Below are 55,929 nucleotides of genomic sequence, written 5' to 3'. Positions count from 1 at the left end.
CTGTCGTGTATGCGATCTGCAAAACCATGGGAGGTGCGGTTGTGTACGTTCCTCGCGGTGATCCCCTGCGTCGGGCGCTGCGCGATGCGGAAATTTTTCGAGAGTGGCGTGAGCAGAATCGACGTCCAGACGAGTTGGCCCGCAAGTTCAACCTTTCAAGCCAGGCGGTCTATGACATCATTGCGCGACAGCGCGAGCTACACCGTAAGTCAGAACCAGACCTGTTCGGGTTCGCCGACATCCCGCCCAGGCTGCACTAGCCGAACCCTTCCCAGACCCCGCCCCGAGCGGGGTTTTTCTTGCGCGCGCAAGAAATACAGCCCCTCCCAGTAGCGCGCGAATCTAGCCAGGTCCAACCCTCCTGGCAGATTCGACCATGTTTGAGCACGAGCCTAAATCAGCGGAGTACGCACAGCGCGTCATCGACGAGCGCTGTGCCGTGGCGCGTAAACAACTGATCGACGATTGCCCGAAGGAATGGCGCACATACGTCATCTCGCGGTTCGCCGCATACCAGCGTCAAGCCGCTCGCGATTACTCCACCAGACCCAGCCATCCCAGGCAAGAGCAACGCGCCCCGGTACATGTTCGGGGTAATCCCGTCGTTGCCGCCCGCTCTCTTGCCGACATTCGCTCAACCCTGAACCCCACCAAGGAAGTTCATCAATGAACAACTTTCGCACTCGTCTGCGCAATCACCGGCCAAAGGCGCCGCGCCTGACCTTCTGGGCGTTGATCACTGTTCTCCTGTTGATCGCGCTCTATCTGATCGCCCCAACCAAGATTGCAGTTGTGCTGTACAAGGCCGCGCTGGTTACCGGCGGCGCCGTGCTCGGCTACTGGATCGACCGCGCCCTGTTCCCATATGCACGACCAGATCAGACCCGCGCTGCCCATCAGCCCTGGGCTGGGCTGCGTCGAGCAATCATCGTGCTGGCCTGCGTGCTCGGCCTGACACTGGGGCTTTGACCATGCGCAATTCATTAACCCCTCTGGTGTTGCTGTTTGCCATCCCTATGGTGTTGATTCTCTCCTGCCCGAAGGCCGTACAGGCGGCTGTTCCTGCTGACGCAGAGCAATACCGCCGCGAGCTGACGCGCATCGCCCATGCGGAGTGGGGTCTGGATGCGCCGGTGGCGACCTTCGCTGCACAGGTCCACCAGGAATCCCGCTGGAAGTTCAACGCGAAATCCCCGGTCGGGGCGCAAGGCTTGGGCCAGGTGATGCCATCTACCGCCACCTGGCTCGCTCAGTTGTTCCCGAAAACACTGGGCAAGGTCGAGCCCTACAACCCTTCCTGGTCCTTGATGGCCTTGGTCAGTTACGACCGCTGGCTGGCTGACCGAATCAAGGCGCGCAACCTCTGCGAGCAAACCGCAATGGTCCTGTCCTCCTACAACGGCGGCCTGGGCTGGCTGATCCGCGACCGCAAGTTGGCGTCGGCAAAGGGCGCCGATCCGCTGGCCTGGTTCGGATCTATCGAGCGGTTCAACGCGGGCCGCTCGGCTGCTGCATTCACAGAGAACCGGGGCTATCCCCGGTTGATCCTCAAGCGCTTTGAGTCTGAGTACATCGCGGCTGGCTGGGGTTCGGGGGTGTGCTCATGAGCGCTCTGAAACCCGTGCTTGGCTGGCTGCTCGCTCTTGGCCTGGCAGTCGCCGGACTGGTCATCAATCACAGCGCTGGTTACGACGCCGGTTTCGCCGCCGCGAAAGCTGGCGGCGATAAGGCGTTGGCTCAACTGTCCTTGGCCCACGAAGTTGAAAAGCGCCAGGCCGCAGAGCGGGTAGCCACAGCGCTCCAGGTCGAGGCAGACAAGCTGGTCGCCGAGCAGGCGCGTGGCATCCAGTTGGCAGCGGAACTCGCTGCCAAAAAAGACGAGCTGCGCGCCGTCACCGACAAACTCACCGGAGATGTTCAACGTGTCACAAGCCTCTATCGCCGCGCCTTGGATGCGCAACTTGAGCCGCTGCCTCCCGCTGCTTTCACTGCTGGCTTTGTCCGCGTGTGGAACAGCGCCCTCTTTGGCACAACCTCAGCAGTCGCAGTGCCTTCCGCCCGCACTGCCTCCGGCGGAGCTGATGCGGCCAGCGCCGGAGCCGGAAGCTCTGACGATCTGATTGCCGGTATCACCCGCGCTGATCTGCTCACCAACCACGTTCGCAACAGCGAGCGCTACTCGACTTGCCGTGCGCAGCTCAACGACCTGATCAAATGGAATTCGAACAATGGACATAACTGACATGGCCTCCGAGGTGGAGGAAATGTTTCTTGAGCAGGCGATTGCTACGCAACTGGCAGCGCAAGCCTGCGGCTCTGGTGTGTCGGCAACTCATTGCGAGTATTGCGGCGAAGCGATCCCTGAAGCGCGCCGGGTGGCCGTGCCTGGGGTGGTGCTCTGCGTGCCCTGCAAGCAGCACGTCGAGCGGATGGGTGGCCGATGACCACTATCGAAGTGCCGCTTTGGCAACTGGTTAGTACCGGCATCGCACTGCTAGGCGCGTTCTTTGGCCTGCTCAAACTGGTAGTTGCCGCTATCGAGCGCCGCCTCGATCAACGCTTTGAGTCGATGGATAGCCGCTTCGAAGAACTCGCCAAAGATTCAGACCGGCTTCGTCAGGTAGAGATCGGCCTGGAGCGCCTGCGCGGTGAGATGCCGCTTCATTACGTGCGCCGAGAGGACTTCGTGCGCAACCAGACAGTGATTGAAGCCAAGCTCGATGCGCTGGCTCTCAAGCTTGAAAACGTACAGCTCAAAGGAGCACGTCAATGATTGACCCAGCGAAAGCCCGGCGCGAATCCCTGCGCTGGTACATCCTCCTGACTCTCAATACCAGCCGTCCCGTGGACCCGCATGAAGCCGTCGTGCTGTCCACTATTCAGGGCATTTACCCGGATGCGACCGCGATGGAACTGCGCCGCGAACTGGACTACCTCTCCGACCGTTCCCTGGTGACGCTCGTCAAGCAACCCAATGGCGTTTGGATCTGCGGCCTGACGCACTACGGCGTAGACATTGCGGAGTACACCATTCCGTGTAACCCCGGCATTGCACGCCCTGAAAAGTATTGGTCCTGACCCATGCCCCCACGTAGCAAAGTCGCGGCGCTGCCGTCCGAGGTGAAAGCCTGGTTGGACCAGTACCTGGTCGAATCCAACTTTAGCGGTTATGAGGTGCTTGCCGCCGAGCTGGCGGAGCGCGGGTATTCAATCGGCAAGAGCGCATTGCACCGCTACGGCAGCGAGTTCGAAGACAAGCTGGCTGCGCTGAGGATGTCCAGCGAGCAGGCCAAGGCTGTCGTCCAGGCCGCGCCCGACGACGAAGGCGCCGTCAACGAAGCGCTGATGCGACTTGTCCAGGAGCATTTGTTCAAGCTGCTGATGGCGGCTGACGGGAAGATGGACCTGCCGAAGGTGGCTAAGGCCGTTGCCGAACTGGGCCGGGCTTCTGTCGTCCAGGCGAAATGGAAGACCGAAGTCCGGGCCAAGGCAGAAGCCGCGGCGAATCAGATCGAGAAGATCGCCAAGAAAGGTGGGCTCAACGCTGCGACCGTTGCGGAGATCCGGCGCGAGATTCTTGGTGTCGCCTCATGACAGCACTATCGCGCAACGCCGCACCACACCCGCGCTCACCGCTCGCTGATATCGTCAGCGTGGGCGAGGTCGTCGACGTACCATCCGTTTTGCTCGGCTACCAGAAGGATTGGATCGGTATCCGCGCCCCGCTGAAAGTCGCGGAAAAGTCGCGCCGGATTGGACTGACGTGGGCGGAGGCAGCCGACAACGTGCTGGTCGCGGCGTCGGAGAAAAAGGCCGGTGGGCAGACGGTGTACTACCTGGGCTACAACCAGGACATGACGGTTGAGTACATCCAGGCATGTGCGATGTGGGCTCGTGCGTTCAACTACGCGGCTGGCGAGATCGAGGAAGGCATCTGGCCGGACGAAGATCCTGACAAGCACATCAAGACCTACACCATCGTGTTCCCCAGTGGGCACCGGATCGTTGCGCTGACTAGCCGACCTAGCAACCTTCGCGGTCGTCAGGGTGTGGTGGTCATCGACGAGGCGGCATTCCACCAGGATCTTGCTGAGTTGCTGAAGGCCGCTCTTGCGCTGCTGATCTGGGGCGGTGAAGTGCACGTCATCAGCACGCACGACGGTACGGAGAACGCCTTCAATGAACTGATTGAAGAAATCCGTTCAGGTAAGCGCAAGGGGGAGCTATTCCGCTGCACATTCCGCGAGGCCGTGGAAGACGGGCTCTATGACCGCGTGTGCATGCGCAAAGGGATTCCCTTCATAGAGGCCGAGCGTGATGCATGGGTTCAGGATGTCTACGACTTCTATGGTGATGCGGCGAATGAAGAACTGGACTGCATCCCAAGCCAGGGCGGCGGTGCCTATTTCTCACTTGCCCTGATCGAAAGCCGCACCAGTCGAGACGTGCCGGTCGTTCGACTCAAGTGCCCCCAAGGGTACGAAACGACGGCAGAGCACCTGCGCTTGGCCGAGACGCTGGAGTGGTGCGAGCGGGAGTTGCTGCCGTTGCTTGCGGCTATCCCGGTGGGAGTTCAATCCTTTTACGGGCTGGACTTTGGCCGCTCTGGCGACCTTTCGGTTCTCTGGCCCCTGCTCAAGGAGCAGAATCTACGCAAGCGGGCTCCCTTCGTGGTCGAGCTGCGCAACGTGCCGTTCGCACAGCAGGAGCAGATCCTTTTTTTTGTGGTCGACCGTCTGCCCAACTTCCTTAAAGGCGCACATGACGCTCGGGGTAACGGCTCCCAGATAGCCGAGGCTGCCGCCGTGAAGTATGGGTTCAACCGCATTGAGCGGGTCATGTTCACCGAGGGTTGGTATCGGGACAACATGCCGCCCCTCAAGGCCGCGCTGGAAGATGACACCCTCAGCGGTATCCCTGCGGACAAGGACGTGACGGGGGATGTCCGCGCTTTCCGGGTCGTGAAAGGCGTGGCGCGCATTCCCGAGAAGCGTACCTCAGAGAAAGGCGGCGACAAGCGCCACGGTGACGCCGGCGTCGCACTGGTTCTAGCCGACTTCGCCAGTCGCCAAGACGTTGAAATTTTCGAATACCACCGCGTCCAGCCCTCGGCCCAGCATGATCGTCAGGTCAAGCTCGGCGCCGGCTGGCGATCTGGAAAAGGCATCTGGTAATGGCTCGTTCACCTATCGTCGATAAGTACGGTCGCCCCATTGAATACGATCAGCTCACTGAGGATGTCGCTGCACCGCGTGTTACGGGTGTGCGGCAGGTTTGGCACCCTTCGGTGGCTGGTGGGCTGACACCTGGCCGGCTTGCGGTCTTGCTCCAAGCAGCCGCAGAAGGTGATGCCCGCGACTACCTGACACTCGCTGAAGAAATGGAAGAGCGTGACCTGCATTACGCCTCTGTTCTGGGTACGCGCAAGCTCGCCTTGGCCGGGCTGAACATCCGCATAGAAGCCGCGACCGACGAAGTCGAAGACGTTCGCCGGGCCGACGCTTTGCGTGAGGCCGTCGGGTCGCCGGAGTTTGGCGAGTTGCAAACGGACCTGACCGACGCCCTGGGCAAAGGCTACTCGGTGGCAGAGATCATCTGGGACCGAAGCGGCAAGACGTGGATACCCGAACGCTTTGAATGGCGTGACCCACGCTTCTTTATGTACGACCGGGAAACCGGGCAGGAACTGCGCCTGCTCGACGAATCGGACGTGGTCAATGGTCTGCCTTTGGCTCCGTACAAGTTCATCGTGCATCGCCCCCGCCTGCGCACTGGCTTGCCGATCCGGGGTGGCCTGGCCCGACTCGCGGCGGTTGGCTACATGTGCAAGGCGTGGACCTGGAAAGATTGGATGGGGTTTGCCGACATCTACGGCATCCCGATGCGGGTGGGTCGCTATGGGCCGAATGCGAGCAAGGAAGACATCGGCATCCTGATGTCGGCAGTGGCGAACCTGGGCAGTGATGCTGCTGCCGTTATCCCGGACTCGATGCGGATCGACTTCACTCAGGCCGCAAACGTGGCCGGCGCTGGCGAGTTCTTCAAAGGGCTGGCCGAGTGGTGGGATAAGCAGATGTCCAAGGCCATTGTTGGGCAGACAATGAGCGCCGACGATGGGTCATCCATGGCTCAAGCCAAGGTTCACAACGAAGTGCGCCTGGATCTGCTTGAAGCCGATGCCAAGGCAGAGTCGAACACGCTCAATCGCATGTTCGTCCGGCCTTTCTGTGACTTGAACTTTGCACCAGGGCGACCCTATCCGCGCCTGATCATCGACGTTCCGCAGCCGGAAAACCTTGAGCTATTGATCAGCGCACTGTCGGCGTTCGTGCCGCTAGGACTGCGGGTCGAGCAATCGGTAGTCCGGGACAAGTTCGGTCTCCCTGAGCCGGCAGAGGGCGCCGAAATTCTTGGCAAGCCCGACACCCCTGCTGCTCCGGGAGTGACGACCGCGACCAACCGCGAACAGCAACGCTCGCCTGCAGGGGCGGTTCCCGACATCGTGGATAACCAGGTCAAGACATTGGCGAGCGCGAGCGCAGCAGCCATGGACGACATGGTTGGTGCGATTCGTGAATTGCTGGATTCGGTGGCGAGCCTGGATGAATTTCGTGACCGGCTTATTGAAGCGTATCCAGAGATGAGCGCTGATCAGTTCGCTTTGGCAATGGCCGAGGGAATGACCTCGGCCAGCCTGGCGGGACGCTTCGATGTGCTCAGAGGGCTTTAGATCAGCGGGTCGCGCCAGTCAGACGGCGGTGGGGTTGGAGGTGGGGGCGCAGGTGGAAGAGGTGCCTGGACATTGAGCTTGCCTTGAGCTTGCTTCTCGGCCAGCGGCTGAACTCTTCGGTAAACGGACATCAGCAGCTTTAGCTTCATCAGCCTATTTCCTTTGGACCTTTGGTCCAAAATAGCAGCCTCTTCAGGGGACAGGCCCATGATGCGCATCATGTCATTAGATGACTTTTCACAGAACTCAAACGTGCGTACTTGTAGTTCTGCCTCCTCTAGGTCTGCGCGGATTTGACTTAGCTTGCGTTCCTGCATGCTCTTGCGAATGTAGGTGTATGTGTCATTTGCGGTTTTGATTGAGTTGGCAACCGTCGTCACTATTTTGGAGACCGTAACGCACACAGCAAGTATAGCTGCCAGCTCGATAAAGCCGGGCGAAGCGTAGGTGATTCGGGTGACCTGGGGTTGGTGATCAAATGGAATGTGGCGGAAGACGTGATGGAAAAAGTTAACCGTGCTGTACCCGCCTCGCCATGGCAGATTTGCATAGGCCGTCATTACCTGTTGCTGGCGATAGGCTGATAGGTGCGGCAACAGTGAATATGCGAACGCATAAAGCTGGTTGTAGTTTTTGCTGACGACCGCCAAGTCCTCTAGCGTCCATTCCTTATCCAGTAACAACTTAACTCTGTCAGGTTCCATACCCAGCTCCATGTGGTCAGTAACGAGATATTGCCCGGTTCAATTAACCCTTTCAATTAGAGGAACTCTATGAGTGCAGCGCATGGTTCTCTGTCGTTTCAAGAGCAGATTGACTATTTCAAGGGCAAGACCAACCTGCCGACCCGTGCCTGGACTGACATCTATGCGGCAGAACATGACTGGGCGTTCGTCGTCGCCGGCACGACCAGGCGCGACCTATTGGCCGACATGCGCGGCGCCGTAGAGAAAGCCATCACCAATGGCCGCACCCTGGAGCAGTTCCGTACCGACTTCGACAAGATCGTCAGCCAGCACGGCTGGGAGTACAACGGCGGTCGCGGATGGCGGACCCGGACGATCTTTGAAACGAACCTGCGGCAGTCCTACAACGCTGGCCGCGAAGCTCAGATGGCCGATCCTGAACTACGTAAGGCGCGTCCATATGGCCTGTATCGCCACGGTGACAGTGCTAACCCGCGTCCAAAGCACCTGGCGTGGGATGGAACGGTGCTTCCTCTCGACGATGCCTGGTGGTCGACGCACACCCCGCAGAACGGCTGGGGCTGCAAGTGCAAGAAGTTCATGCTCAGCGAGCGGGACGTTGAGCGGCAGGGGCTGAAGGTTGGCCCAGCGCCGGCAGTCGAGTACGAAGACCGGACCATCGGCGTGAACAGCCCCAATGGGCCGCGCACCGTGCGCGTGCCGGTGGGCATTGATCCGGGCTTTGAGTACGCGCCTGGTCAATCCCGGCTCACATCGGCGGTGCCGCCTCTCCGTGCTTACGACCCATTGCCGGAGCCCGGCGGCCGTACCAGCTCGGTGCAAGGCGCGGGGCTGCCGAACCGTCAGCCGGCTGGCCCGCTGCCTGCGCCTCGCCAAGCGAGCGCCGACAGACTGTTGCCAACTGGGCTGACAGATCAGGAGTACGTGGGCCGCTTCCTGGGCGAATTCGGGGCCACCGAGGCGAAGCCTGTCGTCTTCCGCGACAAGGTGGGGGATGGCGTGGTGGTCGGTCGCGACCTGTTCACCAATGCCAAAACCGGCGCTCTGAAGGTCAGTAAGCGCGGTCACGCGCGCGAGCTGCTGTTGCTCGCTGATGCGCTCATTGACCCGGACGAAGTGTGGGTGAGGCTGGAATGGCAGTACGCGCAGAACAAGGCCGTGGTGCGTCGTCGCTACATCAGCCGCTTCCAGGTGGACGGTGAGGCCGTGCCAGCGTTGGCAGTGTTTGAGGTGGGCTCTGATGGCTGGGACGGCATCACCACATTCGCCCCGGACGCGGACAATCCAGAGTACCTGGAGCAACTACGGCTTGGCGTACGTCTGTACCGCCGCCCGGAAAGCGGGCAATAAAAAACCCGCGCCGCCGCACGGGTTCACATCCTGGCTGTAGGCTTGGAGGCCCCGGCGGGGGCTGCTCAGCCAATGAACGTATATAGATAGTAGGAGGCATCAGTGGCCGGAGCAATGCTTGATGTAACCGTCGACGTGTCAACGGTCGGCAAGGCGCTGGAGGAATTGGCCGAGCGCCTGGGCTCAATGCGTGTTCCCCTCAACGACATTGCCGAGTACCTGCACCAGTCCACCGATAGCCGCGCTCGTCGCCAGGTGGGGCCAGATGGTTCGCCTTGGGCACCGCTGTCACCGCGCACCCTGGCGCGGAAGAAAGGCAACAAGACCTTGCGTGAGTCTGGTGCGCTGCTCGACACGCTTCGCCATCAGGTTGCCGGTGACGAACTCCAGTTCGGTACTGACCGACCTTACGGTGCCATCCACCAGTTCGGCGGCAAGATCGAGCACGCAGCTCGTTCACAGCAGGTCTACTTCAAAGAGAAAGGCGGCGTGGTGGGCAACCGCTTCGTTAAAAAGAGGCAGTCGAACTTCTCTCAGTGGGTCACGCACGGAGCCAGGTCAACCCAGATGAAGGCACGCCCATACCTCGGATTGTCCGCTGAGGACGAAACTGAGGTGCTGGAGATCGTCGGGAACTACCTGAAGGGGTAAAAAACGAGCGTTAGCAGAGAGCCGTTTTAAGCGCGTCGTCGGGGCTGGGAGGTACATCCGGCTCAAAGTCGGCCCGGAATAGCGTTAGACCTGCGTTAGATTTTGTTCCTGACCCCTAAGCGTCTCCCGGCTGCGGGTCAAATTCTAAGAAAGTCGGGAAAGCTGAGTAATCTGCCCAGATCGGCTCTTGATTCCGGGTAGCATTCCCAGTCCTCAATTAGTCCCTCCCTCAATCGACCACTTCTTGCGTCGAGCTTAAAAACACTCCCCTCAACGTGCCGCCCAAGATGGCGGCATGAAAACACTTCTCGCACTGAACACCGACCTCTCTGCGCTGCCATCGACCGACGGCCAGGCGCCCGAATGGATCGAACTGATTCCCGCCGGACCGGCTGTCACTGGTCGGGATGGACGCACCTGGCTGTTTGACGAACTGGCTCAACAATTGGTCCTGGCCGCGTTCACGGCCCGCGCCATTGACATGGTCATCGACTGGGAACACGCCACCGAGGTTGTTGCCCCTCAAGGCATGCCGGCTCCGGCTGCTGCCTGGATCGACAAGCTGGAGATCCGCGCCGACGCGCTGTGGGGCCATGTGTCCTGGACGCCTCGCGCTGGTGAGCAGGTTGCCGCCCGCGAGTATCGCTTTGTCTCTCCCGTATTCGACTACGACGACGAATACCGCCGGATCCTTCGCATGGTCAGCGCTGGCCTGACCAACAAGCCGAACCTCGTTCTAACCGCCCTCAATCACGAAAACCCGGAGACTCAAAAAGTGGCTATCCCACTCGCACTCGCGGCGCTGCTCGGTCTTGACGCAGCCGCCACCGATGACCAGGCCGTCGCCGCCGTCACTCAACTGAAGGCCACCGCCACGGCTCGCAACAACGAACAGCCCAGCCTGGACAAGTTCGTGCCACGCGGTGACTACGACCAGGCTGTTTCGCGTGCCACCAACGCCGAACAGGCACTGGCTACCCGCAAGGCCGATGAGCACAAGTCAGTCGTGGACACCGAAATCGACGCGGCCTTGAAGGCCGGCAAGATCACCCCGGCAACCGCCGACTACCACCGCGCTGCCTGTTCTGAGCAATCCGGCCTTGACCGCTTTCGCGAGTTCGTGAAGGCCGCGCCGACCGTTGCTGACCCTTCCAATCTCAGTGAGCGCAAACCTGACGGCACATCCACTGCATTGAACGCCGAGCAACAAGCTGTGTGCGCTCAGTTCGGCATCGACCCGGCGGAATTCGCCAAAACCCTGAAAAGCGAGGGCTGATCGTGGCCTTGATCTCTGATCGCAATACCCCGAAGCGGGATGCGAAAACTCTGGTTATCCGCGTGGGGGCTGGTGTTCACATCCATGCCGGCTCCCAAGTGGTTCTTTCGGCAGCCGCGTTGGCAATCCCCGGCAAGACCGCCACGGGTCTCACCTACGTAGGTCGTGCCGAAGAGTCGGTGGACAACACCGCTGGCAGCGATGGGGCCGCAACCGTCGAGATCAGTCGGGGCGCCGCGTTCAAGTGGGACAACGACGGGAGCATCAGCCAAGCGCACTTGCTCAAGCGCGCCTACGTCGTCGACGACGCCACTGTCAGCGCGACCGACGGCGGCGGCACTCGCTCTGCGTCCGGGCTGGTGGTCGCCATCGACTCCGACGGTGTCTGGGTCGAGTAACTTCTCTACAAAGGAGCGCACTGCGCATGTTGGTCAATAAGAGTTCCATCCAAGCGGCTTTCGTCGCCATGAAAACCCTGTTCAACAACGCCTTTGCATCGGCGCCGAGCAGTTGGCAAAAAGTCGCCATGAAGGTGCCATCGAGCACCGGCAGTAACCTGTATGCCTGGTTGTCGGCGTTCCCCCGGATGCGTCGTTGGATTGGTGACAAGCACGTCAAGAATCTCCAAGCCTACACCTATACCGTGGTGAACGAAGACTTCGAAGCTACCGTCGAGGTGGACCGCAACCACATTGAAGACGATCAGTTGGGCATCTACGAGCCCCAAGCCAAGATGGCAGGTCACTCCGCGAAGCAACTGCCCGACGAGATCGTTTACGAACTGGTGAATGGCGCCTTTGCCAGTCGCTGCTACGACGGTCAGTATTTCTTCGATACCGACCACCCGGTTGCCGGTCGAAGTGTCAGCAACATGGGCACTAAGCCTTTGTCGGTGGCGACTCTGGCCCATGCTGAGGAAAGCTTCGGTGCTGCCTGCACCATCATGCAGGAGTTCAAAGACGAGGATGGCCGGCCCATCAGCGTCATGCCCAACGTGCTCCTGGTGCCGCCTGCGTTGCGAGACACGGCCCGCCGAATGATGAACTCGGAGAAGCTGGAGGACGGTCAGGCGAACCCCTACAAGGGTGCCGCAGAGGTGGTGGTCGAGCCTCGTCTCACTTCCCGAACTGCCTGGTTCCTTCTGGACACCACCAAACCTGTACTTCCGTTCATCTACCAGGAACGCAAGGCGCCTGTGTTCGTGCAGCAGACCGATCCCGAGGCCGACGACGTCTTCAACCGCAAGAAGTACAAGTTCGGCGCCGAGGCGCGTGCGGCTGGCGGTTATGGGTTCTGGCAATTGGCCTACGGCTCGACCGGCACGGGGGCCTAAAGCATGGGCGTCCATATTAAAGCGGTGGTGGATGGCTTCCGTCGTGGAGGCATCGCGCACCGAGCCAAAGGCACCTACTACCCGACGGGCTATTTCACTGAGGACCAGTTGGAACAGTTCCGCCAGGAGCCGAACCTGCTCGTTACCGACGTCGTTGGGAATGACCTGTCTTCTGGTCAGGACGACCAGTTGATCCAGGAGTTGGGCGACACCATCGCTCAACTGGAGCATGACCTGGGGAGCGAGCGCGCAGGCTTGAATAGCGCCATGTCGACACTGACCGCCATCCTGGAACATCAGGCGAAAGTGCCAACCTTGGTGCTCGATGCCGCTGGATTACTGGAACCTGCCGCGCCGGGCGAAGGCGTCATCAGTATCAAGGAAGAAGTGCTGGCAGAGATCATCGGTCAATGCCTGAAGGAGACCCGTAGCGATGCAAGCCAATCGACGCTCGACAATCCCGGCGGTCCTGAAGCGCCGTCGCCTTCGCCGTCGGTATCGCCAGTACCTCCGGCAACTGGTCCTGACGCAGGGTCTGTGAAACGAGGCGGCAGGCGCGACGCTGAGAAGAAAGGGGCCAGTGAATGAACCTCTCGTTGCCGAGCGCGATTGCGCTGATCACCCGCTTCGGTGCCAAGGAGATGGCGGACCTCGCGGTCCCTGAGATCAACCGGACGATTGAAGGCGAGCTGCTGGAAGCTGCCGCCAAGGGTGATCCGCTGGACAGTTGGGACGCCGAGGATGTGGCGTCTGCTGTTGCTGCCCTGGCTCGCATCGCTGATGCGGCCACCCGCGCTCGCAGCGAGATTCAGTTCTACCTTCGCTACCGCCAGCCGGGGCAGGACGCCCCGGACTGGGTGGCTGACGACCTGCCGGAGCTGACCCGCTTTCACCTGTACGGCGAGAAGGCCAACGCTGAGTCCGCCGTGCGCCTGCGCTACCGCGACATCATCAAGCGGCTGGAGAACCTGGCCGCCGAAGACGAGCGACGTGGTGCGGCGGAGTCGGGCCAGTCCGGTTTGCAGATCAGCCACAACCCGCGCCTGTTCAGCCGCACCACAATGCGGGGGCTCTGATGCTCGGCGAACTTGAGGATGCCATTCAAGCCCGCCTCGGCGAGCTGAAGAGCCAGCTACGCCGGCTGCACATCGACAGCTACGGCGGTGAACTCAGCGACGATGATCTTCTTGTCGACTTGCTGAAGAACACGCCGAGCGTGCTGATCACCACCCCGAAAGTGGTGTTCAAGCCGAGGTCTCACCGCCGCTACACCGCCTCGGTTGTGTTTCGCCTGGTGATATCAAGCACGTCCGTGCGCGGCGAGCGTGAGACTCGACGCGGCTCCGGCTCTGTCGCGAGCGATCCCGGCAGCTACTGGATCTGGGAAAGCTGCATGAGGCTGCTGACGAACTGGCAGCACAAGCCGGACGGTGCGCAGATGAGGCCGACCGAGTTCGCCAACCTGATCAACGGGAAGTTTCAGAGCGGCCACCTGTCGGTGCTCGGTCAATCGTTCGCTGTCGAGATGGACTGGGACGTCCCTGAGGGTGAGCTGCCATGGCTTGAAGGCGTGGACCTGGCCTACCACGTTCCGGCGGGCAATCCCGCCCCCACCGTGACCGATTCAGTTGATTTGGGAGATCAGTAGATGTTGGTGATTGCAACGCAACACCCCGTACCCGTGATGCCAGGCACCGCCAAGGATGGCGAAGAGTTCATCAGGCCGGCACCCGCCGAACCGGTGGACGTGCAGGAAATCGCTTACTACCTGCGCCGAATCACTGCCGGCGAATTGAAGCGGGTGAAAACCAAGGGCGGTGCCAAACAGGCCGCTAAAAACGAGGTCCAAGCATGACCATTCAGTTCGACACTATCCCGGGAAGCATCCGCAAGCCTGGTGCTTACTTCGAGTTCAATACAAGTCTGGCGGTCAGGACGCTGCCGACTAACGCACAACATATCTGCCTCGTCGTTCCGCTCGATGGTGCCGCGACCGCCTCGGCCAACGCTCCCCAGCAGGTATACAGCGCCGTTGAGGCCAAGGCGCTGTTTGGTCCTGTCGCGGGGGTAATGGTTGCAGCGGCCATCGCGGCCTATCGCTACGTTGCGATCTCCTGCGTCGGCGTGACCGTCACTGGTGAGACCGAGCCGGACATTGCCGAGGCTTTGGCATCGACCGCAATGGGCGGCTTTACGATCATCGTGCCAGCCTGGTTCAGCCAGGCAGCCATGACAGCCCTGCGTACTCACATCGCGACGTGGACCAGCTCCATTGAGCAACAGTCGCTTGTCGGTGTTGGCGCTGTAACCAGCACCCTGTCGGCTGCCACCGCTCTTGCTGCAAGTCTAAATGCTGGAGCGATCACGGTCGCGCTGCTGCCGGGCACTTCGTCCAGCCCGCGCCAGGTCGCGGCTGCCTACGCTGCTGTAATCGCATCCGAAGAAGATCCGGCGCGTCCGCTGAACACCCTGGCACTGGCCGGGATTGCCGTGCCACCGGTAGCCAGTCGGCTCGGTCGAGTCGAGCAGGAAACCTGCCTGGCGAACGGCATCACACCGCTGGAAGTCGCCGCCGGGGATGTCATCCAGATCGTCCGGGCAATCACCACCTACACCAAGAGCGCAGCCGGTGCGACTGACGTTTCTCTGCTCGATCTGACCAGCATCCGAACCCTGTACTACGTGCGCCAGGCTTGCCGTGAGCGTATTCGCCTGCGCTTTCCACGTTCGAAGCTGAGCAGCAGGACGGCGGACGCGGTACGCGGTGAGCTGCTGGACGTGCTCAAAAAATGCGAAGAGCTGGAGATCCTGGAAGAGGTGGACGCCAATGCTGACGCGCTGATTGTCGAGCGCTCTGGTCAGGACGTGAACCGCCTCAACGCGGCGATCCCCTCCGACGTCGTCAATGGCCTGCACGTATTTGCAGGCCGCATCGATCTGCTGCTTTAAGGAGCAAACCCTATGACTGACAAATTTGTCGGAATGATTGTTCTCGAAATCAACGGGAGCGAATACGAAGTGACCAGCGTCGAGCCGTCCTTGAAGACCGGTCGCAAGGTGGTCAAGACCATGAACCGCTCGGGCCGGGCCACTGGCACGGCCAAGGGCATCGAAGAGTACGAGCTGAAGATCTCCGTCGCCATTCCCAAGACTGGTGAGCCGGACTGGCGTGCGCTGATGGATGCCAAGCTGACCATCTTCCCTCAGGACGGCGGCGGCAAGCGTGAGTCCTGGACTGGTTGCAGCCTGATCGAACTCGGCAGCAAGTACCAGGTTGAGGGCGAAGCCACTCGCGATCTGACCATTGCCGCACTGAACTACTACCAGGAGTAAGCCATGACAGACCTGAACAAACGTTGGGATGCCCTGACGATTACCGGTGAGCTGCCTGTAGGCGTGTATTTCGCGGGCGTGCGGCACAAAGAGTTCGTGCTGCGTGCCGGTGTAACTGGCGACCTGATCGCCGCGCAAGAGCTGCACCCCGAAGGTCCGCTGCAACTGATCACGCTGGAAGTGTTTCGTCGGCAGATCCTTCGGCTCGGTGACATCGAGCCGCAGCATTTGACCACTGAGTTACTGCGTGCCGAGCTGCTGGAGTCCGATTTGGCGGTAATCGCTGATGCGGACATTGCTCTTGAAAAAAAGCTGAAGCCGCAGAGCGCGGCCAGCACGCCTGGCGCCGCATCGAACAGCATCTCGTCAGAGCCGGCTTCCGGCTAGACGAGATCCGCAGCATGACCCGGCATGAAGTCGAGGCCAGGTTGGATGTGATGGTAGGCAAAGCCAGGGGCGTTCGGTACGTCAGCAAGCGTACCGGCAAGCTCAAGCAGTAACTCAAAGGCTCGGTAACGGGCCTTTCTTCTATCTGTAAGACGGAGTAGGTCATGTCAGATTTGCGCGTAGCGTTGCGCATCCAGGCCCATGCCGGCGACAGCCGACGCGAAATCGGGCAACTGAATCGCGACTTGCACAGCGCGGGCAAGCAGGGCGCTAGGTCGCTCGCGGATGAGAGCTGGAAAGTCTCAGCCGCTATGACGCGAATCGGCACGACCGGAGCGGCCAGCTACAAGGTTGTTCGTGAGGCAGTGCGCGAGACGGCAAACGCCAGTCGGGTACTGAATCAGGAAAGCGGAAAGACCTCTGGGGAATTCCGAAAAGTCGGAGCTTCTGGTGCGACAAGTTACCGGGTAGTGCGCGAGTCGATGCGTGAAGCGGCCAAGGCCGGCACAGGCACTCAATTCGTTCTGACGAAAACGGCGGCAGAATTCAAGGTGATGTCGAGCGCAGCCAGAAAGGCGGCGCGAGATGCGAAGGCCGAACTCAACGGCGCCGAGCGGCAAGGCGTCGATCCGCTCCGGCAGAGTGTCGACCGTACCGAGCAGGCGTTTCGGCGCATGGCTCAGAACGGCGGTCGCAACCTGCGCGGCATGAAAGCCATTGCCGCTGGAGTGCGCTCTGAGTTTGAGCGGATCAAGCATGCCGGTAGCAGTGCGCAGGGGCAGTTGGCGGGCCTGGGCGTCGGGGTAGGCGTGGTGGCCGGATTGAAGAATAGCGCCGCGCTGGACCGTCAGTTGATCCGAACCCAGCAGACGGCTGATCTGACGGTTGCGCAGCGTGATGAATGGCGGGGCGGGCAATGGCAGCTTGCTCAGAAGTACGGCGTGGAGCGTGAGCAGGTGCAGACCGGTTTCGACACACTGATTGCCAGCGGCCTGTCGTATGACCAGGCCAGGCCAAGTACTGACGCCATTGCACAGGCAACTGCTGTTACCGGAGCCGACAGCGGGACTCTTGCAAAGGCCTTGGTGACGGGGGCGAGTGCCTTCGACATTGATCTTTCCAAGCCGGGCGCCGCGCTGGATATCTTGCAGAAGATGACCGTGGCGGGTCGACTCGGCAACGCCGAGCTGGAGAACCTATCGAGCATCTTCCCGAAGATCGGCCAGGACGCCAAGTCCGCTGGCATGGACATGGCCCAAGCGCTGTCTTTCGTCGAGACTCTGTCGCTGATCGAGCTGGAGCCTGACCGGCTCGGGACACTCGCGCAGTCCACCTTGCGCGCCTTCAACAACGGCAACTACCGGAAGGAAGTTACTAAGGCCACGGGCGTTGAGTTCTTCAATAAGGACAAGAGTCAGCGCGATACCAAGGATGTGTTCCTAGATCTTCAGCGCAAATACAAGGCGTTGAAAACCGATAAGGATCGCGCTCGGTTCATGGACGTAGCCTTTGGCAAAATGGACCAGGACACGCAGAAAGGTATCAAAGCCTTCCTGACCGGCGACCGCCTTGAGAAGTACGCGGAAAGTACGAAAACCATCTCAGGCGCCAAGCCGGTTTTTGAAAAGGACCTCGCCGACAATGTTGGGAGTGCCACTGGCACAGCAAGCCGCATGAAGGCGACTCTCGGTGCCGCCATCGACCGCATGGCGCAGCCGATTAACAAAGAGCTTGCAGGCATGGGTAACTACATGCTCAACGACCTGGAGCTGTCGGGTGAGCAAATGCTCGGAGCGGGTTTGGCAACAGGTATTGGCGGTTACATCGCAGGCCGAGGCGCTATGGCTGGTGGAAGTGCTCTACTGAAGAAGCTGATGGGTGGCCCAGAGGTGCTGAAGAACATCGCGATGGGCAGGGTGCTGGAAGAGGCCGCAGGTGTTACTCCAGTATTCGTGACGAACTGGGCTCAAGCTGGCGGGTCGCCTGACAAAGATAGTTCCGACAAGTCGGAAGATGATTCAAAGCCCGATCTCAGTAGTTGGCTCTCGCTCGCAGCTACGGCGGTCTCGATCAGCGGGGCGACCGACAGTAGTGACGAAACTCAGTTGCGCCACGCCGAGAATTCGAAGATCCACGATGCTAACCAGCGTGCTTGGTTAACCGCTTACTACCGCAACAGAATCGAACTGAAGAAAGCCTACCCTGAGGCTGAAGGTAGCTGGATTACTGAGCAGGCGCGGACTCTGGCTAAACAGGAAACTGGTATGACGCCCTCCGGTGTGAAGCTCGGGGTGGCCAGTGATTGGGCTCGAAACGTTGCCTTGGCGGGTTTGACTAAGCCCGCTCAAGGGCTTGATTTGCTGCGTGAGGCAGGCCCTGGTCGCAATACGGTTGGCGTGACTCCAATGACTCCAACCAACGCCGCCAGCAGTTCGTCGGCGAACGCGGCGAGCATGTTGCCGCCTGGTTCGTCACCGCCCGTCGCTCCTTTGGCGGAGTGGGCCAGTCAGATATTGAACAGCTTCGGGCCAATCCCCCCTGCATCTGCCTCGCCTGCACTTAGCCAAGTCGGTGGCGGTGGAGATGCTGAAATGTACCGTGCCTTATCAGAGGTCTTGCGGCAGCAGATCAGCCAAATGGGGCAACTGGTAGGGCAGCCGTTGGTGATCGAGATCCGAAGCGACAGTGACAATGTATTTGCCGAAGTTGAACGACGGGTTGGCATCCAGGCGAGGCGCGGCTAATGAGCTGGAGTGAGACTTTACTGGACGCCTCGTTTCGAGGCGTGCCACTGGAAGTGATGACTGAGAGCCTGGGTGCGACTCGGGAGCTGGCTCAGCACGGTGTGCCATATCGTGACGGGGATGACGTGGAGGATATGGGCCGCAAGGCACGAGAGTTCTCTATGACCGTCGTGCTGTATGGCACCAACTACGAGATCAGCCTACAGAATCTCCTTGCGGCGCTCGATGTTCGGGGCGCTGGCGAACTGATTCACCCTATCTACGGACGAGTTGATGTTCTCGCACGGAACTGGAAAGTTGACCATTCCGCCGAGCGCCCGGACTACGCGCAAGTTGACCTCCAGTTCGTCGAGCGGACACCTTCGGAGCCGTTCTTTGCACGGCAGTTTGAGTTTGTCGATGAAGGTGTGCTGACTGAGGATCAGGGGCGCCGCTGGCAAGACGGCTTGCTGGATCTGATAGGCCAGATCGACGCCCTCATCGCCGAGGTTCAGCAGCTCATTGGCGGCGGCTGGATTGGCTTGCTGGAGAATCTGCTTGGCTTGCCCGGCATCGCTCTGCGGCTTCAGCAGTTCCGCAGTCAGATACTCGGCGTTATAGCGGGGCTTGCGAGCTTGTTCGGCAGGAGCGCTGGATCGCAGTTCGATCCACTCTTGGATCTGGCCCGGACGCCTACAGAGATCCGGGCGGCGATATCAGCACACATCGATCCAAGTGTCACCAGCACCTCTGGGAACAGCGCGTTCGCCATCACTACCGTCACTGATGCGGTAGATATGTCCAGTTCGGGCAGCGTGCTTGAGCAGAACACGGCAGCGCTGAATCTGATTAACCAGCGGCTCGTCGCGGGCGGAAACCTTCTCCTGACGTTCCCTGGTGCCGAGGCCATCGAGGCGCAACCAGCACGGACCGGCACCACTTTGCTGTCTCAAGCTCAGCTTGGGCTTGCGCCGGCTGCCGCGCTACTGGCCAGCGTGCCAGTGGGTGGGCTGGTATTTGGCTCGGAATCGATGCTTTCCCCGACCGCCGCAGTCGCCTGGAGTCTGGTGATGCTTGTGGTGACAGAAGCCGCATTGGCCCAGGCGTCGGCAGTGATCGTATTGCTCGATGAGCAGCGGCAAAAGCCGACATTGACGCCGGAGCAACTGCAATCAGTCGTATCAAGCACACGTTCTTTGACCGACGCAGCGATCCAGTTGCACCGCCAGTTGCTAGGCGTTGAAGAGGCGCTGCACGTCATTGAGCCGTTGCGGGCGATTGCCGGGATTGTGCAGGCGGCGGGCCGTCAGGTGCTGCAATTACGACCGCCGCTGGTGGAGCGCCAAGTGGCTGGGGAGACGAACCTGCGGTTGTTGGCGCACCACTGGTACGGCGATCACAGCCGAGCGGCTGAGCTATTGCGACTGAATCCGGGATTGCGCACGCCGTATGCGATCAATGCTGGGGAGGTGCTGCGTGTTTACACCCGTTGAGGAACAGATTCGATTGGCAATCGGTGGTCACGCCCATGAGCACTGGGACGGCTGGTCTGTTGAAAGTGACCTGCTGACCCCTGCTGACGCCTTCCAGCTTGAGCTGTTCACGCAGGATACGGTGGCTCTCCCAGCACAGTTGAGAGAGGGCGCCCCTTGCACGTTAAGCCTCGGGAATGACCGCATCCTGACGGGCGTAGTGGATGAGGTCGAGCTTGATATCTCCCGGCAGGGCCGAACCATCAGGATCAATGGGCGAGACCATGCGTCCGTCCTGGTCGACTGCTCGACGCCATTTGTCGCGATGCGGGAAGTCGGCCTGGCTGATGTCATCGAGCAGGTCGTGCGACCTCTTGGCATCACGCAAGTTGAGATTCGTGCGACCAAGGCAGGTAGCCGCAAGCGAATCCAGGTTGAACCCGGTCAGAGCGCGTGGGAGGTCTTGTTGCAGGCTGCCGAGGCGAATGGACTTTGGCCCTGGATGGAGCCCGACGGACGCTTGGTTGTTGGTGGGCCCAACTACAGCGCTCCGCCCGTTGCCGAGCTGATCCTTCGTGAGGATGGTCAAGGCAACAACGTGGAGCGGTTGTCGCTGCGCCGGTCCATGCCGGGCCGCTTCAGCCAGGTCACTGTCCTGGGGCAGCACGGACAGTACGACGGCGATGGATACGACACGACCCGATCCAAGCTGAAAACCGTTGTGAAAGACGACGTGCTTGCAAGTCGGGGGATCTTCCGTCCCAAGGTCGTAGTAGACAGCTCATGCGAGAACCAGGACATGAGTACGGCGCGTGCTCGCAAGTTGCTCGCGGACAGTCGGCTGGAAGGGCTGGAGATTCGTGCGGTGGTTCAGGGCCACCGGACAGACCGCTTCTTTGGCGAGGTGTGGACGCCGGGTCAGCGGATCATCGTGCGTAGCGAGCTTCACGGCCTTGATGCCACCTACTTCTTGATGTCTCGCACGTTGCGCGTCACGCGCCGTGAGGGCGCTATTACCGAGCTGCGTTTGCGTGAAGACAAAATGTGGGTGCTGGACGGCAACAAGAGCAAGAAACAGAAGAAGCGCAAGGGCGACGCTGACGCGGCCTTCATCCAGGAGCTACACAAGCTATGAGCCTCATTCGTACGATGCAAACGCAGGCCCGCAATGCACAGCAAGGCATACGCCAGGCTTTCCGCGCAATCGCTGCTCGCAACAGCCATGGCGGTGCGCAGATCGGTGTGGAAATGGAGGGTCTTGCGGGGGAAAGCGTTAGCGGCGAACTGATGCAGCAGTACGGTTTTGCCTCTGGCCCGCTGCCCGGCGCGGAGTACATCGTTATCCCGGTTGGGGGTAACTCAAAGCATGCTGTAGTCGTGGCAAGCGGCGACGGTCGATACCGCATCCAGATCAAGGATGGAGAAGTGGCCCTGTACACCGATGAGGGTGACTTCATTCACATGAAACGCGGGCGTCTGATCGAAGTTGAGACCGAAACGCTGGTGATTCGGGCGTCAACGAAAGTCGTTCTGGATACGCCGCTGGTCGACGCCACAGGCGAGGTCAAAGACAGGGTTCGGACGATGCAGGCAGACCGTGACCTATACAACGCTCATGTCCATGGCAACAGCCCAAATCCGAGCCCAGTTCAGTAAAGGCTGACCGACTCGCTTACGTCGACGGGAAATACTCTTTCCTGTCGACGTAAGCCAAATTGCCGAGCATGGACACAGGCATAAACCCCGCAACTGGCGACTTAACCGGGCAGCGTATCAACACGCTGGCCAACGCCATTTATCTCCGATTGGTGACCCCACTGGGTAGCTACTGGGCTGACCCTTCGTTGGGCTCTCTGCTCTACACCTTGCGTCGAGAAAAAGACAAACCCCGCGTTGGACGGCTCGCCGAGCAGTACGCGCGGGATGCCCTCAAACCCCTGCTTGATGATGGCCGGGCCACTCAGATCGACGTCGGCACCGAACAGCGCCATGACGGTTGGTTGCGATTGTCAGTCGAGGCCATCCAGGCAGATGGACGTATTGAAACGTTCACGCATAACGTCAGGGTTATTTGATGCCATTCCACCCCCCGGCTTACGAAAGCATCCGCGACGGCATTTTGCGAGATATCCGCAGTCTTCTGCCGGACGCCGATATCGGTAGCGACTCCGATAACTTCATCCGCAGTGCCGCTGTGTCGGCGGCAATTGAGGGCCTCTACCAGCACCAGGCGTGGCTATATCGGCAGATATTCCCCGACACCGCCGATGAGGCGGAGCTGTTGCATCACGCCGGGACTCGCAACATACGCCAGCGCGCGGCCGTTGCAGCCACTGGCGTTGTGCAGATCACGGGCACCTCAGGAGTGCCCCTTATTGCCGGCAGCACTCTCAAACATGTTGCCAGTGGTGCACTGATGGTCGTCACCGAGGCAGCGACAATTGGCGAGGCAGGCACGGTTACAGTGTCAGCAATCGCACAGTCGGTCGGTGTTGGCATGAACGGCATGGCTGGGTCGGCCATGCTGACAAGCCCGCCGCTGGGCATTGATGCGATTGCGACCATTACCGAGGCATTTACTGGGGGTAGCAATATCGAGTCTCCGGCATCGGTGCTGGCTCGATTGCTTGACTTGCTGCGCACCCCTCCCGCAGGCGGTGCGGAGTACGACTACAAACGATGGGCGCTAGAAGTCGATGGCGTGGCTTCAGCGAAAGTCTTGGCTAAGCGCCGAGGGCCAAATACTGTAGATGTGGTTATTACTGGTGAAAGTGGTGCTCCCTCTGATGAGGTGATAGCTGCTTGTGAGGCGTATATCGGTTATATGCGTCCGGTTACGGCGGAGGTGTTTGTATATCCGCCGCTCATTCGAACCGTTACGGCGACAGCAAATGTTGAGCTGGCCAGCGGCTACAAGTTCGACGACGTTCAGAAAGCCGCTCAGGTTGCTTACAACGAAGAGTTGGGCGCGTTAGCACCGGATGAACTTCTGAGGCGCAACCGAATCGGCACAATTTTGGGCAACATTGCCGGCGTGACAGATTACGAGGTTCTGACACCTACGGAGAATGTGCCTGCGACAGATGTGGCCGGCGTTATTGGTTGGATCAGGCCCGGCACCATCACTCTGGGGCTGATGTCGTGAGCAGCCTGGCGACGCAATTACGCCTGTTGCTTCCACCAGAGGCTTATGACGGTGCCGCCCCGGTGCTATCTAGCTTGCTCGCTGCTGATGCCCGCGCGCTGGAGGGGGCTCAACTTAGCGGAGATCTGCTTTACAGCAGAGTCTGGCCCGAGTCGGCTGAGGCTTTAGCCGACTGGGAGCGTGTGCTGGGCCTTCCTGATCCGTGTGTTGTCAATGAGGGGCACACCGTAGGGCAGCGAATTGCCGCCGTAATTGCGAAGTTGCAGTCTCCGGGCGGACAGTCGCGTGGCTTCTTTATTCAGTTGGCTGCGAGCCTTGGTTACAACATCTCAATTACGGAGTTTCGACCTGCACGTGCGGGAGTCGCCGTGGCGGGTGATGCCGTGAACGGCGACAGTTGGACGTCGTCTTGGATGATCAACGCCGAGGCGGTCGGTGTGTTTGTTGCTAGGGCGGGAAGCGCCGCTGCCGGTGAGGCTTTAGCAGTTTGGGGTAACGAGCTTCTGGAGTGTCGGATGGAGTCTATGCGACCTGCCCATACCACCATTGTTTTTAGCTACGGAGCTAATTGATGCAGAAAATTGCCGATAGTACTAACACCGCAGATCCGGCTGGCGAGTTCACTGAAGGCCATTCGGCTGGTGGAGTTCCTGCAACTCACATTAAGGCTGCTTGGCTTAATTCAGTCCAGCGCGAACTTATTAATGTTATTGAGTTGGCAGGAATTCAGCCTGACGCAAAAGATGATACGCAACTTGGCGAGGCTGTCTCGAAACTTGTGGCGTCTTCTTCTGACTTTGAGAAGTTGAAGAATCGACCTACTACATTGTCTGGCTATGGGGTTACTGATGGCCTGCATGTCGGCAGTCCAAGTAATCAGCGGCCTGAGCTTTACGCTGATATAACCGGTGGGGATGCAAGTGAAGGCTCAGGCGGCGCCTTAGTCATTCGTGAGGTCCAGTTGGTAAGGGGGGCAAAGACAAATTACCCGTACGCTCCGCGTATATTATTTCATTGGGGTGGAGTTTCAGAGGGTTCGCTCGGCATGACTTCTGCGGGCAAACCAATGTGGAGCGGGACTGCAATCCTTCTTGAGGGCGGCTCAGAAATAACCAGCAAGGCGAACAAATCCAGTACGCTGGCAGGCTATGGGATTACTGATGCCCACACCAAAATTGAGGTGGCTGGTTTGCTGAGTAAGGTTGCATATAGCGCAGCGACACTGAGCGGCTATGGTATTTTGGATGCTTATACGAGAGCGGAAGTCGATAACTTACTAGTTGGGAAGTCCTCGAAGTCTACAACATTGGCCGGTTATGGTATTTCAAATGCGTACACTAAAGCGGAAGCCGATAGTTTACTAACCGGGAAAGCTTCAAAGTCCACAACATTGGCCGGTTATGGTATCGCAGACGCTTTGCGTGTTGGTGGGCCTAGTGATCAGCGTCCTGCTCTATATACGAATACGACAGGCGGTGAGTCTGGCTCGGGGACCGGCGGCGCACTAATGATCCGCGAAGTTCAGCTTGCCGGTGCTTCAGTTGTAGACTACTCATATGCTCCAAGGATTCTTTTCCATTGGAGCGGTGTTGCGGAGGGCGCGCTGGGTATGAATTCATCCGGCAAGCTTGCATGGAATGCGGCGGCAGTCCTTATTGCCGGTGGCCCGGAGATAAACGCAAAGGCCGATAAGTCCACAACGCTTTCCGGATACGGCATCACAGTTGCAAGTCAAAGCGAGGCTGAGCAGGGCACGGAAACGACAAAGCCGATGACAGCGCTTCGGGTATTTCAGGCAATAGCGGCAAAAATTGTGCAGGCAACAGCAAGTGTGGCCGGTATTGCTCGCGTCGCAACTCAGTCGGCGGTCGACTCGGCAGTAGAAGATAATACTTTCGTGACTCCGGCGACATTAGGGGTGCGACTGCGTGCCGGTTTTATCTGGTCAAGCAATTATGTTGTTTTTCCAAGCTGGCTTGGAAGTTTGATCTTCCAATGGGGAACGGTTGCAACTCCTAATCCTGATATGGCGCACGATGTGACTTTTCCAATCGCATTTCCGAATGCAGTAAAAACCTTGCAGGTTTCTTGGGGTTATGTAGGGGCTAGGACCGATAACAGCATTATTCCTCAGATTGGCGATCAGACGTTGGTCGGTTTTAAGGCGAATAGGCAAGACGCCTATACAGCAACGAGTTCTCCAAGTTCATACATTAACTTCTTCGCCATCGGAAACTAATCATGCTCTACAGCCCAAGCGCGCGTGGCTTTTATTTGACTAAGGTTCATACCGATATTCCGGTCGACGCTGTGGAAATCAGCCTGAAGCGGCACGCAGAACTTATAAAATCGATGTCCGAAGGCAAGCGGATTGTTCCTGGTCCTGATGGCCTCCCGGTGGCGGATGACTCAGCGCAATTGACTGAGGATCAAGCTGCCGCACGCGAACGGAGCTGGCGAGATGGCGCACTCATCGCTGTTACCTGGCTACGTGATCGACATCGTGATCAGCATGACTCGGGAGACAGCGCGACCCTGACTGAGGACCAGTTCAGGGAGTTGCTTGGGTATATGCGTTCGCTGCGGGACTGGCCTCAGTCTGATCAATTTCCTGATGAGGCTGGTAGGCCGCGAGCGCCCGCCTGGGTTTCTGGTGGCTAGACGGCAGGCCACACAGTGTTCATTGAGTGGCGTCGGTGCCAAACCCTGTGCGCCACGGTGCCAAACCCGGCGCTCGCTTACACCGGGCGCGGGATAAATTAGTAAATATGTGCTCTCAGGCCTTAAAAAAACTGGGGTAGCGCGTCGGGTGAGGCTGACCGGTCGGCGCAAGCGAGGAATGACACCAGGGTTGCCAAGGGTAATATCATTCCTGTTAAATGAGATTCATTACCACTTGTTACCGCCTGGTTTCCTGCCATGTCTTCCGTCGACCTCTCGCTGCAAAAAGCCGTGCACTCGCTGTACGAGGATCATCATTCTTGGCTCTGCGGCTGGCTGCGCAACCGGCTGGGCTGTGTCGACCACGCGGCGGACCTGGCCCAGGACACCTTCATGCGTGTGCTCACCTTGCGCAAGGCCGCCGACCTGCGCGAGCCGCGGGCGTACCTGAGCACGGTGGCGCGCAGCCTGATGATCGACATGTTCCGTCGTCGTGCGCTGGAGCAGGCGTACCTCGATGCCCTGGCGGCGCGCCCGGAGCCGGTGGATATCTCGCCGGAAACCCGCCTGCAGATCATCGAGACGCTGATGGACATCGACCGTCTGCTCGACGGTCTCGGTGCCCGCACCCGCGAAATATTCCTGATGGCCCAGCTCGACGGCCTGAGCTACGTCGAGATCGCCCGCCGCCAGGACCTCTCGGTGACCACGGTGAAGAAACACGCGGTGCGCGCCCTGACCCATTGCCTGCTGCTGGTGGAGGAGTAGGCCATGGCCGCCGTGCTGGAGCGCAACATCCTCGAAGCTGCCGCCCACTGGTATGTGGAATTGCGTTGCGAGCCGGACGCGGCGACCCGTGCCGCGCACCAGCACTGGCTGCTCAGCGACCCGCTGCATCAGCAGGCGTGGGAACGGCTGGGGCGTCTGCAAGGCAAGTTCGAGCAGGTTTCGCCGCAACTGGCCCGGACCACGCTGGCGGGCGCCAGGGCCAGGCGCCGTGAGGTGCTCAAGGTCCTGTCGATTCTGCTGGTCGCGGGCGGCGCGGGTAGCCTGGCCTGGCGCAGCACGCCGATGCAGACGTTGCTGGCCGACCAGCGCACCGGCACCGGCGAACGTCGTTCGCTGCGTCTGGACGACGGCAGCCAGTTGCAGCTCAACACCGCCAGCGCAGTGGATATCCGCTACAGCGCGCAGGTCCGTCAGGTGAACCTGCTGGACGGCGAAATTCTGGTCGAGACCGCGCGCGATGCGCTGTCGCGGCCGTTCATCGTACACACCGCGCAGGGCAGCGTGCGGGCGTTGGGCACGCGGTTCATTGTCCGCCGCGAGGGTGAGCGCACGCGGGTCTGTGTGCTGGAGCACGCGGTGGAAGTGCGTTGCGCCGATGCGCAGGTCGCGGTGCGGGTGGAGGCGGGTCAGCAACTCAGCTTCAGCGCCGCGCAAATAGGGGATCTGCAACCGGCTCCGTCCCAGGCCGACGCCTGGACCCGCGGCATGCTGGTTGCCAACGACTGGCGGTTGGGCGACTTCATCACCGAGTTGCAGCGCTATCGACCGGGGCATCTGGGTTGCACCGAGGCGATTGGCGACTTGCGTATTTCCGGGGCCTTCCACCTGGCGGATACCGATATCGTCCTTGATAACCTGACTACCACCTTGCCGGTGCGTATCCGCCGTTTCAGCCGGTTCTGGACCCGGGTCGAGGCGGCCTGAATTTTCTTTCAAAAAAATTGCGATCAGGGGTTATCGATTCTCATCCAGCTTCGACTTGTAGGTAGAGGCGCCACAGAGACGCCGTTCATCACTGCCACAGGGCGAAAGGAAACCGCATGTCCCGTTCCACTGACCGCATGTCCGCTGTACCGAAAACTTCCGCGCTGAGCCGAGCCATTCATGGCGCGCTGCTGGGCGCCGCATTGGCGACGCCAGCCGTGATGCTGGTGGGCGCTGCGCCGGCCATGGCTGAAAGCCGCGCCGAAGCCGCCTTCGATATTCCGGCCGGGCAGCTGGACGCCGCGCTGACTCAATTTGCCGCCACCGCTGGCGTCACCGTGTCCTTCGACCCGGCCCACGCCCGCGGGCTGAAATCGCCGGGCCTGCGCGGTCGCTACGGCGTCGACGCCGGTCTGCGCCAGTTGCTGGCGGGCAGTCGCCTGCAAGTGGTGCGTCAGGCCAACGGCAGCTACTCACTGTTGCCAGCGGTCAGCGACGGTTCCCTGCAACTGGACAGCACCAGTATCAACAGTACCGCGGTCGAATCGGCCTGGGGCCCGGTGGACGGCTATGTCGCCACCCGTAGCGCCACCGCCACCAAGACCGACACGCCGATCCTGGAAATCCCCCAGGCGATCAACGTGGTCACCGCCGAGCAGGTGCAGAACCAGGGCGCACGCAACCTGACCCAGGCCCTGCGCTACACCCCGGGCCTGAGCACCGGCGGCTTCACTGACCGCAACTCGATTGCTGATGAAATCACCAGCCGTGGCTTCGCGCCGACCCCACTGTACTTCGACGGCGCCTATGTGCCGTATGCCGGCAGCCTGGGTGGCGCGCCGCAGATCGATCCGTACACCCTGGAGCGCATTGAAGTGCTCAAGGGCCCATCCTCGGTGCTGTTCGGCCAGAACCAGCCGGGTGGCCTGATCAACCTGGTGTCCAAGCGCCCGACCCGCGAAGCGCGCAATCAGATCAAGCTCGGTGCTGGCAGCTACAACCGGGTCAACGGTGCCTTCGACAGCAGCGGTCCGCTGGACGAGCAGGGCGCCTTCAGCTATCGGCTGATCGGGGTCAGCAGCAAAGGCAACGATCAGGTTGACCACACTCACAGTGAACGCCTGCTGCTGGCGCCGAGTCTGACCTGGACGCCGAATGACAGCACCTCGCTGACGCTGCTGGCGCAGATCCAGCGCGATGACGGCCTGACCGACTACCAGTCGCTGCCGCGTATCGGCTCCCTTGATCGCGGCCCGAATGGCGAGCGCATCGACCGCAATTTCTTCTCTGGCGACTCGCACTACAACGACTACAAGCGCAACCAGTACATCGCCGGCTATGACTTCAGCCACGCCTTCAGCGACGACCTGAGCTTTCGTTCCACCGCCCGCTATACCGACGTGCGCGACCGCTACAAGGGCTTCTACCTGCGCAGTTTCGTCACTGACGCCAACAACGTGACCGACTACACCCAGGCCAACCGGGTCAAGCTCGACTGGCGCCAGCACAACATCGCCTACACGGTCGATAACAACCTGGAGTACAAATTCGCCACCGGTGCCTTGCAGCACACGACCCTGACCGGCGTCGACTACCGTCACTTCACCCGTGAGTACGATGGCTACAACGCCTACAACGTGTTGCCGGTGAACCTCTACGGCAAGAACAACTTCGACAGCTCCAGCGTCACTCCGGTGCTCGACACCAAATGGGACAACACCGTGCGCCAGACTGGCCTGTACTTCCAGGACCAGATCCGCCTCGACCAGTGGATCCTGACTGTGGGCGGTCGCCAGGACTGGGCCGAGATCGACAACAAGGACCTGCTGGCCCACTCCATCGCCTCGCAGCGTGACAACAAATTCACCGGGCGTGTCGGCCTGACCTACGTCACCGAGTTCGGCCTGGCGCCTTATGTCAGCTACTCGCAATCCTTCCTGCCGACCATCGGCACCGCCGCGCCAGAGCGTGGTGGCAAAGCCTTCGAACCGACTGAGGGCGAGCAGTACGAAGTAGGGCTGAAATACCAGCCGCTGGAGAAGACCCTGATCACCGCGTCGGTGTTCCAGGTCAAGCAGAAGAACGTGCTCACCGGCGACACCGAGTACCCGCAGTACCAGGCGCAGAGTGGCGAGGTGCGTTCACGCGGGGTAGAGCTGGAAGTGAAATCCAGCATCGAGAATATCGACCTGCTGGCGGCGGCGACCTACATCGACTCGTTCTACACCAAGAGCACCTACGGTGATCAAGGCAACCGCAACGAGTCCCAGGCACCGGTATCGGCGAGCCTGTGGGCGGATTACCACTTCACCGGCGTCGGCGTCGACGGCCTGACCGTGGGTGCGGGTGCGCGCTACACCGGGCGCAAGCCGGGCGATTCGGCGAACTCCTTCGACGTCCCGGCCTATGTGGTATACGACGCCACCGTGCGCTACGACCTGAGCCGCTTCGACCCGAGCCTGCGCGGTTTGCAGGCCAGCTTGAACGTGCAGAACCTGTTTGACCGGGAGTATGTGTCGGACTGCAACTACGCGTTCGGCTGCTACTACGGGCAGGAGCGGGTGGCTTCGGTGCAGATGACGTATGACTGGTGATTGAGGGGTAAGGGGCATCGCGAGCAAGCTCGCGCCTACAGTTTTTCGGTGCCATGGGTCTTTAAATGGAACTGTAGGAGCGAGCTTGCTCGCGATAAGACACCTCGGCTACCCAAACCACCGCGCCAACCCACTCGGCGTCAATCCCGTCCAGCGCTTGAACGAGCGGCGGAAATTGGTGGTGTCGCTGAACCTCAGGTAGTTGCACACCTCTTCGTTGGTGTAGCCCTTCATCTGGTACAGGTACAGCGCCACATGCCGGCGCACCAGGTCCAGTTGCTGCTGGAAGTGGGTGCCGTGCTTGTGCAGTTTGCGCTTCAGAGTGGTCGGGCTCATGCCAAACGCAGCCGCTACGCGATCAAGGTTGATCGGTTCATGAATGTGGCTGTGCAGGTGATCGTACAGGCGGTCGAGAAAGCTCGCGCCGCCCTCCAGCGCAGCCAGTTGTTCCAGGCAGGCTTGACGCGCCACCAACCCCGGGGTGGTGGCGACGTCGGGCAGTGGCCGATGCAGGTATTCGCGCGGCAGTGACAGCAACGTCAGTTGCGCATCGAAACGCACCTCTTCCCCCAGGTACACCCAGTACTGCTCGATATGTCGCGGTTCGCTCCAGGCGCACTGGATGCGCCACGGCAGGTGCTCGCCGGTCAGCCGCCGACTCATCGCCAGCACCGCGCTCAGGCAGGCTTCGCCGAGAAACTGCCCTTGGTTGCCGGCACCGCAACCGTCCTGCCAGTACAGGTGCAGGTAGTGTTCTTCCAGCAATAGCCGTGGCGTCAGCAACGGACTGAGCAGGCTGTGGAATTCGCAGAGGTTTTCCAGCGCCTGGTACAGGTTGCCGGCGTGCAACAAGGTCTGGCTGGCTTCGCCGTAATGCCCGGGAAGCAGGCGCTGGCCGAACAGGAAGGCGCTGTCGTCGGCATCCAGCAGGCGCCGGGCGTTGTCGATCAGGGTCAGGAATTGCTCCTGGCTGAACTTCGCCCGGCCCTGGCTGATGTCCTCGTAGAACACTTCGCAACCGCGCAGCAGGCGGTGGCTGTCGATGCCCCGGGATAGCGCCAGGTCGATCAGCGCCGCAGGCTGGAAGTGCCCGATGATAAAGCGCTGGTCACGCTCGTAGCCGGTCATGCCGCCCCCTTGCGCGGCGTCTGCCGCTTGGCTTTGGCAATGCCCAGGTTGACCCGTTTGAGCAGGCTTTCGACGTCGTCCTCATAGGCCATCGCCACCGCCACGCTGGCGCGCAGGTGCAGGCGCTCGCCGTGGCGGCGGGTCTTGTGCGCCAGGCTTGCCACCGCCTGTTGCAGCTCATCGGCCAGCCAGCGCGCCTGGGTTTCACCGGTGTTGGGCATGACCACCACGAAACGGTCGCCAGCCAGGCGGCACAGCACGTCCTGCTGGCGCAGGTTGAGCAGCAGCAGTTGCGCCAGCACTTGCAGCAGGTGATCACCCTCTGCCTCGCCGTGGAGCAGATTCACTGCGCTGAAATCGTCGATATCCAGCACCACCAGCGACAACGGTTGTTGCTCGTGGCTGGCCTGTTCCAGTGCCCTTTGCACGTGCTGGCGCAGATATTGGGCGCCGCCCAGCGGGGTGAGTTTGTCGAACAGCAGGTGCTCGCGAAACAGCCCCTCGCGCTTGCGCATCTGCGCGTTGATCGCCTGTTGTTCCTGGTGCAGGTGATAGATGCCGAAGGTCACCAGCACCAGGCCCACGGGCATCGGCGCGGTTTCCAGCCAGTTGTCCCAGACCGCGCCGGGCGCCAGGCGGATGAATTCGTCGAGCACGTCCATCCACCAGGAAAAACATACGCAAGCCATGCCCACGGCGAGCATGCGGGTGACCCGCCCGGCGGGGCGGCTGCGCATCAGCATCACCAGCCAGATCAGCCAGATCAGCCCCGAGCCGCCTTCGCCGATCACGTCCATCCAGTTGATCTGCTCCCACGGTTTTACCTCGCCGAAGGCCAGGTAAAGCTGCAGGCCGAGGTTGGCCGCGACGGCGAGGCCGACGAAGGTGAGGGTGTGCAGTTTCAGCAGTGATTTCATGAACGTCTCCGGGCCGGGCCCGCCCAGCGTGCCCGACCGATATCACAACGCTGTTACAGACTCTTGTCCCGCGACTTGCACGGCAATTGGTCCGGGCCTTGTGCGCCGTTGCAGAAGCGCTCCGCTGGCAGTTGTTTGGCCGGCTCGCTCAGGCGGTTGCGGCCCTGCTTGTCGCGGGTCAGGTCGAAGGCGTCATACAGCCGCCCGCTGGCGGTGAAGCTGCGCACTTCCAGGCGCGAGGCGCCGACTTCGACGGTCTGGTAGAGCTGGGTTTCCTCGGCGCTGCGGTCCGGCTGTTTACGCGCGCGGTCGTTGACGCCGTACATCTTCGAGCCGGCCACCGAGACCATGTACACCGGTCCCTGCACCTTGCCGGCGGCCTGCGCCTGTTTTGCCGCAGCGCGACCGTTTTCGTTGCTCAGGCGGCTGTAGCAGTGGTCGTGACCTTGCAGCACCAAGTCCACCGAATAGCGTTCGAACAGGGGTTTCCATGCGGCTTTCAGCGGTTCGGTATCTTGCGGCCGGGCGCAGGTGAAGATCGGCTGATGGGTCACCACCACCTTCCAGCGCGCCTTGCTTTCCTTGAGGCGTTGTTCCAGCCACTGGCTCTGCTGGTCGAGGGTGTTCAGGTCGAGGGCGGCGGTGCCGTCGAGGACGATAAAGCGCACACCCTGGTAGTCGGTGACGTAGGTGGTGCTCTTCAGCCCGCTGACGCCGTTGTCCGGCACGGCGAACTGTTTTGCCCAGTGCGGACCGAGGGTGCGGCTTTCGCTGCCGTCGGGGTTGAGGCTGTCGAGGTATTCGTGGTTACCGGCGGCGACCACTTGCGGCACGCCGGCGTAGTGGAAGCCGCCGGCCTGGTTCCATTCGCCCCATTCGTCGTCATGCACCAGGTCGTCACGCTGGGAGGTGAGGTCGCCGGCATGCACCACCAGCGCCGGGCTGGCAGTGGCGTGCAGGGCCTGACGGATGCTGCGCGAGGCGATGGAGAGGATGTCGTTCTGGGTGTCGCCGAGGTAGATGAAGCGGAACGGCTTGAAGCCTTCGGCCGCGGTGCGGAACTGCAGCCACTCGCTCCAGCCCTCGGCGCCCTTGACCCGGTAGACGTAGGCGCTGTCCGGTTGCAGGTCGCTCAGGCGAATCTGGTGATAGAGCGCCGCGCCGTTCTCGGTGTCCAGCGCCTGGCTGCTGCCTTCCAGCAGGCGCGCGCGTTTCTCCAGTTGCGGACCGTCCAGGGCCGGGGCCAGTTGCAGTTGGCTGGCGTCCTGGCGGGTGTTGGTGCGGAAGGTCACGGCCATTTCCCGCGCCGGGTTGGCGCCCGGGGTCAGCACGATGCGATCGGCCAGGCCGCTGGCGGCGTAGGGCGCGCCGGGGGAGTGGGGCAACGGCTCGGCAACGGCGTGGCCGAGGCAGGCGGCGAGGGCGAGGGCCAGCAGGCTCAAGCGGGACATGAAAGATCCTTGATTGATGGGTAGTGGCGGCCAAGGAAACAAAGGCGAATGACGGTTGGGTTACAGGGGAGGGGGTCTATTTGGGTGGTGGCAAATGTGAAAATTCTGTTGGTTTTTTGAGGGCCTCATCGCTGGCAAGCCAGCTCCCACAGGGTCTTGTGCACGCCCGGACCCTGTGGGAGCTGGCTTGCCAGCGATGAGGCCCCAAAGCCAAAGGAGGTCATTTCAGCCCAGATTTCCTTGAAAACCCGGTGAAAACGATCCGATTCAGCCCGCACAAAAATCCCTGTCACAGATCTGCCACACACCACCCCTAGCGTGCCCTGCAGTTTCCGCCCCGACGTGGCGGATGGACTTCAGGGGGAGCGTTATCGTGGTTACCGTCAAGCCCGCAGACAACCGTCGGCGATTCAAGATCAGCCTGTTGAGCCTGGCCATCGGCGCCAGCCTGCCGGCCTTCGCCGACGACAAGGTCGAGCACGTCAACGTGGTCGGTCAGGCCGCCAGCATGGACCAGGCGCTCAAGGAGCAAAAAGCCTCCGACACCGTGCGCAGCGTGGTCCACGCCGACGCCGTCGGCCAGTTGCCCGACGACAACGCCGCCGAAGCCTTGCAGCGCATTCCCGGCCTGTCAGTGGAGCGCGACCAGGGCGAAGGCCGCTTCGTCAGCGTGCGGGGCATCGGGCCCGACCTCAACAGCGTGACCATCAACGGCACCTTGCTGCCGGCTCCGGAAGGCGATCGCCGCGCCGTGGCGCTGGACGTCCTGCCCACCGAGCTGGTGCAGTCGCTGTCGGTGGTCAAGACCCTGACCCCGGACATGGACGCCAACTCGCTCGGCGGCACCATCGAAGTGGAAAGCCTCTCGGCCTACGACCATCCGGGGCTGTTCTACACCCTCAGCGGCGAAGCCAGCCACGACAAGAACACCAGCCAGGACAGCCCGAAATTCTCCGGCGCCTTCAGCAACAAATTCAGCCTTGGCGACGGCGTCGATAACTTCGGCGTGGCTGCAGCCTTCAGTTGGCAGCAGCGCGATTTCGGCTCGGACAACGTCGAAACCGGCGGCGCCTGGGATTTCGAAGACGGCCAACCGCGCCTGGAAGAAGCCGAGCAGCGTGACTACCGCATCCGCCGCGAGCGCACCGGTGCCGGGCTCAACTTCGATTACCGCCCGGACGATTTCTCCAGCTATTACCTGCGCACCCTCTACAGCCGCTTCAAGGACACCGAGACGCGCAACGCCGCCGGCATTGAGTTCGAAGACCCGCAACTGTCCGGCGAGCGCGGCGATGGCGAAGGCTGGCGTTCGCTGAAATCCCGCGAAGACACCCAGGAAATCCAGTCCTACGTGTTCGGCGGCGAACGCCTGATCGACGCCTGGACCCTCAGCGGCCAGGTCGGCTACAGCAAGTCCAGCGAGAACGATCCGGGCGGCATTGCCAACGCCAAGTTCGAGGGCGACTTCGCCGACGTCGGCTTCGACGGCACGCGCAAACCGCGCCTGAGCACCGGTTCGGCGTTCTACGACCCGCAGGCGTTCACCCTGGACAAGGTGGAGTGGGAAAAGGCCAACTCCAGCGACGAGGAAAAGAACATCCGCCTGGACCTCGCCCGCGACTACGAACTGAGCGGCAACAGCGCCCAGGTCAAGTTCGGCGCCAAGGCCAGCCGCCGCGACAAACGCAGCGACACCGACGTCTGGGTCTACGACGACTTCGACGACCTCAGCCTCGACGGCTTCCAGAGCGGCAAGGTCGATTACGCCCTCGGCAACTTCGGCAACGGCATCAGCGCGGGCGCGATCAAGGGCTTGATCGGTGGCCTCGACCGCAACGCCTTCTACGACGAAGAGGAATCGCGCATCAACGATTTCCAGATGAGCGAAGACATCAACGCCGCCTACCTGATGAACACCCTCGATGTGGACGCCTGGCGCTTCATTGCCGGGGTTCGCTACGAAGGCACCGAGTTCGAGGCCAAGGGCACCGGCCTGCGCGACGGCGAATACAGCCCGACGCAAAGCCGCAAGCGCTACGACCACTGGCTGCCGGGCCTGCACGCCCGCTACCAGTTCACCCCGCAGACCCAGTTGCGCGCGGCCTGGACCCACAGTGTGGTGCGCCCGACCTTCGGCCAGTTGGCGCCGGGCTTCATGATCGATGACAGCGAAGGCGAGGCGAGCTTCGGCAACCCGGACCTCAAGCCGCTGGAGTCGATGAACCTCGACCTCGGCATCGAGCATTACCTGGGCCGCGCCGGCGTGCTCTCGGCGTATGTGTTCTACAAAGACATCGACAACTTCGTCTACAGCACCGACCTTGCCGGCAGCGGCGAATGGGTCGACTTCGACGAAGCCAAGACCTTCGCCAACGGCCAGAGCGCAAAACTCTACGGCCTTGAGCTGGCCTACTCGCAGAAGTTCGACTGGCTGCCAGCGCCGTGGAACGGCCTGCTGCTGGGCAGCAACCTGACCCTGAGCAAGTCCCGCGCCGAGATTGAGGGCCAGGGCCTGACCCGGCGCATCGACCTGCCGAACCAGTCCAACACCGTCGGCAACCTGACCCTCGGCTGGGAAGACGAAAAACTCAGCCTGCGCCTCGCGGCCAACTACAAATCCAGCTTCCTGGCCGAAGTGGCTGCTGCGGATGACAAGGCCCACGACCTGTATGCCGATGACCAATTGTTCGTCGACTTCAAGGCCGGCTACTTCATCACCCCGGACCTGCAACTGACCTTCGAAGCGCAGAACATCACCGACGAGTCCTACTACACCTACACCGGACGCCGCTCGTTCAACTCCCAGTACGAAGAGTACGGCCCGACCTACAAGCTCGGCCTGACCCTGACCCACTTCTGACCGCTTCGCCCGCGCCCTTGCCCTGGCGGGCGAAGGCGCGGGCTGCCCATGAGAACCGCACATGTTCAACGCACGACCCTACACCCTGCTGAGTGGCCTGGTGCTCGCCATGGCCGTGGCTCAGGCCTCGGCGCAACCCGCGCTGACCTTCGGCGAGCGCCTGCCCGGCAGTCCGGAAAATGCCCGGCTGCTGGCCAACGATGGGTTCTGGCCCGGTGCCGACCGCCTTGTGGCCGGCAAGCACGGCCTGCAATTGCTCAAGGCCGACGGCCAGGTGCTGAGCCAACTGGAAGGCCGCTTCAAGGGACTTGATCAGCGTCTGGTCGACAACGGCCTGCTGGTCGCCAGCTTCGACAGCAAACGCCAGCAGGCGTTGCTGGTCCGGCTTCAACGCGACAAGGGCTGGAGCACGCCGCTGTACCTGCCCAAGCGCGATTTCGCCATCGAGGGGCTGTGTCTGTACCGCGACAGCGCGCGCAACAGCTTCGTCTTCCTCCTCGGTGCCGAGGGCGTCGGCGAGCAGTGGCTGGTGGCGAGTGATGACCAGCCGCTGGTGGCCGCGCAGCGCGTGCGTGGCCTGAGCCTGCCGCCGCTGAGCGAGTACTGCCAGAGCGACGACGCCAGCGACAGCCTCTACGTCAACGAAGAAAACCTCGGCCTGTGGCGCTATGGCGCCGCCGCCGAAGCGCCGTTGCAGCGCCGTCCGGTAGACCTGCGCGCGCCTTTCGGCGGGATCGGCAAACGCAGCGCCGGCATGGCCCTGGTGCCGGGCGGCCTGCTGGCGCTGGACCCGGTGAGCGCGACCCTGCACCTGTACCGCCAGACTGGCATCACCTGGCAGGCCGACGCGGTGCTGCCGCTGGCGGAACTGAAAGACCCCGAGCAACTGAGCGTGCGTCCTGACGCCAAGGGCCTGGAACTGCTGATCGTCGATGACGAAGGCCAACGCCGTGCGCGCCTTGACTGGACCCTGCCGGCTGTTACGTCCGCGCCGGCCATCCCGGTATTGCCGGCGCAGGTGCAGACCGAGCCGGTACCGAGCTTTGGCGACGCCGCCGACGATCCGGCGATCTGGGTCAACGCCGCCGATCCGGCGCGCAGCCGGGTGCTGGGCACCGACAAGAAGGGCGGGCTGCTGGTCTATGACCTGCAAGGCCGGCAATTGCAGGACCTGCGTATCGGTCGGGTAAACAACGTCGATGTGCGTAACGGCTTCCATCTGGGGGACCGCGAGGTCGATCTGGCGGTGGCCAGCAATCGCGACAACAACAGCCTGCACGTCTTCGCCATCGCGCCGAAGACCGGCGAGGTCAGCGTGCTCGGCGAGGTCGCCACGCCGCTCAAGGAAATCTACGGCCTGTGCATGTTCAAGGACAGCGGCGGCGCTCTGTACGCCATCGCCAACGACAAGGACGGCAGCTTCCTCCAGTACCGCCTGAGCGCCCCGGCGGGCGAGCTGCGCGGCGAACTGGTGCGCCGTTTTGCCACGGCTTCGCAACCGGAAGGCTGTGTCGCCGACGACCGTGGTCAGCGCCTGTTTATCGGCGAAGAAGACAAGGCAGTCTGGGCCCTGGACGCCCGCGCCGACGCGCCCGCCACGCTGGAGAAAGTGATTGGCGTTGGCGGCCCGATCAAGGCCGATATCGAAGGCCTGGGCTTCTATCAGGGCAAGCAGCGTGACTACCTGGTGATTTCCAGCCAGGGCAACGACCGCTATGTGGTGCTCGAAGCCAGTCCGCCGTACCGCCTGCGCGGGGCTTTCAGCATTGGCCTCAATGCCGGTCTCGGCATCGATGGCGCTTCACAGACCGACGGCCTTGATCTGACCTCGGCCAACCTCGGCGGCGCCTGGAGCCAGGGCCTGCTGGTGGTGCAGGACGGACGCAAGCGCATGCCCGAGGGGCGGCAGAACTTCAAGTACATCGGCTGGAGCCAGGTCGCCGAGGCCCTGAAGCTCGACTGAGCGACTGTCATCAGCCGGTAACGCGCCGGACATCAAATCGAGTGATCGCCCTGCCGACGCGGGGCCAAGGAGCAAGACATGCAAGTTGCAACCGAACACATGAGCATCTGGGGCCTGGTCAGCGACGCCAGCCTGGTGGTGCAGGCCGTGATGCTGTGCCTGGTGCTGGCCTCGTTGCTGAGCTGGTACCTGATCGTCCAGCGCGGGCTCAGCCTGCGCCGCAGCGAGCGGCAGTCCGACGCGTTTCTCCAGCGTTTCCGCGCCAGCGGCGACCTGGCCCTGCTGTACCGCGAAAGCCAGACCAAGGGCAGCGATGGCGAAGAGGAAACGCCTTTGCAGCGGATCTTCGTCGATGGCTACCAGGCCTTCTCGCAATTGCAGCGCCAGCCGCAGATCGCCAGCGACAGCGTGCTCGAAGGGGTTGAACGCAGCCTGTACGTGGCGCTTGCCGAGCAGGACGAGCGCCTCGACAAAGGCCTGGCGTTTCTCGCCACGGTCGGCTCGGTGAGCCCTTATATCGGCCTGTTCGGTACTGTGTGGGGAATCATGAATGCCTTTCTCGGCCTGTCCCAGGTGCAGCAGGCGACCCTCAACACCGTGGCGCCAGGCATTGCCGAGGCACTGATCGCTACCGCCATCGGCCTGTTCGCGGCGATTCCGGCGGTGATGGCCTACAACCGCTTCAGCGCACGCGGCCAGACCCTCAGCGCGCGTCAGTACAGCTTTGCCAACGAATTGCAGGCGCGCTTGCACAAACGCCTGCACTGCACTGCGAACATCGCCGCGGTGGCCTGAAAGGAGCGTACCCATGTTGGTCAAACCCCAGCGCAAACACGCCGCCAAGGCGGAAATGAACGTAGTGCCCTATATCGACGTGATGCTGGTTCTGCTGGTGATTTTCATGGTCACCGCGCCGATGCTGGTGCAGGGCGTCAAGCTCGACCTGCCCAAGGTCGCCGCCCAGGCGCTGCCGGCCGACAGCGAGCGGCAAGTGCTGACCCTTTCGGTGAAAAACGACGGCAGCTTCTACTGGAACATTGGCCCCGACCTGAAGATCGAGGGCCAGAGCGACAGCGCCGTGAGCCTTGAGGAAATGCGCGACAAGGTCGGCCAGATCATCGCCGTGCGCGGCGATACTCAGGTTTATGTGCGCGCCGACCATGGCGCCGACTATGGCCGGGTGGTGGCGGGCATTGCCGAATTGCAGCGCGGGGGTGTGACCAGCCTCGGGCTGATCACCGAGGAGCCTTGAGCATGAGCAGCCTGAGCCTTGCGCTGCCGGTCAGCGCGCCGTCTTTCAACCTGCCGCGCTGGCGCGGCCATGTCGGCGCCGCGGGCATTGCCGTTGCCCTGCATGCGGCGCTGGCAGTGGTCTTGCTGGGGCATGACTACACGCCGCGCTTGCCGACGCCAGTGGTTGCGGTGATCACCACCCAACTGGTCAGCCTGCCGCCGTCCGCGCCGGTTGAGCCGGTGACGCCAGCAGTGGCCGTGGCCGAGCCCGTCGCCGCGATCGAGCCGCCTCCGCCGCCGCAAGTGCTGACGCCGCCAGCGCCGGTGCCGCCCAGTGCGGCCGAACTGGCCTTCAAACGCGAGCAGCAGCGCGACGCCGAAGTGCGCCGCCAGGAACGCGCCGCCGAGCAGCAACGTCGTCGTGACGAAACCCGGCAACGTGAGGAACAGGCGCGAGTGCAACAGGAGCAAGCGGCGCGAGAAGCCGCCGAGGCGCGAGAGACCCAGCGCCTGGCCGCAGAACGGCGTGCCGCTGACGAACGCGCCCGCGCCGCGGCTACCAGTTCACAGTACCTGCCCATCAGCAAACAGGCCCCGGACTACCCGCAGCGGGCGCTGGACAAAGGCGTGCAGGGCGATTGCACGGTCAGCTACACCGTCGACACCCAGGGCCGGGTTCGCGATCCGCGCGTGCTGGAGGGTTGCCACCCGTGGTTCGCCCAGCCGTCGCTGCAGGCGGCGAGGACGTTCAAGTATCAGCCCCGGCTGGTCGATGGCCGGGCGGTGGAAGTGCCCGACGTGAAAAACACCTTTCACTACAGCATCGCGCAGGGCGTGAGGTAAGGGTTGCCAGGTTGCGAGGGCAGCCCTTGTCCAGTTCAGGCTCCGTGGTTGGCCAGAGAACCCGGGAGTCGGTCGTCGGGGGGCTGAATCAGCGCAACTCGCCAACCAGTTCCCCGATGCAGTCCAGCACCGAGCTTGCCAGCTCGCGTGAGCGCTTGCCCGACCAGCCGGTCAGCGCATCCGGTGCGTCGTCGTGGTCCTTGAACGGCATCTCCAGGGTCAGCGACAGGCAATCATGGGCCTGGCCAACGGCGTTGCAGGCCAGGGTCAGGTTGGCCTCGCCGGGGGCGCTGCGCGGGTAGCCGTGGACGTCCTGGAAGTCGCGGGTCAGCCCACACAAGGTTTGGCGGAAACGCGACTCCAGCGCGGCGATGCGCGGGGTGTAGCCGGGATTGCCTTCGCAGGCAGCGGTGAAGACGTGGGGAATTTCTTCGTCACCGTGCACATCAAGGAACAGGTCGACACCCAGCAGCTTCATTTGCTGCTGGGCGAACAGCACTTCCGGGGTCTGCTCGATGCTGGCGTCCTGCCAGGCACGGTTGAGGTCACGGCCCTTGGCGTTGGTGCGCAAGTGGCCGTGGAAGGCGCCATCGGGGTTCATGTTCGGGATCAGGTAGAGGTCGGCGGCGGCCAGCAGGGCTTGCAGCGTGGCGTCGTTACGCTCCAGACGCTCGATGACGCCCTCCATGAACCATTCGGCCATGTGTTCGCCCGGATGCTGCTGCGCGATGATCCACACCTTGCGCTTGCCGGCGGCGCCGTCACCGGCCCGCAGCAATGGAATGTCACGGCCTTCGACGCTGCGGCCGGTGGCCAGCAGCGTGACGTTGGCCAGGCGGGTGGCGCGTTCGATCAATTGGTTATGCCGGGCGCGGGAGTAGGGCTCGAAGTAGGCGAACCAGGCCTGGGGTTCGCTCGCCTGCAGGCTGAAGTGCAGGGCCTTGCCGTCGAAGTGTGACGGGACGCGGAACCAGTTCTGCTGGTCATACGAAGCGACGGCCTGATAGCCGTCCCAGGCTTTGTTGTAGGAGGACTCGCCAGCGTTCTCCAGGACGAACGTGTGGGACTGTCCTGGCGTCAGGCCGCTGGCCTTGAAGTGGAACCACTGGAAATGCGCGCTGCTGGTGTCGTTACGGATCGCCAGGCGGACCTGCAAGGGATTGCTGGCATCCCGTACCAGGATATTGCCGGAATCGAAGTCGCAGTCGATGCTCAGTGCAGTCATTGCCAGGTTCCTGTGTAGAGTCATGGAGGCCCATTACTCTACACAACCCGGATCAGGACCAGAAACCCAACGCCAGCAGTGCGGCCAGTCCCAGACTCATGGCCACGGTGCAACCGCCGAGGGAAAACGCTGCGCGACCTTGCCGGTACCACTGGTTTTCGCCCAGCAGACGGGCAGGGGCGAGCAGGGTGCGCCAGCGCAGTTCGGTGGCATGGAAGGCGGCCAGGTGCTCCGGCGCGGCGTCAAGCCAGCGGCGGAAGTCGATGCGCTCGCTGGCGGTGACCTGCGGGCTCTGCAAACGCACGTACCACTGGCCTGCGCTGCGGGCGATGGCGCAAGGCGCGGGCAGGGTGCATTGCAGGACCTGGTTCATGTGCCGTTCGACGCTGGTGTCGGAGAGGTCCAGGCGACGGGCAATATCAGCGTAGGAAAGTTGATCGAGGCGGTTCAGCAAGAACACCTGCTGTACCCGGCGTGGCAGCTTTTTCAGGCAGTGCAGCAACGCCAGTTCCGCGGGATCGGCACACTCGGCGTGATGGTCCAGAGGCAGCAACAGACGGGTCATATTCAAGCTCCTTGCTGGAAAAACGGAGGAGGCGGGGATGGGGGCATCGTCCTTGACGCGGGTACGAGCTTAATCGTAACGAGATTGATTCTCAAGTGCTAAATTCCGCAAAGCGCGGCTTCGGGGTTACATCCTGAGACATTCCTTTGATATCATCGCCACATTCAGTAACACACCGCCTTCATTAGCCTGAAGAGCCAAAAAAAAGACCCGGCAAAAAGCCGGGTCAAAAACCGTGATTAGCCTGATGAGGAGATAATCTGAGAGTCCGACCTAAGGGCTTTCAGTTTATCCAACCGGTCTCGCGACCAGTTGTGAGCAATAATAATCGTTCTCATTTTCAAGTCAAATGAATTTTCTGTAATCCTGCGAAATTCTTTCTCCCCGTTTGCATCCCCCAGGCTTTACGGGCCTTTCCCGTTGTTTTCTCCTTCTCTCAGCATGGCGCTTGCGCCTCGCACTCCTCATTCCTAGCGGCCTGACTCAGGCTGTGTTCCAGCATCGTGCGCGCGAGATTGACCAGGTGCATCACCGTGAGCATTTGTTCCCGGGCCTTGCCTTGCAGGCGCGGGGCGGCGTCCGAAGCGCTGGTCGAGGCGCAGCGCAGTAGCCAGGTCGCCTGTTCACTGGCCGCTTCTGGTGACAGGTCATGGCGGGCTACCACCAGTTGCATGTCATTCAGTTCTGTCGCGGGCTGCGGCTCGGGATTCAGGTAGAAATCGAGGGCGCGGCGCGCTGCCTCGCTGTCCAGATAGGTGAGAGAGGGCGCACTCATGGGGTGATCTTTCCTTGAGAGTAGGGTGGTAAATCGCAATATAGTACTCATTGTATTTTTATCAGGATTTTAAATACTACAATTTGTGTATTGAGCGGCCAGAGACAGTCCGTATCGTGCCTGCGATGGAAAAATGGATTGATCTGGTCAAGACCAGAATGCGTGTACTGAACCTCACGCAAGAACAGCTCGCCGAGCGCCTCGGGGTCACCCAGGGTGCCGTTGGCCACTGGTTACGTGGCAAGCGGCGCATCTCTCTCGAACGCATGAACAAGATGTTGGTAGCGCTCGAACTCGAAATGGAAATGGGCGCCACCTACCTCGCTGAAGAAGCGGCCTCCTATGACTTGCCCGCGACATACCGCTATCCGCTGTCGGATTGGCAGCGGCTGGGGTCATTGGAAGGGGACGATGCGGCGACCGACAGCGGTGAAGTCACCGAATACAGGGCGTTGGGCGAGGCCTACTGGCTGCAAGTCGAAGGCGACGCGATGACGGCGCCGTCGGGCATGAGCATCGCGGCGGGCATGCTGATCCTGGTGGACAGCGGCGTCGAGGTGCAGGTGGGCAAGCTGGTGATCGCCCATCTGCCGGACAGTCCGCATGCGATCTTCCGCCAACTGGTGCAGGAAGGCGGGCAACGCTTTCTCAAGCCGCTGAATCCGACTTACCCGATGATGCTCTGCAGCGACGACTGCGAGCTGGTCGGCGTAGTGGTACGCGCCAGCCTCAAGCTCTGATCCTGAAAAACACAACGGCGCCACCCGCCTTGGGCGAGGGCGCCGTTGTTGCCGGCGGGCCCGTCAGCCTGCGACTTCCTCCAGCGCTACCAGCACGCTGCCTTCACTGACCATCTCGCCTTCCTGGCAATACAGTGCTGCCACGGTACCCGCATGCGGCGCGCGGATGCTGTGTTCCATCTTCATGGCTTCCAGCACCACCAGTTGCGTGCCGGCTTCCACCACCTGACCCGGTTCCACCAATACCCGCACGATGCTGCCATTCATCGGCGCTGTCAGGCCGCCTTGATGAGTGTGGCTGGCCTCGGCTTCAGCAATCGGGTCGTAGGCGGTGACCGTGTGCAACTCGCCGTTCCAGCGCAGGTACAGGGCATCGCCACGACGGATCGCCAGGTGCTGACGGCGTAGCCCATCGTTATCGACCCGCAGTTGTTCGCCATCGAGCTGGAAGGTGGACGCGGCCTGGCGGTCGAGGCTCAGCGCCTGCTGCTCGCCATTGCAGCTCAAGTGCAGGCTGATATGCGCCGGAACCCCGGCACGCAAGCCCTGGCGGGAGGACCATGGCGAATGTGGATCATCGCCGCGCACGCTGTTCGGCATGCTCTGCAGGAAGCCTTCCGCTGCCGCCTGCCAAAAGCTCGTGGGCAGCGCGCCCGGGGTCGGCAGCAGGTCATCGTGGTAACGCGGGATGAAGCCGGTATCCAGTTCGGCAGCGGCGAACGCTGGATGGGCGAGGATGCGCCGCAGGAAGGTGATGTTGGCCTTCACCCCACCAATGGCGAACTCATCGAGCATCGCCAGCAAGCGCAGGCGAGCTTGTTCGCGGTCTTCGCCCCAGGCGATCAGCTTGCCCAGCATCGGGTCGTAGAACGACGAAACCTGATCACCCTCGCTAACCCCGCTGTCCACCCGGCGCCCCGCACCCGGTGCGCTTTCGCGGTACAGCGCCAGGGTGCCGGTGGCCGGCAGGAAATCGTTGGCCGGGTCTTCCGCGTACAGCCGCACTTCGATGGCGTGGCCAATGAGTGGCACCTGTTCCTGGCTGATCGGCAGCGCCTCGCCGCGGGCAACGCGGATCTGCCAGGCGACCAGATCAAGGCCGGTGATAGCTTCGGTGACCGGGTGTTCCACCTGCAGGCGGGTGTTCATCTCCATAAAGAAGAATTCGCCGCGTGCGTCCAGCAGGAACTCCACGGTGCCAGCGCCAACATAGCCGATGGCCTGGGCCGCGCAGACCGCTGCTTCGCCCATGGCCCGACGCAGTTCCACGCTCAGCCCCGGGGCCGGCGCTTCCTCGACCACTTTCTGGTGGCGGCGCTGGATCGAGCAGTCACGCTCATTGAGGTACAGGCAGTTGCCGTGCTGGTCGGCGAACACCTGGATTTCCACGTGACGCGGCTTGAGCACGTACTTCTCGACCAGCATCCGCGCATCGCCGAACGACGACAACGCTTCCCGCTGGGCCGAGGCCAGGGCTTCGGCCAGTTGGCTTTCCTGTTCGACGACTTTCATGCCCTTGCCGCCGCCGCCGGCCGTGGCCTTGAGCAGCACCGGGTAGCCGATGTGCTCGGCGGCGGCGCGGAAGGTTTCCAGGTCCTGGGCTTCGCCGTGGTAGCCGGGCACCAGAGGCACGCCGGCGGTTTCCATCAGCGCCTTGGCCGCAGATTTGCTGCCCATCGCCTCGATGGCGCTGGCCGGTGGGCCGAGGAAGATCAGCCCGGCCTGTTCGATGGCCTTGGCGAAACCGGCGTTTTCCGAGAGGAAACCATAGCCGGGGTGGATCGCCTGGGCGCCGCTGGCCTTGGCCGCAGCGATCAGTTTGTCGATGACCAGGTAGCTTTCCGCCGCTTTGCTGCCGCCCAGGTCAACGCGGATGTCGGCCTCGCGGCTGTGGCGCGCTTCGCGGTCGACCGCGCTGTGCACGGCGACGGTGGTCAAACCCAGGGACTTGGCGGTGCGCATTACCCGGCAGGCGATCTCGCCACGGTTGGCGACCAGCAGGGTGGTCAGCTCGGGACGGCTCATGGGCGTGGCTCCTTGTGGGTCGGTTCGGCCTGCCAGGCTGGCGTGCGTTTTTCCAGGAAGGCGCGCAGGCCTTCCTGTCCTTCGGGGCTGACGCGGATGCGGGCGATGGCGTTCTCGCAGTAGCGGCGCAGGGATGGGGTCAGTTCGCCGGAGCCGACTTCACGCAGCAACTCCTTGCTGGCGCGCATGGCTTGCGGGCTGTTGAGCAGCAGGTTGGCGACCCAGTCTTCGACCCGAGCGTCCAGTTCCGCTGCCGGGTAGCTTTCCGCCAGCAGGCCCAGCTCACGAGCGCGGATGCCGCTGAAGCGCTCGGCGGTGAGAGCGTAGCGGCGCGCGGCGCGCTCGCCCATGGCCTGGACCACGAACGGGCTGATCACCGCAGGCGCGAGGCCGATGCGCACTTCCGAGAGGCACAGTTGCGCATCGTCGGCACCGATGGCCATGTCACAGCAACTGATCAGTCCCACTGCACCACCGAAGGCTGCGCCCTGAACCACCGCCAGGGTCGGCAGCTTGAGCCTCGCCAGGTTGTACATCAGTTCCGCCAGTTCGCGGGAGTCGTCAAGGTTGCTCTGGTAGTCGAGTGCCGCGCTCTGCTGCATCCAGGCCAGGTCGGCGCCGGCGCTGAAGTGCCGGCCACGGCCGCGCAGCACGACGAAGCGCAGGCTGGTGTCGGTCGCGAGCTGGTCGATGGCGATGATCAGTTCGCGGATCATCTGCGCGTTGAACGCGTTGTTCTTGTCTTCCCGGCTCAGCCACAGGGTGGCGAAGCCGCGGGGATCCTTGATCAGTTCGAGGGTGCTGAAGTCGGTCATCGGTCACATCCGGAAAATGCCGAAGCGGGTGGATTCGATCGGCGCGTTGAGCGCGGCGGACAGGGCCAGGCCGAGGATGTCGCGGGTCTGCGCCGGGTCGATGACGCCGTCGTCCCAGAGCCGGGCGCTGGAGTAGTAGGGGTGGCCCTGGTGCTCGTACTGATCGAGGATCGGTTGTTTCAGGCGTGCTTCGTCGTCGGCGCTGAACGGCTGGCCGCTGCGCTCGCTTTGTTCACGCTTGACCTGGGCCAGCACGCCGGCGGCCTGTTCGGCGCCCATCACGCCAATCCGCGCGTTGGGCCACATCCACAGGAAGCGCGGGTCGTAGGCGCGGCCGCACATGCCGTAGTTGCCGGCGCCGAAACTGCCGCCGATGATCACGGTGAACTTCGGTACTTTGGCGCAGGCCACCGCGGTGACCAGCTTGGCGCCGTGCTTGGCGATGCCGCCGGCTTCGTATTTCTGACCGACCATGAAACCGGTGATGTTCTGCAGGAACAGCAGCGGGATGCCGCGCTGGCAGGCCAGTTCGATGAAGTGCGCGCCTTTCTGCGCGGCTTCGGCGAAGAGGATGCCGTTGTTGGCGAGGATGGCGATGGGGTAGCCGTGCAGGTGGGCGAAGCCGCAGACCAGGGTGGTGCCGAACAGTGCCTTGAATTCATCGAACACCGAACCGTCCACCAGCCGGGCGATGATTTCGCGCACGTCGAACGGTTGCTTGGCGTCGGCCGGGACCACGCCGTACAACTCGTCGGCAGCGTACTGCGGAGCGATCGGCGTGCGCAGTTGCAGCTCGCCCTGTTTGTGCCAGTTGAGGTTGGCCACGCAGCGGCGGGCGATGGCCAGGGCGTGCTCGTCGTTGTCGGCGTAGTGGTCGGCGACGCCGCTGGTCTTGCAGTGCACGTCAGCGCCGCCGAGGTCTTCGGCGCTGACCACTTCACCGGTGGCGGCTTTCACCAGCGGTGGGCCGGCGAGGAAGATGGTGGCTTGCTGGCGGACCATGATGGTCTCGTCGGACATCGCCGGCACATAGGCGCCGCCGGCGGTGCACGAGCCCATCACCACGGCGATCTGCGGGATGCCCAGGGCGCTCATGTTGGCCTGGTTGAAGAAGATCCGGCCAAAGTGCTCGCGGTCGGGGAACACTTCATCCTGGCGCGGCAGGTTGGCGCCGCCGGAGTCCACCAGATACAGGCAGGGCAGTCGGTTCTGTTGGGCAATGGCCTGGGCGCGCAGGTGTTTTTTCACGGTCAGCGGATAGTAGGAGCCGCCTTTCACCGTGGCGTCGTTCGCCACGATCATGCACTCCACGCCTTCCACCCGACCGATGCCGGCGATCACCCCGGCGGCCGGGACGTCTTCGCCGTACACCTCATGGGCGGCCAACTGGCCGATTTCCAGGAAGGGGGAGCCCGGATCGAGCAGGCGGTCGATACGCTCGCGGGGCAGCAATTTGCCGCGCGAGGTGTGGCGTTCCTGGGCCTTGGCGCCGCCGCCCTGATGGACCTGGGCGAGCAACGTGCGCAGCGCATTGACCTGCTCCAGCATGGCGGCGCTGTTGATGGCGAACTCTGGGGCGCGGGGGTTCAACTGAGACTTCAGAATCATCGGAGGTCCTTGGCAGCTTCAAGCGGCAAGCTTCAAGCTGCAAGAAGGGTACGGGAGGCAAGCTGCTTTTACTTGCAGCTTGCCGCTAGAAACTTGCGGCTGCCCCTAGCGCGTCTCGTTGAACAGTTCGCGACCGATCAGCATGCGGCGGATTTCGCTGGTGCCGGCGCCGATTTCGTACAGCTTGGCGTCACGCAGCAGACGGCCTGCCGGGAACTCGTTGATGTAGCCATTGCCGCCGAGGATCTGGATCGCTTCGAGGGCCATCTGGGTGGCGCGTTCGGCGGTGTAGAGAATCACCCCGGCGGCGTCCTTGCGGGTGGTCTCGCCGCGGTCGCAGGCCTGGGCCACCGCGTACAGATAGGCGCGGCTGGCGTTGAGCTGGGTGTACATGTCGGCGATCTTGCCCTGGATCAACTGGAACTCGCCGATGCTCTGGCCGAACTGCTTGCGGTCGTGGATATACGGCACCACCAGGTCCATGCACGACTGCATGATACCGGTCGGGCCGCCGGAGAGGACCACACGCTCGTAGTCGAGGCCGCTCATCAGGACTTTCACGCCGCCATTCAGCGCGCCGAGGATGTTTTCTTCCGGCACTTCGACGTTGTCGAAGAACAGCTCGCAGGTGTTGGAGCCGCGCATGCCCAGCTTGTCGAACTTGTTGCTGCGGCTGAAGCCGGCCCAGTCACGCTCGACAATAAAGGCGGTGATGCCATGGGCACCCTTTTCCAGGTCGGTCTTGGCGTAGATCACATAGGTGTTGGCGTCGGGGCCGTTGGTGATCCAGGTCTTGCTGCCGTTGAGGACGTAACGGTCGCCGCGTTTCTCGGCGCGCAGCTTCATCGACACCACGTCGGACCCGGCGTTGGGTTCGCTCATGGCCAGGGCACCGATGTGCTCGCCACTGATCAGCTTGGGCAGGTACTTGGTTTTCTGCTCGTGAGTGCCGTTGCGGTTGATCTGGTTGACGCAGAGGTTGGAGTGGGCGCCGTAGGAGAGGGCGACCGAGGCCGAGCCGCGGCTGATTTCTTCCATGGTCACCACGTGGGCCAGGTAGCCCAGGCCGGCGCCGCCGTATTCTTCGCTGACCGTCACGCCCAAGAGGCCCATGTCGCCGAACTTGCGCCACATGTCGGCGGGGAACAGGTTGTCGTGGTCGATCTGTGCGGCACGGGGCGCCAGTTCATTAGCGACGAAGGCCTGTACCTGGTCACGCAGCATGTCGACGGTTTCGCCGAGGGCGAAGTTCAGGGAGGGATAACGCATGCTCTGGCACCTTCTGTTGTTAGTTCTTGTGAGGGGTGTGATCGGGTTCGTCACCTTTACGTTAACGTAAACCTGAGTCCCTTTACTGTCAATCATCACCATGACCTTTACGTTAACGTTAATTTGCGCCAGAGTAGTCCGCGCCCCGATCAGTTCCCAGAACAAACACAAAAAGGGATCGCCATGAATCAACCGAGCTACACCCAGGGTCGTCAGGACAAAGCCTTGCTGGCCATGACCATCGGCCAGGCATTCGACCATACGGTGTCACGTTTCGCCGACCGCGAAGCCCTCGTGGTTCGTCACCAGCACCTGCGCTACACCTGGGCGGATCTTGCCGCCAGCGTCGACCTGCATGCCCGGGCGTTCATGGCCCTGGGCCTGAAGACCGGCGACCGCCTGGGCATCTGGGCACCCAACTGCGCGCAGTGGTGCATCGCCCAGTTCGCCAGCGCCAAGGCCGGGATCATCCTGGTCAACATCAACCCCGCCTACCGCACCAGCGAGCTGGAATACGTGCTTAAACAGTCCGGTTGCCAGTGGCTGATCAGCGCGGGGGCGTTCAAGAGTTCGGATTACCACGGCATGCTCGGCGAACTGCTGCCGGAGCTGCCGCGCGCGGTGCCTGGCCAGTTCAACAGCGAGCGCCTGCCGGACTTGCGCGGGCTGGTCAGTCTGGCGGACGAGCCGCCTGCGGGCTTCCTGCGATGGGGAGCTCTGGCGGAACTGGCCGCGCAGGTCAGCGAGGAAGACTTCCAGGCCCGGCAGCGCAGCCTGCAATTCGACCAGGCGGTAAACATCCAGTACACCTCCGGCACCACCGGCTTCCCCAAGGGCGCGACCCTCAGCCACTACAACATCCTCAACAACGGCTATATGGTCGGCGAAAGCCTGGGGCTCACCGAGCAGGACCGCATGGTGATTCCGGTGCCGCTGTACCACTGCTTCGGCATGGTCATGGGCAACCTGGGCTGCATGACCCACGGCACCACCATGATCTACCCCAACGATGCCTTCGATCCGCTGCTGACCCTGCAAGGCGTTGCCGCTGAGCGCGCCACCGTGTTGTACGGCGTGCCGACCATGTTCATTGCCTTGCTGGACCAGCCGCAGCGCCGGGAATTCGACCTGTCGAGCCTGCGCACCGGGATCATGGCTGGCGCCACCTGCCCGATCGAGGTGATGCGCCACGTCATCAGCGAACTGAACATGAGCGAAGTACAGATCGCCTACGGCATGACCGAGACCAGCCCGGTGTCGCTGCAGACCGGCCCGGATGACGAGCTGGAACTGCGGGTGACCACCGTGGGCCGCACCCAGCCGCAACTGGAGAGCAAGATCATCGACGAGCACGGCTGCGTGGTGCCGCGCGGGCAGATCGGCGAACTGTGCACCCGTGGCTACAGCGTGATGCTCGGCTATTGGGGCAACCCGGCGGCCACCGCCGAAGCCATCGACCCGGCGGGCTGGATGCACACCGGCGACCTGGCGAGCATGGACGAGCAGGGCTACGTGTGCATTGCCGGGCGCAACAAGGACATGATCATTCGCGGCGGCGAGAACATTTATCCGCGCGAGCTGGAAGAGTTCTTCTTCACCCACCCTGCGGTAGCGGACGTGCAGGTCATCGGCATTCCGGATGACCGCTACGGTGAGGAGATCGTCGCCTGGATCAAGTTCCACCCCGGTCACAGCGCGACCGATGTGGAGTTGCAGGCCTGGTGCAAGAGCCGCATTGCCCACTTCAAGACGCCGCGTTTCTTCCGCTTCGTCGAGGAGTTCCCGATGACGGTGACGGGCAAGATCCAGAAGTTCCGCATGCGCGAGATCAGCATCGAGGAACTGCGTCGCTGAAAACGTCTTCGGGGCTGCCGTTCGGCAGCCCCAAGGACGAGCGGTTTCAGTATTCGGTCAGGTGCTCGATGAACGTCGAGCCGCTGTAGCGCTCGCGGAACAATCCCGCCTTCACCAGCTTCGGCACCACCTCATCGAGGAACAGGTGCACCGACTCCACCGAGCCGCCCGGCGCGGCGATAAAACCATCCATGGCCCCGGCCTCGGCCCATTCGGCGATCTGCTCGACGGCATCGTCGACGGTGCCGACCACCTGCCAGTGCGCGGCGGAGATCACTTCCGGGCGCAACAACAACTCATTCACCGTCAGCGATTCGCGCTCGATCAACCGGCGTAGCAGGTTGGTGTGGGTGCGGCTGCTGGTTTTCGCCAGCGGCGGTGGCAGGTCGTCGCGGGTGACCGGGCGGTCCTGCGGCCAGTCGCTGAGGTCCAGTCCGGTCATTTCCTTGATCGAGGCGAATTTGCGCCCGCGATCGAGACGGGCGTGGGTCTGCATGAACAGCGTCCGGGCTTCTTCGCGGGTCGCCGCGAGGTACAGGCTCAGGCCCGGTAGCAGCCGGATGTCTGCGGGCGAGCGGCCATGGCGTTCGGCGCGCTGGGACAGGTCGCGGCGCAGTTCGAGGGCGGCTTCCTTGTCCGGGGTCGGGGCGAACACCAGGTCGGCCACCGAGGCGGCGAAGTCGCGGCCCGATTCCGATGCGCCGGCCTGAACGAACGGAATCCGCGCAGCGGGGAAGGCCGGCACATTGAGCGGCCCCTTGACCTTGAAGTGCTCGCCCTCATGACTGATGGGGCGGATCTGCGCAGTGTCGGCGTAGCGGCCAGCGGCGCGGTCGATCTTCAGCGCTTCATGGGGGAAGCTGCGCCACAGCGCCTGTACCAGCTCGGTGAATTCGCCGGCACGCTGGTAGCGTTCTTCGGCGCCGGGCATCTGCGCCAGGCCGAAATTCTCGTGGCCTTGCAGGGCAGTGACGATGTTCCAGCCGGCGCGGCCGTTGCTGACCCAGTGCAACGATTGCAGTTGCCGGGCGACCACATAGGGCGGGTAGAAGGTGGTCGACACCGTCGATACCAGGCCGATACGCGACGTGGCCTGGGCGACGGCGGCGAGCAGGACGGTTGGGTCGAGGCTGGCGAAGCCGGGGGCGGTTTCCATTATCTCGGTGGTCAGGCAACTGACATCCGGGCGAAACACGAAGTCCAGGTGTACGGCTTCGGCGCGGCGGGCCAGGTCGATGGCGAAATCGGCGCTGAAGACGCCTTCTATATTGCTGTTGTCCTGGCGCCAGCCGTCACCGCTGAGCCAGGTGGGGGCCAGGGACAGGCCGATATGGAGTTTGCGTTGGGTCATCACGGGTTCCTGTGGAGGCGGATTGTTTTGGGCCAGCGTCGCGAAGGACCGCAACGCGGTCCCCGATGGCAATGACGATCAGAACGAACCCTTGACCCCCATCCCGAACATCCGCGGCGTGGTCATGCTCGCTTCGGTGCCGCCGATGCCGCGGTTCTGCTGCATGTAGATCGCGGTGCGGTCATCGAAGACGTTCTTCACGTACCCATACAACTCAACCGCTTTGCTGAACTGAAAGCTCATCCGCGCATCGGCCAGGGTATAGGCGTCCGTGGCGTAGCTCTTGGTGTTGGCGGTGTCGGAATAGTACCCGTCGATCCGTCGTACCTGCGCCGAGACGTTCCACTTGTCGGTGATGTCCCAGCTCGGTCCGAAGCTCAGGGTGTAGCCCGGCGAGCGGGCGAACTCGTTGGCTTCGTAGCTGTTGTTGGCGGAGATCTTGTCGATGCGGGTGCGCAGGGTGCCGGCGCTGGCCTTGAGGGTCAGGTTGTCCAGCACGCGGTAGTCGGCGCTCAGTTCCAGGCCGTAGGCGTGGGCTTTTTCGGCGTTGATGGTGTAGGACTGCGACACGCCGGTGGAGATCACCACCGGGATGTTGTACTGGGCGTCCTTGTGGTCCATGTAGAACAGGTTGCCGCTCAGTTGCAGGCGGTTATCCAGCAGGCTGGCGCGGCTGAACAACTCGTAGTTCCACACCGATTCGTCCTTGAACGCGGTCCAGTTGCGGGTGGTCAGGTTCAGCGCCACGCCGCCCGGGTTGTAGCCGCGGCTGAGCATGCCGCCGACGGTCCAGTCCGGGGTCAGGGCATAGGCCAGGGAGACTTTCGGCAGCAGCGCGGAGAAGGTCTTCTGGTAGTCCAGCGCGGTCGGCGCGAGAACCGAGCGGCCTTCGCGTTCGATGCGGTCTTCCTGGTAACGCAGGCCGGTGCCCAGGGTCCAGCGGTCGTCCAGGCGCCAGCTCAGTTCGCCGAACACGCCGAGGTTTTCCTTGGTGTCGTCGAAGGTCGAGAGACCGCTCAACAGCAGCATTTCATCGGACTTGGTGCGCGCCACGTAGACCCCGGTGGCGCCGCTGACGCTGCTGTCCTGGTCGCCGAAGCTCAGACGGGTTTCGTTGGACAGGTTCTTCTGCTGGATATCGGCGTCGCCGCTGCCGGGGATGCCGGTGTAGCGCTGCACGTGGGACAGCGAGTACTGCGCCTGGTTGAGCAGCTTGAAACCGTTGTCGAAGTCGTAGCTCACGTCCAGCACGCTGGTATTGGTCGACTGCTCCCAGCTCGGCATGGTCGTGGTCGGGTGCTTGAGCTTGTGGTACGGCGCCGCGGCGGCTTCCTGGCTGGGGCGGTTGGAATCGCCGTGGGAGAAGGTGTACTTGGCTTCCAGGCCGGGCAGCGCGCTGGGCAGCCAGAGCAGCTTGGCGCGGGCGTTGAGCGAGCTGAAGTTCTTATCGGCCTTGCCTTTCTGGAAGGCGCTGCTGGTGTAGTCAATGACGGTGTCACGGGCCGAGTGGTCCACCGCCAGGCGCGCGGCCAGTTCGTTTTCCAGCAGCGGGCCGGAGACGGCCAGCGAGGTGCGGTGGGAATCGTAGTTGCCGACTTCGGCCTGGTAGGCCGCTTCCGGGGTGAAGCTTGGGTCCTTGGTGTTGACGATGATCGCGCCGGCGATGGCGTTGGCGCCCTGGGAGGTGGTCTGCGGGCCGCGGAACACTTCGATGCTGTCCAGATCCCAGACCGAGGTCGCGCCGAAGTACATCTCGTTGTAGTTCAGGTAATGGCCGTCGAGGTTGATGGTGGCCCGTGGCACGGTGCCGCCCCAGAACACGTTCTGGCCGTTGTTCGGGCCCTGGCTGTCCATGCCGCGAATCACCGGCGCGCCGACGCTGTCGGTGTAGATCACGTTGGGCACGTCATTGAGCACTTCGGTGACGGTGGAGCTGCCGGTCTTTTCCTTGTCGATCTCGCGCCCGGTCTTCACCGTCACCGACGACGCGGTGTTCTTCAGTTCCCGTTCGATCTTTTCCCCGGTGATGACGATGGGTTCGAAAGTGACGCTGCCGGCGCTGGTGCTGGCGGCCGTTTCCTGGGCCATGGCCGCCGTGGCGCCCAACAGCGTCGAGAGAGTCAGAACACTGAAACCGCGGGCGAGGGTGAGGGGTGAATAGGCCTTCAAGGGATACTCCAAATGAGAATGATTAAGCTTTAGCGGATCGTAGCATGTGGCTATTACGTTCCTCAATAAAGAATTGATTCCACAATGTGGTTTATGCCGGGATCGGATAAGCTCGTTCGCGGCCCCACGCAGGGCTCTGCGCCGCGTTGCCTGATGTGCCGGCCCGCAAAATCGGTATCATGCGTCGCGCCGCCACCCGCCTGCGGCGCTGCACCCCAGCCTGTTGAGAAACAGCCGCGAGACAGCGGCGAGGAGAGGACATTTGAAGTCAGACGAGTCCGTACTGGACGATGCGCCCCAGAATGAAAAGCGCTCCGGCACCATCCAGTCGGTGGCGATCGCCACGCGCTTTCTCAATGTGCTGGCCAGTGCCGAGCGCGAACTGGCCCTCGGCGAAGTCGCCCGGCTCACTGGCACCGGTGGCTCCAGCGCGCACCGTTACCTGCAGAGCCTGGTCAAGGAAGGGCTGGCCCGGCAGGACCCGGCCACCGGTCTTTACGACCTCGGCCCGGCGGCGCTGAGCATCGGCATTGCCGCGCTCAAGCGTGTGGATGCGGTGGAAATTGCTGCGCAACACATGAAGGCCCTGGCTCACCACCAGGCGGCCAGTGGCGGGGTGGCGATCTGGACCGAGCGGGGTCCGACCCTGGTGCGCTGGTACCGCAGCGCGTATTTCTCGGTGAACCCGCTGGCGCTGGGCGACATCCTGCCGCTGGACAACACCGCCTGTGGGTTGGTGTTCCAGGCGTTCCTGCCCAAGTCCACCATCGACGCCGCGCGCAAGCAGCAGCCTGCGCATTTCCGTGGCACGCCGCCGAGCAAGGCCGTGCTGGATGAAGTGCGCGATAGTCGCTGGGCCGAGCTGACCAGCCACTTGCTGTCCAACGTCACCGGCCAGGCTGCGCCGGTGTTCGATGCGCAGGGCGAGATCGTGTGCTGCATGACCACCGTCACCGACCTGGGCCGGCTGAATTCGCCGGAAGACCGGGATGCGTTGTTTCGCGAGGCGAAGCTGGTGAACCAGTCCACCGGTGGGCAGGCTTGGGAAGGCTGAGCGAGGAAT

Annotated in this window: 56 protein-coding genes (1 of these 56 only partly in view); 43 read left to right on the top strand and 13 right to left on the bottom strand. The window is 62.3% G+C overall.

Annotated elements, in window-relative coordinates; all coding sequences use genetic code 11:
- From DM374_RS24295 to DM374_RS24250, 11 genes are all read left to right on the top strand, one after another.
- Positions 1 to 260, top strand: partial view of a Mor transcription activator family protein gene (locus DM374_RS24295; RefSeq protein ID WP_110972160.1) — the 3' portion only. The gene continues 193 nt to the left of window position 1, outside the view; the window shows 260 of its 453 coding nt (coding positions 194-453); the start codon falls outside the window, past its left edge; it ends in the stop codon at positions 258 to 260.
- Positions 261 to 376: 116 nt separating this feature from the next.
- The gene (locus tag DM374_RS33265) at positions 377 to 670 is read left to right on the top strand and encodes a hypothetical protein (protein ID WP_157969744.1); all 294 of its coding nucleotides are present in this window, start codon (positions 377 to 379) and stop codon (positions 668 to 670) included.
- Positions 667 to 969, top strand: a complete 303-nt coding sequence (locus tag DM374_RS24290) for a putative holin (protein WP_110972159.1) — start codon at positions 667 to 669, stop codon at positions 967 to 969. Before DM374_RS33265 ends, DM374_RS24290 begins: the two co-directional genes overlap by 4 nt.
- A 47-nt stretch (positions 970 to 1,016) precedes the next feature.
- Complete coding sequence (locus DM374_RS24285; RefSeq protein WP_225422581.1) at positions 1,017 to 1,607, top strand: transglycosylase SLT domain-containing protein; 591 nt, start codon at positions 1,017 to 1,019, stop codon at positions 1,605 to 1,607.
- Positions 1,604 to 2,242, top strand: a complete 639-nt coding sequence (locus tag DM374_RS24280) for a DNA-packaging protein (protein ID WP_157969743.1) — start codon at positions 1,604 to 1,606, stop codon at positions 2,240 to 2,242. The genes DM374_RS24285 and DM374_RS24280 overlap by 4 nt, the downstream gene beginning before the upstream one ends.
- Positions 2,229 to 2,444, top strand: a complete 216-nt coding sequence (locus DM374_RS24275) for a TraR/DksA C4-type zinc finger protein (RefSeq protein WP_177431600.1) — start codon at positions 2,229 to 2,231, stop codon at positions 2,442 to 2,444. The genes DM374_RS24280 and DM374_RS24275 overlap by 14 nt, the downstream gene beginning before the upstream one ends.
- Positions 2,441 to 2,773, top strand: coding sequence for a hypothetical protein (locus tag DM374_RS24270; RefSeq protein WP_110972156.1), 333 nt, complete (start codon positions 2,441 to 2,443; stop codon positions 2,771 to 2,773). The genes DM374_RS24275 and DM374_RS24270 overlap by 4 nt, the downstream gene beginning before the upstream one ends.
- The gene (locus DM374_RS24265; RefSeq protein ID WP_110972155.1) at positions 2,770 to 3,078 is read left to right on the top strand and encodes a hypothetical protein; all 309 of its coding nucleotides are present in this window, start codon (positions 2,770 to 2,772) and stop codon (positions 3,076 to 3,078) included. Before DM374_RS24270 ends, DM374_RS24265 begins: the two co-directional genes overlap by 4 nt.
- A gap of 3 nt (positions 3,079 to 3,081) precedes the next feature.
- Complete coding sequence (locus DM374_RS24260; protein WP_110972154.1) at positions 3,082 to 3,594, top strand: DUF3486 family protein; 513 nt, start codon at positions 3,082 to 3,084, stop codon at positions 3,592 to 3,594.
- Positions 3,591 to 5,174, top strand: a complete 1,584-nt coding sequence (locus tag DM374_RS24255) for a hypothetical protein (RefSeq protein ID WP_225422579.1) — start codon at positions 3,591 to 3,593, stop codon at positions 5,172 to 5,174. Before DM374_RS24260 ends, DM374_RS24255 begins: the two co-directional genes overlap by 4 nt.
- Positions 5,174 to 6,730: a DUF935 domain-containing protein gene (locus DM374_RS24250; protein WP_110972153.1), complete on the top strand. Its 1,557-nt coding sequence runs from the start codon at positions 5,174 to 5,176 to the stop codon at positions 6,728 to 6,730. The genes DM374_RS24255 and DM374_RS24250 overlap by 1 nt, the downstream gene beginning before the upstream one ends.
- Here the strand turns inward: DM374_RS24250 and DM374_RS24245 are convergent.
- The gene (locus DM374_RS24245; protein WP_110972152.1) at positions 6,727 to 7,434 is read right to left on the bottom strand and encodes a hypothetical protein; all 708 of its coding nucleotides are present in this window, start codon (positions 7,432 to 7,434) and stop codon (positions 6,727 to 6,729) included. The genes DM374_RS24250 and DM374_RS24245 overlap by 4 nt on opposite strands.
- A 69-nt stretch (positions 7,435 to 7,503) precedes the next feature.
- Between DM374_RS24245 and DM374_RS24240 the strand changes: the two genes are divergently transcribed.
- The 24 genes from DM374_RS24240 (at position 7,504) to DM374_RS24125 (ending at position 30,075) form a co-directional block, all read left to right on the top strand.
- Complete coding sequence (locus tag DM374_RS24240; RefSeq protein WP_110972151.1) at positions 7,504 to 8,787, top strand: PBECR2 nuclease fold domain-containing protein; 1,284 nt, start codon at positions 7,504 to 7,506, stop codon at positions 8,785 to 8,787.
- A 114-nt stretch (positions 8,788 to 8,901) separates the two neighbouring features.
- Positions 8,902 to 9,438: a phage virion morphogenesis protein gene (locus DM374_RS24235; RefSeq protein ID WP_225422578.1), complete on the top strand. Its 537-nt coding sequence runs from the start codon at positions 8,902 to 8,904 to the stop codon at positions 9,436 to 9,438.
- A gap of 295 nt (positions 9,439 to 9,733) precedes the next feature.
- On the top strand, positions 9,734 to 10,714 hold the full coding sequence (locus tag DM374_RS24230; RefSeq protein ID WP_110972149.1) for a phage protease: 981 nt from the start codon (positions 9,734 to 9,736) through the stop codon (positions 10,712 to 10,714).
- A 2-nt stretch (positions 10,715 to 10,716) separates the two neighbouring features.
- Positions 10,717 to 11,112 (top strand): hypothetical protein, encoded by a 396-nt coding sequence (locus tag DM374_RS24225; protein WP_225422577.1) that lies wholly within the window; start codon positions 10,717 to 10,719, stop codon positions 11,110 to 11,112.
- Positions 11,113 to 11,138: 26 nt separating this feature from the next.
- Positions 11,139 to 12,047, top strand: a complete 909-nt coding sequence (locus DM374_RS24220; protein ID WP_110972148.1) for a Mu-like prophage major head subunit gpT family protein — start codon at positions 11,139 to 11,141, stop codon at positions 12,045 to 12,047.
- A gap of 3 nt (positions 12,048 to 12,050) precedes the next feature.
- Complete coding sequence (locus DM374_RS24215; RefSeq protein WP_110972147.1) at positions 12,051 to 12,635, top strand: HI1506-related protein; 585 nt, start codon at positions 12,051 to 12,053, stop codon at positions 12,633 to 12,635.
- The gene (locus DM374_RS24210; RefSeq protein WP_110972146.1) at positions 12,632 to 13,123 is read left to right on the top strand and encodes a phage protein Gp36 family protein; all 492 of its coding nucleotides are present in this window, start codon (positions 12,632 to 12,634) and stop codon (positions 13,121 to 13,123) included. The genes DM374_RS24215 and DM374_RS24210 overlap by 4 nt, the downstream gene beginning before the upstream one ends.
- On the top strand, positions 13,123 to 13,695 hold the full coding sequence (locus DM374_RS24205; protein WP_110972145.1) for a phage protein Gp37: 573 nt from the start codon (positions 13,123 to 13,125) through the stop codon (positions 13,693 to 13,695). Before DM374_RS24210 ends, DM374_RS24205 begins: the two co-directional genes overlap by 1 nt.
- Entirely contained in the window at positions 13,696 to 13,902 is a 207-nt protein-coding gene (locus DM374_RS24200; protein WP_110972144.1) for a hypothetical protein, read from the top strand.
- Complete coding sequence (locus DM374_RS24195) at positions 13,899 to 14,996, top strand: phage tail sheath C-terminal domain-containing protein (RefSeq protein ID WP_110972143.1); 1,098 nt, start codon at positions 13,899 to 13,901, stop codon at positions 14,994 to 14,996. The genes DM374_RS24200 and DM374_RS24195 overlap by 4 nt, the downstream gene beginning before the upstream one ends.
- Before the next feature lie 12 nt (positions 14,997 to 15,008).
- Positions 15,009 to 15,380 carry a phage tail protein gene (locus DM374_RS24190; protein WP_110972142.1) on the top strand — a complete coding sequence of 124 codons (372 nt, stop codon included), beginning with the start codon at positions 15,009 to 15,011 and terminating at the stop codon, positions 15,378 to 15,380.
- 3 nt (positions 15,381 to 15,383) lie between these two features.
- Positions 15,384 to 15,767 (top strand): hypothetical protein, encoded by a 384-nt coding sequence (locus DM374_RS24185; protein WP_110972141.1) that lies wholly within the window; start codon positions 15,384 to 15,386, stop codon positions 15,765 to 15,767.
- 164 nt (positions 15,768 to 15,931) lie between these two features.
- Positions 15,932 to 18,511 carry a phage tail tape measure protein gene (locus tag DM374_RS24180; RefSeq protein WP_110972140.1) on the top strand — a complete coding sequence of 860 codons (2,580 nt, stop codon included), beginning with the start codon at positions 15,932 to 15,934 and terminating at the stop codon, positions 18,509 to 18,511.
- Positions 18,511 to 19,983, top strand: coding sequence for a DNA circularization protein (locus DM374_RS24175; protein ID WP_110972139.1), 1,473 nt, complete (start codon positions 18,511 to 18,513; stop codon positions 19,981 to 19,983). Before DM374_RS24180 ends, DM374_RS24175 begins: the two co-directional genes overlap by 1 nt.
- Positions 19,967 to 21,097: a phage baseplate assembly protein gene (locus DM374_RS24170; protein ID WP_225422576.1), complete on the top strand. Its 1,131-nt coding sequence runs from the start codon at positions 19,967 to 19,969 to the stop codon at positions 21,095 to 21,097. Before DM374_RS24175 ends, DM374_RS24170 begins: the two co-directional genes overlap by 17 nt.
- Positions 21,094 to 21,618 carry a phage baseplate assembly protein domain-containing protein gene (locus tag DM374_RS24165; protein WP_110972137.1) on the top strand — a complete coding sequence of 175 codons (525 nt, stop codon included), beginning with the start codon at positions 21,094 to 21,096 and terminating at the stop codon, positions 21,616 to 21,618. Before DM374_RS24170 ends, DM374_RS24165 begins: the two co-directional genes overlap by 4 nt.
- Positions 21,619 to 21,686: 68 nt before the next feature.
- Positions 21,687 to 22,037, top strand: coding sequence for a phage GP46 family protein (locus DM374_RS24160; RefSeq protein WP_110972136.1), 351 nt, complete (start codon positions 21,687 to 21,689; stop codon positions 22,035 to 22,037).
- Positions 22,037 to 23,107 (top strand): baseplate J/gp47 family protein, encoded by a 1,071-nt coding sequence (locus DM374_RS24155; protein WP_110972135.1) that lies wholly within the window; start codon positions 22,037 to 22,039, stop codon positions 23,105 to 23,107. The genes DM374_RS24160 and DM374_RS24155 overlap by 1 nt, the downstream gene beginning before the upstream one ends.
- Complete coding sequence (locus tag DM374_RS24150) at positions 23,104 to 23,679, top strand: YmfQ family protein (RefSeq protein ID WP_110972134.1); 576 nt, start codon at positions 23,104 to 23,106, stop codon at positions 23,677 to 23,679. Before DM374_RS24155 ends, DM374_RS24150 begins: the two co-directional genes overlap by 4 nt.
- Complete coding sequence (locus tag DM374_RS33260; protein ID WP_157969742.1) at positions 23,679 to 25,346, top strand: gp53-like domain-containing protein; 1,668 nt, start codon at positions 23,679 to 23,681, stop codon at positions 25,344 to 25,346. The genes DM374_RS24150 and DM374_RS33260 overlap by 1 nt, the downstream gene beginning before the upstream one ends.
- A gap of 2 nt (positions 25,347 to 25,348) precedes the next feature.
- Positions 25,349 to 25,768 (top strand): tail fiber assembly protein, encoded by a 420-nt coding sequence (locus DM374_RS24140; RefSeq protein ID WP_110972132.1) that lies wholly within the window; start codon positions 25,349 to 25,351, stop codon positions 25,766 to 25,768.
- Between the two features lie 258 nt (positions 25,769 to 26,026).
- Positions 26,027 to 26,536 (top strand): sigma-70 family RNA polymerase sigma factor, encoded by a 510-nt coding sequence (locus DM374_RS24135; RefSeq protein ID WP_095155341.1) that lies wholly within the window; start codon positions 26,027 to 26,029, stop codon positions 26,534 to 26,536.
- A 3-nt stretch (positions 26,537 to 26,539) separates the two neighbouring features.
- The gene (locus DM374_RS24130) at positions 26,540 to 27,481 is read left to right on the top strand and encodes a FecR domain-containing protein (protein ID WP_110972131.1); all 942 of its coding nucleotides are present in this window, start codon (positions 26,540 to 26,542) and stop codon (positions 27,479 to 27,481) included.
- A 116-nt stretch (positions 27,482 to 27,597) separates the two neighbouring features.
- Entirely contained in the window at positions 27,598 to 30,075 is a 2,478-nt protein-coding gene (locus tag DM374_RS24125; RefSeq protein ID WP_225422575.1) for a TonB-dependent siderophore receptor, read from the top strand.
- Positions 30,076 to 30,183: 108 nt separating this feature from the next.
- On the opposite strand, the gene DM374_RS24120 is transcribed toward DM374_RS24125, so the two are convergent.
- The 3 genes from DM374_RS24120 to DM374_RS24110 are packed head-to-tail and all read right to left on the bottom strand — an operon-like array spanning position 30,184 to position 33,571.
- Positions 30,184 to 31,203 (bottom strand): AraC family transcriptional regulator, encoded by a 1,020-nt coding sequence (locus DM374_RS24120; protein WP_110972130.1) that lies wholly within the window; start codon positions 31,201 to 31,203, stop codon positions 30,184 to 30,186.
- Positions 31,200 to 32,120 carry a GGDEF domain-containing protein gene (locus DM374_RS24115; protein ID WP_110972129.1) on the bottom strand — a complete coding sequence of 307 codons (921 nt, stop codon included), beginning with the start codon at positions 32,118 to 32,120 and terminating at the stop codon, positions 31,200 to 31,202. Before DM374_RS24115 ends, DM374_RS24120 begins: the two co-directional genes overlap by 4 nt.
- A 53-nt stretch (positions 32,121 to 32,173) precedes the next feature.
- Positions 32,174 to 33,571 carry a purple acid phosphatase family protein gene (locus DM374_RS24110; RefSeq protein WP_110972128.1) on the bottom strand — a complete coding sequence of 466 codons (1,398 nt, stop codon included), beginning with the start codon at positions 33,569 to 33,571 and terminating at the stop codon, positions 32,174 to 32,176.
- Between the two features lie 373 nt (positions 33,572 to 33,944).
- Here DM374_RS24110 and DM374_RS24105 point away from each other — a divergent pair, with 373 nt between their 5' ends.
- The 5 genes from DM374_RS24105 (at position 33,945) to DM374_RS24085 (ending at position 40,470) form a co-directional block, all read left to right on the top strand.
- Positions 33,945 to 36,431, top strand: coding sequence for a TonB-dependent receptor (locus DM374_RS24105; protein WP_225422574.1), 2,487 nt, complete (start codon positions 33,945 to 33,947; stop codon positions 36,429 to 36,431).
- A 61-nt stretch (positions 36,432 to 36,492) separates the two neighbouring features.
- Positions 36,493 to 38,394: a phytase gene (locus DM374_RS24100; protein WP_110972126.1), complete on the top strand. Its 1,902-nt coding sequence runs from the start codon at positions 36,493 to 36,495 to the stop codon at positions 38,392 to 38,394.
- Positions 38,395 to 38,472: 78 nt separating this feature from the next.
- On the top strand, positions 38,473 to 39,189 hold the full coding sequence (gene tolQ, locus DM374_RS24095; protein WP_110972125.1) for a protein TolQ: 717 nt from the start codon (positions 38,473 to 38,475) through the stop codon (positions 39,187 to 39,189).
- 13 nt (positions 39,190 to 39,202) lie between these two features.
- On the top strand, positions 39,203 to 39,646 hold the full coding sequence (tolR, locus tag DM374_RS24090; RefSeq protein WP_110972124.1) for a protein TolR: 444 nt from the start codon (positions 39,203 to 39,205) through the stop codon (positions 39,644 to 39,646).
- A gap of 2 nt (positions 39,647 to 39,648) precedes the next feature.
- The gene (locus DM374_RS24085) at positions 39,649 to 40,470 is read left to right on the top strand and encodes an energy transducer TonB (RefSeq protein WP_110972123.1); all 822 of its coding nucleotides are present in this window, start codon (positions 39,649 to 39,651) and stop codon (positions 40,468 to 40,470) included.
- An 88-nt stretch (positions 40,471 to 40,558) separates the two neighbouring features.
- Here DM374_RS24085 and DM374_RS24080 read toward each other — a convergent pair whose 3' ends face one another.
- From DM374_RS24080 to DM374_RS24070, 3 genes are all read right to left on the bottom strand, one after another.
- Positions 40,559 to 41,695, bottom strand: a complete 1,137-nt coding sequence (locus DM374_RS24080; protein ID WP_177431599.1) for a M14 family metallopeptidase — start codon at positions 41,693 to 41,695, stop codon at positions 40,559 to 40,561.
- A 52-nt stretch (positions 41,696 to 41,747) separates the two neighbouring features.
- Positions 41,748 to 42,260: a sigma factor-like helix-turn-helix DNA-binding protein gene (locus DM374_RS24075; RefSeq protein ID WP_110972121.1), complete on the bottom strand. Its 513-nt coding sequence runs from the start codon at positions 42,258 to 42,260 to the stop codon at positions 41,748 to 41,750.
- A gap of 436 nt (positions 42,261 to 42,696) precedes the next feature.
- The gene (locus tag DM374_RS24070; RefSeq protein ID WP_110972120.1) at positions 42,697 to 43,035 is read right to left on the bottom strand and encodes a DUF6124 family protein; all 339 of its coding nucleotides are present in this window, start codon (positions 43,033 to 43,035) and stop codon (positions 42,697 to 42,699) included.
- Positions 43,036 to 43,160: 125 nt separating this feature from the next.
- On the opposite strand from DM374_RS24070, the gene DM374_RS24065 reads away from it, so the two are divergent.
- A complete protein-coding gene (locus DM374_RS24065) occupies positions 43,161 to 43,775 on the top strand; it encodes a LexA family protein (protein WP_110972119.1) in 615 nt (204 codons plus the stop codon).
- 63 nt (positions 43,776 to 43,838) lie between these two features.
- Here DM374_RS24065 and DM374_RS24060 read toward each other — a convergent pair whose 3' ends face one another.
- The 4 genes from DM374_RS24060 to DM374_RS24045 form a co-directional block, all read right to left on the bottom strand.
- Positions 43,839 to 45,800: an acetyl/propionyl/methylcrotonyl-CoA carboxylase subunit alpha gene (locus tag DM374_RS24060; RefSeq protein ID WP_110972118.1), complete on the bottom strand. Its 1,962-nt coding sequence runs from the start codon at positions 45,798 to 45,800 to the stop codon at positions 43,839 to 43,841.
- Positions 45,797 to 46,615 carry a gamma-carboxygeranoyl-CoA hydratase gene (locus DM374_RS24055; RefSeq protein ID WP_110972117.1) on the bottom strand — a complete coding sequence of 273 codons (819 nt, stop codon included), beginning with the start codon at positions 46,613 to 46,615 and terminating at the stop codon, positions 45,797 to 45,799. The genes DM374_RS24060 and DM374_RS24055 overlap by 4 nt, the downstream gene beginning before the upstream one ends.
- 3 nt (positions 46,616 to 46,618) lie before the next feature.
- Positions 46,619 to 48,223, bottom strand: a complete 1,605-nt coding sequence (locus tag DM374_RS24050; protein ID WP_110972116.1) for a carboxyl transferase domain-containing protein — start codon at positions 48,221 to 48,223, stop codon at positions 46,619 to 46,621.
- 105 nt (positions 48,224 to 48,328) lie between these two features.
- The gene (locus tag DM374_RS24045; RefSeq protein WP_110972115.1) at positions 48,329 to 49,492 is read right to left on the bottom strand and encodes an isovaleryl-CoA dehydrogenase; all 1,164 of its coding nucleotides are present in this window, start codon (positions 49,490 to 49,492) and stop codon (positions 48,329 to 48,331) included.
- 183 nt (positions 49,493 to 49,675) lie between these two features.
- On the opposite strand from DM374_RS24045, the gene DM374_RS24040 reads away from it, so the two are divergent.
- Entirely contained in the window at positions 49,676 to 51,346 is a 1,671-nt protein-coding gene (locus DM374_RS24040) for an AMP-binding protein (RefSeq protein ID WP_110972114.1), read from the top strand.
- 46 nt (positions 51,347 to 51,392) lie between these two features.
- Here the strand turns inward: DM374_RS24040 and DM374_RS24035 are convergent, their stop codons facing one another.
- Entirely contained in the window at positions 51,393 to 52,697 is a 1,305-nt protein-coding gene (locus DM374_RS24035; protein ID WP_404821372.1) for an NtaA/DmoA family FMN-dependent monooxygenase, read from the bottom strand.
- Positions 52,698 to 52,775: 78 nt separating this feature from the next.
- A complete protein-coding gene (locus DM374_RS24030) occupies positions 52,776 to 54,866 on the bottom strand; it encodes a TonB-dependent receptor (protein ID WP_225422573.1) in 2,091 nt (696 codons plus the stop codon).
- A gap of 283 nt (positions 54,867 to 55,149) precedes the next feature.
- On the opposite strand from DM374_RS24030, the gene DM374_RS24025 reads away from it, so the two are divergent.
- Positions 55,150 to 55,920: an IclR family transcriptional regulator gene (locus DM374_RS24025; protein ID WP_110972180.1), complete on the top strand. Its 771-nt coding sequence runs from the start codon at positions 55,150 to 55,152 to the stop codon at positions 55,918 to 55,920.
- Positions 55,921 to 55,929: the final 9 nt, after the last annotated feature.

Source organism: Pseudomonas huaxiensis, assembly GCF_003231275.1.
Classification (GTDB): Bacteria; Pseudomonadota; Gammaproteobacteria; order Pseudomonadales; family Pseudomonadaceae; genus Aquipseudomonas; species Aquipseudomonas huaxiensis.
This window is presented reverse-complemented; position numbering and strand designations above follow the sequence as displayed.

Excerpts from the sequence above, each read along its gene's own strand:
- DM374_RS33265 (WP_157969744.1), top strand. The coding sequence starts at position 377 with ATGTTTGAGCACGAGCCTAAATCAGCGGAGTACGCACAGCGCGTCATC.
- DM374_RS24290 (WP_110972159.1), top strand. The coding sequence starts at position 667 with ATGAACAACTTTCGCACTCGTCTGCGCAATCACCGGCCAAAGGCGCCG.
- DM374_RS24285 (WP_225422581.1), top strand. The coding sequence starts at position 1,017 with ATGGTGTTGATTCTCTCCTGCCCGAAGGCCGTACAGGCGGCTGTTCCT.
- DM374_RS24280 (WP_157969743.1), top strand. The coding sequence starts at position 1,604 with ATGAGCGCTCTGAAACCCGTGCTTGGCTGGCTGCTCGCTCTTGGCCTG.
- DM374_RS24275 (WP_177431600.1), top strand. The coding sequence starts at position 2,229 with ATGGACATAACTGACATGGCCTCCGAGGTGGAGGAAATGTTTCTTGAG.
- DM374_RS24270 (WP_110972156.1), top strand. The coding sequence starts at position 2,441 with ATGACCACTATCGAAGTGCCGCTTTGGCAACTGGTTAGTACCGGCATC.
- DM374_RS24265 (WP_110972155.1), top strand. The coding sequence starts at position 2,770 with ATGATTGACCCAGCGAAAGCCCGGCGCGAATCCCTGCGCTGGTACATC.
- DM374_RS24260 (WP_110972154.1), top strand. The coding sequence starts at position 3,082 with ATGCCCCCACGTAGCAAAGTCGCGGCGCTGCCGTCCGAGGTGAAAGCC.
- DM374_RS24255 (WP_225422579.1), top strand. The coding sequence starts at position 3,591 with ATGACAGCACTATCGCGCAACGCCGCACCACACCCGCGCTCACCGCTC.
- DM374_RS24250 (WP_110972153.1), top strand. The coding sequence starts at position 5,174 with ATGGCTCGTTCACCTATCGTCGATAAGTACGGTCGCCCCATTGAATAC.
- DM374_RS24245 (WP_110972152.1), bottom strand. The coding sequence starts at position 7,434 with ATGGAACCTGACAGAGTTAAGTTGTTACTGGATAAGGAATGGACGCTA.
- DM374_RS24240 (WP_110972151.1), top strand. The coding sequence starts at position 7,504 with ATGAGTGCAGCGCATGGTTCTCTGTCGTTTCAAGAGCAGATTGACTAT.
- DM374_RS24235 (WP_225422578.1), top strand. The coding sequence starts at position 8,902 with ATGCTTGATGTAACCGTCGACGTGTCAACGGTCGGCAAGGCGCTGGAG.
- DM374_RS24230 (WP_110972149.1), top strand. The coding sequence starts at position 9,734 with ATGAAAACACTTCTCGCACTGAACACCGACCTCTCTGCGCTGCCATCG.
- DM374_RS24220 (WP_110972148.1), top strand. The coding sequence starts at position 11,139 with ATGTTGGTCAATAAGAGTTCCATCCAAGCGGCTTTCGTCGCCATGAAA.
- DM374_RS24215 (WP_110972147.1), top strand. The coding sequence starts at position 12,051 with ATGGGCGTCCATATTAAAGCGGTGGTGGATGGCTTCCGTCGTGGAGGC.
- DM374_RS24210 (WP_110972146.1), top strand. The coding sequence starts at position 12,632 with ATGAACCTCTCGTTGCCGAGCGCGATTGCGCTGATCACCCGCTTCGGT.
- DM374_RS24205 (WP_110972145.1), top strand. The coding sequence starts at position 13,123 with ATGCTCGGCGAACTTGAGGATGCCATTCAAGCCCGCCTCGGCGAGCTG.
- DM374_RS24200 (WP_110972144.1), top strand. The coding sequence starts at position 13,696 with ATGTTGGTGATTGCAACGCAACACCCCGTACCCGTGATGCCAGGCACC.
- DM374_RS24195 (WP_110972143.1), top strand. The coding sequence starts at position 13,899 with ATGACCATTCAGTTCGACACTATCCCGGGAAGCATCCGCAAGCCTGGT.
- DM374_RS24190 (WP_110972142.1), top strand. The coding sequence starts at position 15,009 with ATGACTGACAAATTTGTCGGAATGATTGTTCTCGAAATCAACGGGAGC.
- DM374_RS24185 (WP_110972141.1), top strand. The coding sequence starts at position 15,384 with ATGACAGACCTGAACAAACGTTGGGATGCCCTGACGATTACCGGTGAG.
- DM374_RS24180 (WP_110972140.1), top strand. The coding sequence starts at position 15,932 with ATGTCAGATTTGCGCGTAGCGTTGCGCATCCAGGCCCATGCCGGCGAC.
- DM374_RS24175 (WP_110972139.1), top strand. The coding sequence starts at position 18,511 with ATGAGCTGGAGTGAGACTTTACTGGACGCCTCGTTTCGAGGCGTGCCA.
- DM374_RS24165 (WP_110972137.1), top strand. The coding sequence starts at position 21,094 with ATGAGCCTCATTCGTACGATGCAAACGCAGGCCCGCAATGCACAGCAA.
- DM374_RS24160 (WP_110972136.1), top strand. The coding sequence starts at position 21,687 with ATGGACACAGGCATAAACCCCGCAACTGGCGACTTAACCGGGCAGCGT.
- DM374_RS24155 (WP_110972135.1), top strand. The coding sequence starts at position 22,037 with ATGCCATTCCACCCCCCGGCTTACGAAAGCATCCGCGACGGCATTTTG.
- DM374_RS33260 (WP_157969742.1), top strand. The coding sequence starts at position 23,679 with ATGCAGAAAATTGCCGATAGTACTAACACCGCAGATCCGGCTGGCGAG.
- DM374_RS24140 (WP_110972132.1), top strand. The coding sequence starts at position 25,349 with ATGCTCTACAGCCCAAGCGCGCGTGGCTTTTATTTGACTAAGGTTCAT.
- DM374_RS24135 (WP_095155341.1), top strand. The coding sequence starts at position 26,027 with ATGTCTTCCGTCGACCTCTCGCTGCAAAAAGCCGTGCACTCGCTGTAC.
- DM374_RS24130 (WP_110972131.1), top strand. The coding sequence starts at position 26,540 with ATGGCCGCCGTGCTGGAGCGCAACATCCTCGAAGCTGCCGCCCACTGG.
- DM374_RS24125 (WP_225422575.1), top strand. The coding sequence starts at position 27,598 with ATGTCCCGTTCCACTGACCGCATGTCCGCTGTACCGAAAACTTCCGCG.
- DM374_RS24120 (WP_110972130.1), bottom strand. The coding sequence starts at position 31,203 with ATGACCGGCTACGAGCGTGACCAGCGCTTTATCATCGGGCACTTCCAG.
- DM374_RS24115 (WP_110972129.1), bottom strand. The coding sequence starts at position 32,120 with ATGAAATCACTGCTGAAACTGCACACCCTCACCTTCGTCGGCCTCGCC.
- DM374_RS24110 (WP_110972128.1), bottom strand. The coding sequence starts at position 33,571 with ATGTCCCGCTTGAGCCTGCTGGCCCTCGCCCTCGCCGCCTGCCTCGGC.
- DM374_RS24100 (WP_110972126.1), top strand. The coding sequence starts at position 36,493 with ATGTTCAACGCACGACCCTACACCCTGCTGAGTGGCCTGGTGCTCGCC.
- tolQ (WP_110972125.1), top strand. The coding sequence starts at position 38,473 with ATGCAAGTTGCAACCGAACACATGAGCATCTGGGGCCTGGTCAGCGAC.
- tolR (WP_110972124.1), top strand. The coding sequence starts at position 39,203 with ATGTTGGTCAAACCCCAGCGCAAACACGCCGCCAAGGCGGAAATGAAC.
- DM374_RS24085 (WP_110972123.1), top strand. The coding sequence starts at position 39,649 with ATGAGCAGCCTGAGCCTTGCGCTGCCGGTCAGCGCGCCGTCTTTCAAC.
- DM374_RS24080 (WP_177431599.1), bottom strand. The coding sequence starts at position 41,695 with ATGACTGCACTGAGCATCGACTGCGACTTCGATTCCGGCAATATCCTG.
- DM374_RS24075 (WP_110972121.1), bottom strand. The coding sequence starts at position 42,260 with ATGACCCGTCTGTTGCTGCCTCTGGACCATCACGCCGAGTGTGCCGAT.
- DM374_RS24070 (WP_110972120.1), bottom strand. The coding sequence starts at position 43,035 with ATGAGTGCGCCCTCTCTCACCTATCTGGACAGCGAGGCAGCGCGCCGC.
- DM374_RS24065 (WP_110972119.1), top strand. The coding sequence starts at position 43,161 with ATGGAAAAATGGATTGATCTGGTCAAGACCAGAATGCGTGTACTGAAC.
- DM374_RS24060 (WP_110972118.1), bottom strand. The coding sequence starts at position 45,800 with ATGAGCCGTCCCGAGCTGACCACCCTGCTGGTCGCCAACCGTGGCGAG.
- DM374_RS24055 (WP_110972117.1), bottom strand. The coding sequence starts at position 46,615 with ATGACCGACTTCAGCACCCTCGAACTGATCAAGGATCCCCGCGGCTTC.
- DM374_RS24050 (WP_110972116.1), bottom strand. The coding sequence starts at position 48,223 with ATGATTCTGAAGTCTCAGTTGAACCCCCGCGCCCCAGAGTTCGCCATC.
- DM374_RS24045 (WP_110972115.1), bottom strand. The coding sequence starts at position 49,492 with ATGCGTTATCCCTCCCTGAACTTCGCCCTCGGCGAAACCGTCGACATG.
- DM374_RS24040 (WP_110972114.1), top strand. The coding sequence starts at position 49,676 with ATGAATCAACCGAGCTACACCCAGGGTCGTCAGGACAAAGCCTTGCTG.
- DM374_RS24035 (WP_404821372.1), bottom strand. The coding sequence starts at position 52,697 with ATGACCCAACGCAAACTCCATATCGGCCTGTCCCTGGCCCCCACCTGG.